The organism is Streptomyces sp. NPDC045678, assembly GCF_056432085.1.
Window position 1 is genome coordinate 1,095,034 of sequence record NZ_JBWKJS010000001.1, and the last position, 55,089, is coordinate 1,150,122.

Genomic DNA, 55,089 nt, shown 5'->3' on the forward strand with positions numbered 1-55,089 from the left:
CATGCCGATCTTCGTGTGGAACGTGCTGCTGACCGCGGTGCTCGTCCTGCTGGCCTTCCCGGTCCTGGCCGCCGCGCTGTTCGCCCTGGAGGCGGACCGCAAGTTCGGCGCCCATGTCTTCGACGCCTCCAACGGCGGCGCACTGCTATGGCAACACCTCTTCTGGTTCTTCGGCCATCCAGAGGTGTACATCATCGCCTTGCCGTTCTTCGGCATCATTTCCGAGGTCATTCCGGTCTTCTCCCGCAAGCCGATGTTCGGCTACATGGGCCTGATCGGCGCGACCATCGCGATCGCGGGTCTGTCCGTGACCGTGTGGGCCCACCACATGTACGTCACCGGCGGCGTGCTGTTGCCGTTCTTCTCCTTCATGACGTTCCTGATCGCCGTGCCAACCGGTGTGAAGTTCTTCAACTGGATCGGAACGATGTGGAAGGGGTCACTGAGTTTCGAGACCCCGATGCTCTGGGCGGTCGGCTTCCTGATCACCTTCACCTTCGGTGGTCTGACCGGCGTCATCCTGGCCTCGCCCCCGATGGACTTCCACGTCTCGGACTCGTACTTCGTGGTGGCGCACTTCCACTACGTGGTGTTCGGCACCGTGGTGTTCGCGATGTTCTCCGGCTTCCACTTCTGGTGGCCGAAGTTCACCGGCAAGATGCTCGACGAGCGTCTGGGCAAGATCACCTTCTGGACGCTGTTCGTCGGCTTCCACGGCACGTTCCTCGTCCAGCACTGGCTGGGTGCCGAGGGCATGCCGCGCCGGTACGCGGACTACCTCCACGCCGACGGCTTCACGGCCCTGAACACGATCTCGACGATCTGTTCGTTCCTGCTCGGTCTGTCGATCCTGCCGTTCTTCTACAACATCTGGAAGACCGCCAAGTACGGCAAGAAGATCGAGGTCGACGACCCGTGGGGCTACGGCCGCTCCCTGGAGTGGGCGACGTCCTGCCCGCCCCCGCGGCACAACTTCCTCACGCTGCCGCGCATCCGCTCGGAATCGCCCGCGTTCGACCTGCACCACCCTGAGATCGCGGCGATCGGCCACCTCGAGAACGACGGACAGAAGGACACCGCGCTGTTCGGCGGCGACAAGGAGGCCGCGAAGTGAAGATCCAGGGCAAGATGTTCATCTGGCTGAGCGTCTTCGTCCTCGCCATGGCGATCGTCTATGGCGTGTGGTCGAAGGAGCCTGCCGGTACCACGGCGCTCTTCCTGGCCTTCGGCCTGTGCATCATGATCGGCTACTACCTGGCCTTCACGGCCCGGCGTGTCGACGCCTCCGCACAGGACAACAAGGAGGCCGACGTCGCGGACGAGGCCGGCGAGGTGGGCTTCTTCAGCCCGCACAGCTGGCAGCCGCTCTCCCTGGCCGTCGGTGGCGCGCTCGCCTTCATGGGCGTCGTCTTCGGCTGGTGGCTGCTGTACTTCTCGGCCCCGATCATCCTGATCGGCCTGTGGGGCTGGGTGTTCGAGTACTACCGCGGCGAGAACCAGACCCAGTGAGTCTGTAGCTCCCCGCACCCGAAGGGCCCCGGCACTCCGAAAGGAGCGCCGGGGCCCTTCGGCGTAAGCGACACCCCACGGACGGGTCACTCGCCGCGACGAGCGTGATGAACCTTCATACCGTGTGTTTATGAGCGACTCTCCGCGAATTCGCACGGTACTGAGCTGCACAATGCTGGTGGCCGCACTCGGTGCGGGGACCACGGCCTGCGGGGGCTCCCACCACCCGCTCTCGGCGAAGCCGTACGACGCGGCGGACCAGATCGCCTTCAACGGCCCCGTGGGCAGCAAGAAGGCGGATCCGGACAAGCCCCTGGAAGTCACGGCCCAGGGCGAGGACGGGCGTATCACCGACGTGCTGGCCACCGACGCGATGGGGCGGTACGTGGCGGGCGAACTCTCGGCCGACGGCTCCCGGTGGCACAGCACCACGCCGCTGGCGGCAGGCGCCCACTACACCGTGCGGGTGAGCGCGGAGGACGACGAGGGGGCGCCGGGCCGCAAGGTCCTCACCTTCGAGACCGGCCTGCCCGCGAAGAAGAAGCGGCTGAAGGTCACCTTCGGCCCCGACGCGGGCAAGTACGGCGTCGGCCAGCCCGTCACGGCCAAGCTCAGCAAGCCGGTGAAGGGCAAGGAGGCCAGATCGGTCGTCGAGCGCGCGCTGAAGGTCCGCTCGGTGCCCGCCACCGAGGGCTCCTGGTACTGGGTGGACAGCGAGACGCTGCACTACCGCCCGAAGGAGTACTGGCCCGCCGGCGCGACCGTCAGCGTCTCCAGCAACCTGGAGGGCCTCAAGGTCAAGGACAAGCTGTGGGGTGGCGAGGCCAAGCCGCTCAGGCTGACCATCGGCGACCGCATCGAGGCCGTGACGGACGCCGGATCGCACTACATGACGGTCTACCGCAACGGCGAGGAGATCAACTCTTTGCCCGTGACCACGGGCAGGCCCGGCTACTCGACGCGCAACGGCGTCAAGGTGGTGCTGGGCAAGGAGTACTCCGTACGCATGACCAGTGCCAGCATCGGCGCATCGGACTTCTACGACAAGATGGTCTATTACGCGACGCGGGTGACCGACTCGGGTGAGTATGTGCACGCCGCGCCCTGGTCGGTGGGCTCGCAGGGCTCCGCGAACACCAGCCACGGCTGCACCGGCATGAGCACGGGCGACGCCGCCTGGTTCTACGAGACCGTCCGCCAGGGCGACCTCGTGACGGTCATCAACAGCTACGGCGAGGACATGCCGGCGTTCGGCAACGGGCTCGGCGACTGGAACCTGAGCTGGAAGAAGTGGCGCAAGGGCAGCGCGCTGCTCGCCGGGACCAAGGAGGGCCCCGCGGCGGCCGACGCGGCCAGGCTGCGGCCGCGGGTCTGACGGCCCGGCAGAGAGCCTGTCAGAGGCGCGCGAGAGGGGCCCACGCCACGGCGTGGGCCCCTCTCGCGGAAATCGGTGGACCGCTGGTGAATCGCTCGAGCCTCGCTCAGGCCTCGACGGCCGTCCTGCCGCGCAACAGCCCGGCCAGAGCGCTCGCGAACTCCACCGGATCGACCGGCAGGGTCACCGCGGCCTCCGCCCGGCTCCAGGTCGCCAGCCACGCGTCCTGCGGGCGCCCCATGAGGAGCAGCACGGGCGGCGACTGGAAGACCTCGTCCTTGATCTGGCGGCAGACGCCCATGCCGCCGGGCGCCGACTCGCCGTCGAGGACGCAGACGTCGATGCCGCCCCGGTCCAGCTCCTTGATGACCGCGTGCGGCGTCGCGCACTCGATGAACCGGACCTCGGGAACATCCGTGGCCGGCCTGCGGCCCGTGGCCAACCGGACTTGCTCGCGGGTGCTCGAGTTGTCGCTGTAGACCAGCACCGTGGCGGTCGGCTGCATTGTTCCTCCGATACGTCGAGCTGTTGCGTCGAGCTGTGCCGTCATGGGATCGGGAACCGATGCGCGGATGCTACTCCTCCCGACACCCCGTCAACACCGCTTCGGACAGGCCTCCGATGGGCCATCCGGGCAGGACACACCCCGTAGACACTCCGAACGGCACCCCCCGGGGTGAGGGCGGGATAAGCGACCGACATAATGTCGGTCGTGGCGACAGCAACGACAGTAGATACCGGGCACGCGCACCCGCCGGTCAATCGACCGAACCTCACCAGCGTCGGAACCATCATCTGGTTGAGTTCCGAGCTGATGTTCTTCGCGGCCCTCTTCGCGATGTACTTCACCCTGCGATCGGTGACAGGTCCTGATCACTGGAAGGAAATGGCCTCGGCCCTTAACTTCCCGTTCTCGGCGACGAACACCACGATCCTGGTGCTCTCCTCCCTCACGTGTCAGCTGGGCGTGTTCGCAGCTGAACGCGGGGATGTGAAGAAGCTCCGGATGTGGTTCATCGTCACCTTCATCATGGGTGCGATCTTCATCGGCGGTCAGGTGTACGAATACACCGAGCTGGTCAAGCACGAGGGCCTCTCGCTCTCGTCCGACCCGTACGGCTCGGTCTTCTACCTGACCACCGGCTTCCACGGACTGCATGTGACAGGCGGCCTCATCGCCTTCCTGCTGGTCCTGGGGCGCACCTATGCGGCCAGGAGGTTCACCCACGAACAGGCGACCGCAGCCATCGTCGTGTCCTACTACTGGCACTTCGTCGATGTGGTCTGGATCGGCCTCTTCGCCACGATCTACATGATCAAGTAAGCGGAGGTCGCTCACGCGACGTAATCCGAAACATTCCAGAAGCATCGACGCAGAAGATCCTGACACCGGGGTAATCCGTGAAAAAGCTCTCCGCACGACGACGCCATCCGCTGGCGGCGGTCGTCGTCCTACTCCTCGCGCTGGCGGCCACCGGGGGGCTGTACGCCGCGTTCGCGCCGGCGGACAAGGCGCAGGCCGATGACACCGCCCAGTCCCTCGCCATCGACGAGGGCAAGAAGCTCTACGCCGTGGGCTGCTCCAGCTGCCACGGAACCGGCGGTCAGGGCTCCTCCGACGGTCCGAGCCTGGTGGGCGTGGGCGCCGCCGCTGTCGACTTCCAGGTCGGCACCGGCCGCATGCCGCTCCAGCAGCCGGGAGCCCAGGCGCCCAAGAAGAAGGTCATCTACAACCAGGCCCAGATCGACCAGCTGGCGGCGTACATCTCGTCGCTGGGTGCCGGTCCCTCGGTTCCGACCGAGAAGCAGTACAGCCCGGACGGGGCGGACATCGCCAAGGGTGGCGAGCTGTTCCGCACCAACTGCGCCCAGTGCCACAACTTCACCGGTGAAGGTGGCGCGCTGACGCACGGCAAGTTCGCGCCGTCGCTCGAAGGTGTCTCCCCGAAGCACATCTACGAGGCCATGCAGACCGGCCCGCAGAACATGCCGTCCTTCCCCGACACCACGATGCCGGAGAAGAACAAGAAGGACATCATCGCGTACCTCGACGCGGTCAACGGTGAGAAGACCGAGAGCCCTGGCGGTCTCAAGCTGGGTGGTCTGGGTCCGGTCAGTGAAGGCCTCTTCGGCTGGATCTTCGGTCTCGGCTCGCTGATCGCGGTCGCCGTGTGGGTCGCCGCTCGGACCGCAAAGGCCAAGAAGTCATGAGTAGCCAAGAGATTCCAGAAGAGAACCTGCCCAGCAAGCAGGAGACCGAGCACGGCTCGGTGGCCGTGACGGAAGAGAACCCGTTCGCCGACCCGGGGCTGCCGCCCCACGAGCACCGCGTCCAGGACATCGACGAGCGGGCCGCCAGGCGGTCCGAGCGCGCCGTGGCGTTCCTGTTCACGCTGTCGATGATCGCGACGGTCGGCTTCATCGCCTCGTACGTGGCGATTCCCGCCGACAAGAGCGTCTTCATCTGGCCGATCGGTCACGTCAGCGGCCTCAACTTCGCCCTGGGCACCACCCTCGGCGTGGCGCTGTTCTGCATCGGCGCGGGCGCGGTCCACTGGGCCCGCACCCTGATGTCCGACGTGGAGATGACCGACGAGCGGCACCCGATCGCGGCTGAGCCCGAGGTCCGCGCCAAGGTCATGGAGGACTTCAAGCAGGGTGCCGCGGAGTCGGGCTTCGGTCGGCGCAAGCTGATCCGGAACACGATGTTCGGCGCGCTGGCCCTGGTCCCGCTCTCCGGCGTCGTCCTGCTGCGCGACCTCGGTCCGCTGCCCGAGGACAAGCTCCGGCACACCAAGTGGGCCAAGGGCAAGATGCTCGTGAACATGAACACCCACGAGCCGCTGCGGCCCGCGGACGTGGCGGTCGGTTCGCTGACCTTCGCCATGCCCGAGGGCATGTCCGAGCACGACCACGACTTCCAGACCCAGATCGCCAAGGCCGCCCTGATGATCGTCCGGATTCAGCCGGAGAACATCAAGGACAAGCGCGAGCTGGAGTGGTCGCACGAAGGCATCGTGGCGTACTCCAAGATCTGCACCCACGTGGGCTGCCCGATCTCCCTGTACGAGCAGCAGACGCACCACGTCCTCTGCCCGTGCCACCAGTCCACCTTCGATCTCTCCGACGGTGCCCGAGTGATCTTCGGCCCGGCCGGCCACGCCCTGCCGCAGCTGCGCATCGGCGTGAACGAAAAGGGCTACCTCGAGGCGCTCGGCGACTTCGAAGAGCCCGTCGGTCCTGCCTTCTGGGAGCGCGGATGAGCACCACCACGACATCATCGAACGACAACCGCCAGAAGGCGCCCGCCGGTGAGCGGGTAGCGGACTGGGCCGACGGCCGGCTGGGGATCTACTCCCTCGCCAAGGCCAACATGCGCAAGATCTTCCCGGACCACTGGTCCTTCATGCTCGGTGAGATCTGCCTGTACAGCTTCATCATCATCATCCTCACGGGTGTGTACCTGACGCTGTTCTTCCACCCGTCGATGAACGAGGTGGAGTACCACGGCAGCTACGTCCCGATGCAGGGACAGTTGATGTCGGAGGCGTTCAACTCGACCATGCACATCTCCTTCGATGTGCGCGGTGGTCTGCTGATCCGGCAGATCCACCACTGGGCGGCGCTGATCTTCCTCGCCGGCATGTTCGTGCACATGATGCGCGTCTTCTTCACGGGTGCGTTCCGCAAGCCCCGTGAGGTCAACTGGCTCTTCGGCTTCCTGCTGTTCGTCCTCGGCATGTTCACCGGATTCACCGGTTACTCGCTCCCGGACGACCTGCTCTCGGGAACCGGTGTCCGCTTCATGCAGGGCGCCATCCTGTCGATGCCGATCGTCGGCACGTACATCTCGATGTTCCTGTTCGGCGGGGAGTTCCCCGGCGGCGACTTCGTGGCGCGGTTCTACTCGGTCCACATCCTGCTGTTGCCGGGCATCATGCTCGGCCTCGTGGTGGCGCACCTGATCCTGGTCTTCTTCCACAAGCACACGCAGTTCGCGGGCCCCGGCAAGAGCAACAAGAACGTCGTCGGCATGCCGCTGCTGCCCGTCTACATGGCCAAGGCCGGAGGCTTCTTCTTCCTGGTCTTCGGTGTCATCGCGGTCATCGCGGCGATCGCCTCGATCAACCCGATCTGGGCCATCGGCCCGTACCGCCCGGACCAGGTGTCCACCGGCGCCCAGCCCGACTGGTACATGGGCTTCGCCGAGGGTCTGATCCGTGTGATGCCCGGCTGGGAGATCAACCTCTGGGGCCACACGCTCGCCCTGGGCGTGTTCATCCCGCTGGTCGTGGTCTTCCCGCTGGTCCTCGTGGCCATCGCGGTCTACCCGTTCATCGAGTCCTGGGTCACCGGCGACAAGCGCGAGCACCACATCCTGGACCGCCCGCGCAACGCCCCGACCCGTACGGCCTTCGGTGTCGCCTGGATCACCGCGTACATGGTCATGCTGGTCGGTGGTGGCAACGACCTGTGGGCCACGCACTTCCACCTGTCGCTGAACGCGATCACCTGGTTCGTCCGGATCGCCTTCTTCGCCGGACCGGTCATCGCCTTCATCGTGACCAAGCGGATCTGCCTGGGTCTGCAGCGGCGCGACAAGGACAAGGTGCTGCACGGCCGCGAGTCGGGTCTCATCAAGCGGCTGCCGCACGGTGAGTTCATCGAGGTCCACGAGCCGCTCAGCAAGGAGCAGCTGCACACGCTCACCGCGCACGAGCAGTACAAGCCGGTCGAGCTCGGCCCCGCGGTCGACGAGAACGGTGTCGAGCGCAAGCTGTCCGGTCCGCAGAAGCTCCGGGCGAAGCTCTCCAAGGGCTACTACGGGGAAGAGGGCCAGATCCCCAAGCCCACCCCCGACGAGTACAAGGAGATCACGAGCGGCCACGGCCACCACTGATCATCTGAAGCTCTGAAGCTCTGACCAAAAGGTCGCCACGGCAGGAGCCCCGTCCATTGCATGGACGGGGCTCTTTGCCGTCCCGGAGGCTGGATAGGGTGGTCCCACCGTCCCACCCCGACGTGGCGGGGTGTTTCCTCCATACGCAGACGAAAAAACCAGGAGCGGCTATGAGCGCTGTGACCCCCGCAGGAGGCGACACCGCGGCGGACCGTTCCTGGCCCGACGTACTGAACGGCCTGCTCGACGGGCGCGACCAGAGCGCCGACGACACGGCCTGGGCCATGGACCGCATCATGCGCGGCGAGGCCACCGACGCCCAGATCGCGGGGTTCGTGGTCGCCCTACGGGCCAAGGGCGAGACCGTCGAGGAGATCTCCGGCCTGGTACGCGCCATGTACGCGCACGCCAACGTCATCGACGTGCCGGGCCCGACCGTCGACATCGTCGGTACCGGCGGCGACGGCGCCAAGACCGTCAACATCTCGACCATGTCCGCGATCGTCGTCGCGGGCACCGGCGCGAAGGTCGTCAAGCACGGCAACCGCGCCGCCTCCAGCGCGTCCGGCGCCTCCGACGTACTGGAGAAGCTCGGCGTCAACCTGGACCTCACCCCTCAGCGGGTGGTCGAGGTCGCCGAGGAGGCGGGCATCACCTTCTGCTTCGCCGTGAAGTTCCACCCCGCGCTGCGCCACGCGGGCGGCGCCCGCAGCCAGCTCGGCATCCGCACCGTCTTCAACCTGCTCGGCCCCCTCACCAACCCGGCGAAGGTGCGCGCCCAGGCGGTCGGTGTCGCCGACCCGCGGATGGCGCCCATCGTGGCCGGGGTCTTCGCCGAGCGGGGCCACTCGTCCCTCGTCTTCCGCGGCGACGACGGGCTCGACGAGCTGACGACGACCGCCACCTCGCGGGTCTGGACGGTGCGGGACGGCGCCGTGCGCGAGGAGGCGTTCGACCCGCGGGACGTCGGGATCGGCCTGGTGCCCGTCGAGGCGCTGCGGGGCGCCGACGCCTCGTACAACGCGGAGGTCGCGCTGCGGCTGCTCGACGGGGAGACCGGGCCCGTGCGGGACGCGGTGCTGCTGAACTCGGCGGCGGCCCTGGTCGCCCTCACGCCCACCGATCAGCCCCTCGTGGAGCAGATCGGCGCCGGCATGGCGAAGGCGGCGCAGGCGATCGACTCGGGGGCCGCGAAGCGGGCCCTGGAGCGCTGGGTGTCCGCCAGCAACCGCTGAGGAATCCACTGAGGAATCCGCTGAGAAGTTCCCTCCTTCGGCGCGGCGATGTGACGCACGGCGCAGTCCGGAATCTGGACTGCGCCTTGCGCGCCGAAGATCGTGTGGCAGGATGCTGCACAGGTCATGAGTGACAGCGACTACGGCCCCGGCCCGCTGTCCGGCAACCCTCCGTCCGTGGCGGGGTGCCCCGGGTGAAGACCAGGCCGTACGCAGCGAGGCGTATGGCAAGCGCGGACCCCTGGACATCGGTGAATGTCACAGCCCTGGGGTCCTGGTCCTCAAGGGAGCAGTCTCGTGAGCAAGCGAATGTGCTAGGGCCTTCGGCCCCTCTCCGCGCACCCTTCTTCTCTTCATCACTGCACCGCCGCAGGCCTCGGGCCCGGCCGTCGTCGCAGTGAACTCACTTGCCTCTTACGGGAGTTCGCCATGTCCGTTTCCGCTGTTGCCGCCGACTCGTCCGTCTGTGCCCCGCTCGCCGTCCTCGGCCGGGACGTCACCGTTCCGCTGGTCACCGGCGGTGAGGTGACCTACGCGGCGCTCGACTACGCGGCGAGCGCGCCGGCGCTGCAGCGCGTGTGGGACGACGTGGCCGCGTACGCCCCGTACTACGGCAGCGTGCACCGCGGCGCCGGGTACCTCTCGCAGCTGTCGACCGACCTCTTCGAGAACTCCCGTAAGACCGTCGCCGAGTTCCTCGGCTGCCGCGAGGGCGACCAGGTGGTCTTCACGCGCTCCACCACCGACTCCCTGAACCTCCTCGCCGCCGCCCTGCCCGCCGACTGCCAGGTCTTCGTCTTCGAGACCGAGCACCACGCCTCGCTGCTGCCGTGGCGGGACGCCCGCGTCACCTACCTCGACGCGCCGCGCACCCCCGACGAGGCCGTCCACACCCTGGAGCGCGCACTCGCCGACCGCGACCCCTACGGGCAGGCTCTCGTCTGCGTCACCGGTGCCTCCAACGTGACCGGTGAGCTCTGGCCGGTGCGCGAGCTGGCGGCGGCCGCTCACGCGCACGGTGCCCGCATCGTGCTCGACGCCGCACAGCTTGCGCCCCACCACCCCGTCTCCGTCGATGAGTTGGACGTCGACTGGGTCGCGTTCTCCGGCCACAAGCTGTACGCGCCCTTCGGCTCCGGTGTCCTCGCCGGCCGCTCCGACTGGCTGCGCGACGCCGAGCCCTACCTCGCGGGCGGCGGCGCCTCGCGGAAGGTGACGCGACGCCCCAGGGAAGCGGGCGGCGGCGTGGACGTGGAGTGGCACGACACCGCCGCCCGCCACGAGGCAGGCTCCCCGAACGTCATCGGCGTCTACTCCATCGCCTCCGCCTGCAAGGCGCTCACCGACGCGGGCTTCGACGAGCTCGTCGCCCGCGAGCAGCACCTCATCCGGAAGGTCCGCGAGGGGCTCGCCGAGGTGCCGCAGGTGCGGGTCCTCTCCCTCTTCGGCGACGACGCGCCGCGCGTGGGCGTCATCTCCTTCGTCGTGGACGGCTGGAACAGCTCGCACTTCGCCGCCGCGCTCTCCGCCGAGTACGGCATCGGCGTACGCGACGGCCTGTTCTGCGCCCACCCGCTGGTGCGCACCCTGCTCGACAGCGAGCCCGACGAGCCCGGCGAGTGCGGCGCCCCCGAGGCCGCGCCCGGCGAGAAGTCGCTGAACGCGATCCGCGTGAGCTTCGGCGCGGGCACTCCCGACGAGCACGTCGAGCGCTTCGTGCGCGCCGTCGGGGAACTGGTCGCGGACGGCGCGCGGTGGAGCTACCGCACCGAGGACGGGCGTTGCGTGCCGGACACCGGCGCCGCCTGAGCGGGCAGGCGTGAGCCGAGCACGATCGTCCGCGCGGCGCCCGGTGGTCGAGGGCGCCCTCCGCGGGGACGACGAGGTCGGCGCGCGCCCGCAGGTACCGGATGAGGAGGTGCGCCCAGTGCTCCGGGGCGGCGGCGAGGTGCCCGACCTGGGTGGGTGTCGCGCCCTTTTGCGGGCCGAAGGCACGGGCGACGCCGCGCACAGGACGTCGAAGGGGTTGCAGGCGACGCGGATCCCGGTGTCCGCGAGGCGCGGGTCGATGCCGGTCGGGTCGATGCGGTTCAGGAGCGTCAACTCCCGGCCCCCGCGCGGCGGTTCCCCTCCGTCGAGGTCCAGGAGCCTGGCCCCGAGGGTGTGCAGGGCGCCCGCACCGACGGCCGCCGCCACGACCAGCGGTACCAGGACCGACGAGCGGGCCGAGCGGGACTGCAGGACTAGGTGCGCGGCCGTGCTGACCGCGACGAGGCACAGCCAGTCAGGCGGGGAGGTCCAGGGGCAGCCCTGAGACCAGCCGTCTCGCCGCCCCCGCCTCGGCGAGCGCGACCCCGATCACGGGCGGAAAGAGCAGCGCGGGCATCACGACCAGTCGCTTCCGGCCGACGAGGACCTTGGCGCCGCGCGGAGGGGGTCCGCGGATGGGGCCGGCTTCGAGGACGGCGAGCTGCACTCCAGCTCCGCCTTGGGCGGGGCCTTGGGCTGCTCGGGGCTGTGCGTCAGGACGTAGCTGGTCGCGGCGGTGCCGAGCGGAATCGCGACGGCCGCGGCCGGGGCGGCCGTGCGGCGGGAGAAGGCCATGACTGCGAGGGTGCGCGGCGGACCGCACCGCCAGGGTGAGGCGTGGATGAAGGAACCCTCATGCGGGGAGCGTGCCGGAGCTCCCGGTGATCAGGAGTCGAGACCGATCGCGAAGGCGGCTTCGAGGTCGTGCTGCGAGTACGTGCGGAAGGCGACGTGCGTGTCCGTCCCCTCGACGCCCGGGATCTTGCTGATCCGGCCGGGGATGACGTCCGCCAGGTCGTCGTGGCGCGGCACGCGCACCATCGCGATCAGGTCGTACGTACCGGTCACGGAGAAGACCTCGCTGACCGAGTCGAGCGCGGCGATCGACTCGGCGATCTCCGGAATCCGGTCCACGCTGGTCTTGATGAGCACGATCGCGGTGATCACGGCTGGCTGTCTCCCTCGGTGGCCGGTGCGCTGCCTTTCACATGCACTCTAGTCCTCCGCAGACTCCACCCCCACGCGAAGAGGAACCCGAGCGAGAAGCCCACGAGGTGCGCCAGATAGGCCACCCCGGTGCCCTTGCCGCCCTGCCCCGCCGCCAGCCACTGCAGCGCCACCCAGAACGGCAGCACCACCCATGCGGGAAAGCGCAGCGGCAGGAAGAAGAGGAACGGGAAGAGGCTGGTGACGCGCGCCTTAGGGAAGAGATAGAGGAAGGCGCCGAGGACGGCGGAGATCGCCCCGGACGCCCCCACGAGCGTCTGGTCGGAGCCCGCGTGCGCGGCCGCGTAGGCGAGCAGGGCGAAGTAGCCGCAGCAGACGTAGAAGAACGCGTACAGGAGGTGCCCCATGCGTTCCTCGACCATGGCCCCGAACACGTACAGGAACAGCATGTTCCCGAGCAGATGCAGCCAGCTCCCGTGGACGAACAGAGCGGTGAACGGTCCCAGGGCGGCACGCGGGACGCCCTTGAAGAGCTCGACGGGGACGACGCCCCACCGCTCGAAGTAGGCCTGCTGCGCGGCGAGCAGTTCATTGCCCCTGCCGTACGAGGGGTTGAACCCGGACACCGGCGAGATCACGAAGATCACGCAGCAGACGGCGATCAGTCCGTACGTCACCGGGGCGGACTGTCCCCTGAGCAGTCGGCCCGCCTTCGTACCCCATGTGGCGATCATGAACAGAGCATGACGTAACGGGCGCTACCTGCACAGACCGCCATGCCGCCGTGGAGGCCGCCACGTGGTGCCCCTTACAGGCCTTAGGGTTACGGGCAATACGCACCAAGGACACCGACGGAAAGCAGCCACGATGACGGTCCCCCTGCCGACGGACACCACCAGGTGGCGCTGCACGCTGTGCGGCAACCTCACGCGTTTTGACGTGACCCGCAGCTCGAAGGTCGTCGAGTATGTCCATCTCGACCTGGCCGGAGAGTCGAACGTCGAGGAACGCGAGGTGGTCAGTGAGACCATCGAGTCGGTGCGCTGCCGCTGGTGCAACGCGGTGGATCAGGTGGAACTCGTGGACAGGCCGGGCACCGACTCCTGAGGGAGCGGGGCCCGCACAGCTAGTGGGGTGACGGATGGTGGAGAGCTCAGGCGGGGAGCCGGACGACGGCGCCGCTGAGGTGCTCGACCGTCCGCTGCCTGACGGGGTGCGTCGGCGGGTCGTCCAGATCGTCTCGGACGGCTTCGGCGGTCTCACCCTGGCCGAGTTGCCCGCGCAGCTGCGGCAGTACGCGCGGTTCACGCCGACCCGGCGCGCGAAGTTCGCGGCCAACGCCATGGCGGCCGCGGTGGAGAACGACACCCTCTTCCGGCAGCGCATCGGCGAACGCCTCAGGGAGGTCCAGCCCGAGCTGGCCGGCGCCCTGGACTCGGGCTCGCCGCCCCCCGCCGCCGACCCCCTCGACGTGGCCGCCGCGGCCTACGTGCTGCGGCCGACCGGCTGGGTGAAGCTGGTCACCGCCGCGGGCGAGGAGGCGCAGCGGGCCGACGCCGAACGCGTCGACGACGAGACCAGGGCGGAGCTCGAGCGGCTCCGTGAGGAGCTGGTCGCGGCCCGCGGCCAGACCAGGGCGGAGACCGAGCGGCTGCGCGTCGAGCTCGAATCGGCACGCAGGGAAGCCGAATCGATGCACCGCAAACTGCGCGGCGCGCTCAGCGACGTCAAGCGCGGCGAGGCCGCACTGCGCAAGGCCACCGCGGAGGTCGAGGCCGTGCGCGCCGAGGGGCAGGCGCAGGTGTCCGCCGCCGAGAGCGAGGCGCGGCGGCTCAAGGCGCGGCTCGGCGAGACCGAGGCCGCCCTCGAGGCCAGCCGCAGGGCCGCGCGCGAGGGACGCAGCGTCGAGGACATGCGGGTGCGCCTGCTGCTCGACACGGTCCTGGAAGCGACGCAGGGGCTGCGGCGCGAGCTCGCCCTGCCGCCGGTCTCCGTGCGGCCCGCGGAGACCGTGGACGCCGTCGAGCCGGGACGGATGTCGCCCAAGGACATCGCCGCCCGCGCGCTCTCCGAGAACGACCCGGCGATCCTGGACCAGCTCCTCGCGCTGCCCCAGGCCCACCTGGTCGTGGACGGCTACAACGTCACCAAGACCGGCTATCCGACCATGCCGTTGGAGAAGCAGCGGCTGCGGCTGCTCGGTTCGCTCTCGCAGCTCGCCCTGCAGTCGGGCGCCGAGGTCACCTGCGTCTTCGACGGCGCGGAGCTGGCGGCGCCCGTGCTGCTCGCGCCGCCGCGCGGGGTGCGGGTGCTCTTCTCCAAGCCGGGCGTCACCGCTGACGAGTTGATCCGTCAGCTGGTGCGCGCGGAGCCGCCGGGGCGGCCCGTGGTGGTCGTCTCGACCGACCGCGAGGTGGCCGACGGGATCGCGAAGGCGGGGGCGCGGCCGGTGGCTTCGGCGGTGCTCCTGAAGAGGCTTTCGCGCGGTTGAGAGCGGGGCTTTCGGTGGGCTACGCGGTTCTCGGCAACTCCTGCGCCCTATGCCCGAATTGAGGCCTCCCTCACGCGACGTAGCGTCAGAAGATCATCACTGACTGTGCGTCATGAGTAAAGAATGGCCTCTCGGGACGATTTTTTGATGGTGTGATTTGAACTGATCACAAGGAGGTCACTAATGTCACCTCGAACCTCCGCTCGGTTGATCACCCATCCGGGGTGACGGCGGCGGTACCCGCCCACCGGGTCTCGGTAGGCGGCTGGAGGAAGAAGGAGCCGCCTTCGTGGCGTCCCACCGTCGACCCAAGCAGCCGAGCCGCACCCGCGTGACCGTGCTCACCGCAACCGCCGCCGCTGCCGTGGCCCTCACCTCGCAGGGTGCCGCCCAGGCCGCGCCCAAGCCGAGCAAGGACGAGGTCAAGTCCAAGGTCGACAAGCTCTACGAAGAGGCGGAGCGGGCCACCGACAAGTACAACGGGGCCAAGGAGAAGCAGGAGAAGCTCGAGAAGCAGATCGGCGACCTCCAGGACAAGGTCGCCCGCGGCCAGGAGGAGCTCAACGACCTGCGCGACGGCCTCGGTTCGATGGCCAGCGCCCAGTACCGCTCCGGCGGCATCGACCCCTCCCTGCAGCTCTTCCTCTCCTCCGACCCGGACGACTACCTCGACAAGGCGTCCACCCTCGACCAGCTGAGCAGCCAGCAGGTCGACGGACTCAAGAAGATCCAGAAGAAGCAGCGGGACCTCGCGCAGCAGCGCAAGGAGGCCGCGGGCAAGCTGGACGACCTCGCCGACACCCGTACGGAGCTCGGCAAGAAGAAGAAGGAAGTCCAGGGCAAGCTCGGCGAGGCGCAGAAGCTCCTCAACACGCTGACCGCCAAGGAGAAGGCGGCGCTGGACGCCAAGGAGCAGAAGCGCGCGAGCCGCGCCGCCGACAAGCGCGTGGACCTCGGCGACGAGGCGCCCGCCTCCGGCCGCGGCGCCGCCGCCATGGCTGCCGCCGCCACCCAGATAGGCAAGCCCTACGTCTCCGGTGGCACCGGCCCCAATTCCTACGACTGCTCCGGCCTCACCCAGTGGGGGTTCGCGCAGGCCGGTGTCCACATCTCCCGGACCACGTACACCCAGCAGAACGACGGCACGCGGATCGGCCGCGGCGACCTCAAGCCCGGCGACCTGGTGTTCTTCAACAACCTCGCGCACGTCGGCTTCTACGCGGGCAACGGCCAGGTGCTGCACGCCCCGCACCCCGGCGCCTCGGTGCGCTACGAGTCGATGGCGTACCTCGGCACCTTCCAGTTCGGCGTCCGCGTCTGACGACTCACGGTTGACGCCCGCCGTCAACGCGCTGCCGACACCGCCCGAACGGGCGAATTCCGGCAACTCCCGCTGACCCCACGCCCCGTTGATGACCTGCGTCTGAAGCGGGGCGTCGGGCTGTCCGCGCCCTTTCCGCACCCGTATGGGTCTTTGGCCGTCCGTTCGCGCACGGCTACTGTCGGCGCGCATTCCCCGGGACGGCCCGGGGGTTCGTCAGCGGAAGGGAGAGCGGCGTCCCGTGGGGTTCCATCGCCGTCCCGCACAGCCCGGTCTCGACCGGAGCACGCGCGTGACCGTCCTTTCAGCGGCAGCGGCCACCGCGGCGGCGGCCCTCGCTGCCGCACCCGCAGGTGCCGCGCCGCAGGACAAGCCGTCCGACACGCGCGCCAAGGTGGACCGGCTCTACGAACAGGCCGAGCAGGCGACCGAGTCGTACAACAAGGCCGACGAGCACGCCGACAAGCTGCGCGCGCAGGTCGCCCGGGCCAAGGACAGCGTCGCGCGCGGCCAGGAGCGCATCAACCGGATGCGCGGCGCCCTCGGCGCCCTCGCGGGGGCGCAGTACCGCGCGGGCGGCATCGACCCCTCGCTGGCCCTGATGCTCTCCTCCGACCCGGACGCCTACCTGGAGCGGGCCTCGGTCCTCGACCGCGTCAGCGCCCGCCAGGCGGGCGAACTGGCCGATCTGCAGCGGGCGCAGCGCACCCTCGCGCAGCAGCGCGCGGAGGCGGGCCGCAAACTCGCCGAGCTGGAGAAGAGCCGCACCACCGTCGCCCGCCACAAGCGCGCCGTCGAGCACAAGCTCGCCAAGGCCAGGAAGCTCCTCAACTCGCTGTCCGACGACGAGCGCGACGCCTACGACAGGTCCTCGCGGTCCGGCGGGCGCGACGGCCTCCCGGAGCTCGGCGGCGCCCCGTCCTCCTCGCGGGCCGCCGCCGCGATCGCCGCCGCCAGGTCCGCGATCGGCAAGCCCTACGTGTGGGGCGCCAACGGACCCTCCGGATTCGACTGTTCCGGGCTGATGCAGTGGTCGTACGCCCAGGCCGGGGTCGGCCTGCCGCGCACCTCGCAGGCCCAGCGGTACGCGGGACGCCAGGTGTCCCTGTCCGAGGCGCAACCCGGTGACCTGGTCGCCTACCGCGACGACGCCAGCCACATCGGGATGTACATGGGCAACGGCCAGGTGGTGCACGCCCCCTACCCCGGAGCACCGGTCCGCTACGACCCCGTCGGCATGATGCCGGTGTCGTCCGTGACGCGGATCTGACCGGCCGTCCACCGCGCACGCCCCGTACGATCGGGAAGGTGGCAGGTCACGGACGTGGGTCATGGTGGGTGGCGCTGTGCTGCGCCCTCTGTCTCATCGCGCTGGCCGGGTGCGGCGGCCGGGACCCCGTCCCCGACGCGGCCGCGGGCGAGGTGCGCGAGGTCCTCGACCGGCGGGCGCGGGCCGTCCTCGACGGGGACGAGAAGGCGTACGACAGGACCGAGCGCCCCGCGAAGGGCGCCGAGGACCTCTTCGGGCGCCTGCGCGCCGTCCCGCTGGACTCCTGGGACTACCGGCTGACCGGCCTCGACCGCGACGGCTCCAGGGCCACGGCGAGCGCCGAACTCCGCTACCGCGTCAAGGGCTACGACCGCGCGCCGATCACCGCCGAGCGCTCGCTCTCGCTGCGGCGCACCGGCGGGCAGTGGTACGTCACCGCCGAGCGGCCCGCGAAGAAGACCGGCGAACAGCTCTGGGACCAGGGTCGCGTGACCGCCGAGCGCGGCGGGCGCAGCCTCGTCCTCGGCGTCGGGCAGAGCGCCGCCGAGCTGCGCGCCCACCGTGAGCTCGCCGACCGGGCGGTGCCCGCGGTGCGGGACGCCTGGCCGGGGAAGTGGCCGGGGCGGATCGTCGTCCTCGTGCCACGGTCGCTCGACGGCATGGCGGGGCTCCTCGGAGCACCCGCGTCCGGCTACCGCGGGATCGCCGCGGTCACCACCGGCGAGACGGGCGGGTCGGGACGGGCCCCGGCCGACCGGATCATCCTCAACCCCGAGGCGTACGGCGTCCTCGGCGACTTCGGCAAGCGGGTCGTCCTCACCCACGAGGCGACCCACGTCGCGACCCGCACGCAGACCTCCGCGGCCACCCCGCTCTGGCTCTCCGAGGGCTTCGCCGACTGGGTGGGTTACCGCGGCACCGGACGCACCGCCGCACAGGCCGCGCCCGAGCTGCGGCGCGCGGTGCAGCGCAGCCGGCTGCCCGCCGCGCTCCCCGAGGACAAGGACTTCGGCTTCGGCGGGGACGCCACGAGGCTCGCGGGGGCGTACGAGGGCGCGTGGCTGGCCTGCCGGATGATCGCCGAGCAGTGGGGCGAGCGGAAGCTCACGGACTTCTACGAGGCGGTGGGCGCCCACGACGGGCGGGAGGGCGCGGTCGAGGGCGCGCTGCGGGGCGTCCTGGACACCACGCCCGAGGACTTCACGGCGCGCTGGCGTACGTATCTGCGCGCGGAGCTTGGCTGATCTGCTCCGGCACCGGGTGCGGCGCGGCCCCGCGCGGCGCGGACACCGTCCGGCGCCACAGGTTCCGGCAGGCCAGCACGGTCGCCGCGACCAGCAGGCCGTTGCGCACGAGCAGCAGGGCCAGGCCCAGCGGGTCGCCGGCGACCACGTGCGAGAACCACACGGGGAACTCCAGGAACGTCACGAACGTGGCCACGAGCACCAGCCGCGCCGGCGCCGCCATGGGGCTCGCACGGAACGCCAGGCACACGGCGGCCGTCCCGACCAGCCACAGCATGTACTGCGGGCTGATCACCCGGCTCGTCGTGGTGAAGAGCAGCACCGCGACGAACGCGGCGTCCGCGGGGGTGCTCGCCGCACGGACCCGGGCGCGCAGCCGCCACACCAGGAGCCAGCAGAAGGCGGCCACCGACAGGCCCTGCGCGAGCGTGCTCACCAGTGGGACGTACGGGCCCAGGAATTCCACCGAGCCGTAATTGAGCCGCACTTCGCCCTGCCAGCCGAAGTGGCGCGCGACGTGGAAGACGAGCGCGCCGAGCGACTCCACCTCGGTGCCGCGGTCGCGCTGGAAGGTGAGGAACGCCAGGGCACCCGGCATCGTCACCAGGAACGCCAGCGCGAGGACGAGGGCCGTGCCCGCGGCCGCGATCCACGACCGGCGCGTCGCCCGCCCGCGCGGCGCGCCGACGAGCAGCAGCACCGGCCACCCCTTGAGCAGCGCCCCGAACCCCGCGAGCGCCCCCATCGTGCGCGGATGCCGCGCCCCGGCGAGCAGTCCGGCGACCGCGACGGCGGCGACCATCACGTCGTACCGCGCGTATCCGGTGGGCCCGAGCAGGGCCACGCCGATCACCCACACCCAGGCGCCCCGCAGCGATTTGCCGGGCCGCCGCCCGGCGTACAGGAGCAGCCCGCACACCGCCGCGTCGCACAGCAGGCACAGCGCGGAGAAGGCCGGCGCGTAGCCGAGGAAGGGCAGCAGGGCGGGGGAGAGGACCGCGAGGGCGGCGGCGGGCGGGTACTGCCACGTGACGTCGTCGAGCGGGAAGGTGCCGGTGCGCAGGATCTCGTACCAGCCCTGGTAGATGACGGAGACGTCGCTGGTCACGTCGGGTCCGGGGGCCGTGAACACGTGGAGGACGCAGAGCAGCAGGAGGGTCCTGGTCAGGCCCCAGACAGTCAGGATGCGTGTCATGAGCGCCTCGCCCCTTTTCGCATACTTAATTGTGGTTCGAGACGTCATGATGCCGGGCGGGACCGGGCCGGGGCGAAGAGGCTGGGCCGTTGAGCACGGGCGGCGGCTCCGGCGCGGCCGGCGTTTTCGGCGCGGCCGGTGGCTTTCGGTACTGTCGTGCGCGATGCACAAGACCCTGATCGTCACGAACGACTTCCCGCCCAGGCCCGGTGGCATCCAGGCGTTCCTGCACAACATGGCGCTGCGCCTGGACCCCGAGCGCCTCGTCGTCTACGCCTCCACGTGTAAGCGGGGCCGCGAAGGCGCGGAGGCGACCGCGGCCTTCGACGCCGAGCAGCCCTTCCAGGTCGTACGCGACTCCACGACGATGCTGCTGCCGACCCCGCGCGTCACCCGTCGCGCGGTGTCGCTCCTGCGGGAACACGGCTGTACGTCGGTGTGGTTCGGGGCGGCGGCGCCGCTCGGGCTCATGGCGCCCGCGCTGCGCAAGGCGGGCGCGACGCGGCTGGTCGCCACGACCCACGGCCACGAGGCGGGCTGGGCCCAGCTCCCCGCCTCCCGCCAACTCCTCCGCCGGATCGGGGAGTCGACGGACACGATCACCTATCTCGGCGAGTACACGCGCTCGCGGATCGCGGCGGCGCTGAGTCCCGCGGCGGCGGCGCGCATGGTCCAACTCCCGCCCGGCGTCGACGAGAAGACCTTCCACCCCGGGTCCGGGGGCGATGTGGTGCGGGCGCGGCTCGGTCTGACCGACCGGCCCGTGGTGGTGTGCGTCTCACGGCTCGTGCCGCGCAAGGGCCAGGACACGTTGATCCTCGCCATGCCGAGGATTCTCGCCTCGGAGCCGGACACGGTGCTGCTGATCGTCGGGGGCGGCCCGTACGAGAAGGACCTGCGTCGGCTCGCGGCCGAGACGGGGGTCGCGGACTCCGTCCGCTTCACGGGGGTCGTGCCCTGGTCGGAACTCCCCGCGCACTACGGCGCGGGCGACGTCTTCGCCATGCCCTGCCGGACCCGGCGCGGGGGACTGGACGTCGAGGGACTCGGCATCGTCTACCTGGAGGCGTCCGCGACGGGCCTGCCGGTCGTCGCGGGGGACTCCGGCGGGGCGCCGGACGCGGTGCGGGACGGGGAGACGGGGTGGGTCGTCCGGGGCGGCGCGCCCGAGGAGGCGGCGGACCGGATCGTCGCCCTGCTCGGCGACGCGGAGCTGCGCTCCCGGATGGGGGAGCGGGGGCGTTCCTGGGTGGAGGAGAAGTGGCGCTGGGACCTCTTGGCGGAGAACCTGAAGGCGCTTCTGTAGGCCGCGGGCCCTGGGTGGCGGTTTCCGCGCGGTTCCCCGCGCCCCTGGAAACGCCGCCCACGGCCCTGCCACGGATCTCGTTCCGCGTCTGACGGCCGGTGGGGGTTGCTCGCGCAGTTCCCCGCGCCCCTGGAAGGCGGCTCCGCCGCCTCCTCGGGGCGGCAGGGGGGAAGCGGGGCGCAGCCCCTGCTTCAGGGGCGCGGGGAACTGCGCGAGCAACCACGGCGGCGGGGGACTCGCGAACGGAGCTTCGGGCTACGGCGAGTGGGCGCCCCGCCAACGCTACCCGCGGTAAATCGCCTCGATCTCGTCCGCGTAGTCCTTCGCCACCACGTTCCTCTTCAGCTTCAGCGACGGAGTCAAGTGCCCCGACTCCTCCGTGAACTGCGAGCCGATGATGCGGAACTTGCGGACGGACTCCGCCTTGGAGACCGCCGCGTTGCCGTCGTCCACCGCGCTCTGGATCGCCGCGAGGAGGTCCGCGTCGTCGCGGAGGGAGGACGCGGAGGAGTCGGCAGGCTTGCCGTGCTCGACCGCCCACCGGCCGAGGAACTCGTCGTCGACGGTGACCAGGGCGCCCACGAACGGGCGGCCGTCCCCGACGACCATGCACTCGGCGACCAGCGCGTGCGCGCGGATACGGTCCTCGATGACGGCCGGAGCGACGTTCTTGCCGCCGGCCGTGACGATGATTTCCTTCTTGCGGCCGGTGATCCGCAGATACCCGTCCTCGTCGAGCGTCCCGATGTCCCCCGTGTGGAACCAGCCGTCCGCGAGAGCCTCCTCCGTGGCGCCCTCGTTGTTCCAGTAGCGCGAGAACAGGTGCTCGCCGTGGAGCAGGACCTCACCGTCGTCCGCTATCCGCACGACCGACCCGGGCAGCGGCTGGCCGACCGTGCCGATCTTCTGGCGGTCCCACGGGTTGAAGGCCGTGGCCGCGCACGACTCCGTCAGGCCGTACCCCTCGAGGACCGTGAAGCCGATGCCGCGGAAGAAGTGGCCCAGACGCTCGCCCAGCGGCGCCCCGCCCGAGATCGCGTACTCGCCGCGCCCGCCGAGGACCGCGCGCAGCTTGCTGAAGACCAGTTTGTCGAAGAGCGTGTGCTTGAGGCGCAGGCCCAGCGACGGGCCCGACGGCGTGTCCAGGGCGCGGCTGTACGCGATGGCCGTGTCCGCCGCCTTGTCGAAGATCTTGCCCTTGCCGTCGGCCTGCGCCTTCGCGCGCGCCGAGTTGTAGACCTTCTCGAAGACGCGCGGCACGCCCAGGACCATCGTCGGCCGGAAGGAGGCCAGCTCGTCCGTGAGGTTCTTGACGTCGGGCGCGTGGCCCAGCTTGATCGGCGCCATCAGCGCGGCGACCTCGACGAGACGTCCGAAGACGTGGGCGACGGGGAGGAAGAGGAGGACCGAACACTCGCCCGTACGGAACAGGGGCTTCAGGCGCTCCACCACGTTGCCGCACTCCGCGAAGAAGCTGCGGTGGGTGAGGACACAGCCCTTGGGGCGGCCCGTCGTGCCCGAGGTGTAGACGATCGTGGCGGGGTCGTCGGCCTTGGCGGCGGCGCTGCGCTCGTCGACGGTCGCGTCCGGCACCTCCGCGCCCGCGCCGTGCAGCTCCTCGACGCCGCCCGCGTCGATCTGCCAGACGTTCTTCAGGGCGGGCAGCGCCTCGCGCACCGACTCGACGGTCGCGGCGTGCGCGTCGAGCTCCACGACACAGGCCACGGCGCCGGAGTCACCGAGGATCCACTGGATCTGCTCGGCGGAGCTCGTCTCGTACACGGGAACGGTGACCGCGCCCGCGCTCCAGATGGCGAAGTCGAGGAGCGTCCACTCGTACCGGGTGCGGGACATCAGGCCGACGCGGTCGCCGGGGCGCACTCCGGCGGCGATCAGACCCTTGGCGGTGGCGCGCACGTCGGCGAGGAAGGCCTTGGCCGTGACGTCCTGCCAGCGGCCCTCGACCTTGCGGCCGATGACGGCGACGTCCGGGTGCTGCGCGGCATTTCTACGGACGATGTCTGTCAGATTGCCGTCCGCAGGGACCTCGTACAGGGCCGGAAGGCTGAACTCGCGCAAGACTGCTGCTCCTACATAGGGCGCCGGCGCCACGACGTTGTGTGCTGCGACGGTGCGGTCCAAGATCGGGCAGGTGCTCAGTCGAGTGGGGGGCTGAGCACTACTGGACTGCCCGGACGTTACCCATCGGTATGGCTGGTTCGGTAGGGGGGCAGGCCCAGATGTTCGGTGCGTCACACGTCGTCGTGCTCTGAATCGCACAGTACGCCACCGTCTTCCCGACTCGGAAGTAACCGCAGGTCCGGCCGCTGGACCGGGCCTCTACCGCCCCCGGGACGACCGTCCTAGGGTGATCGGCATGCCAGCTTTCCGGGTCAATGTGGTCAGTGACGTGCACGGCAACACCGAAGCACTCGCGCGTGCGGGGGACGGCGCGGACGCGCTGGTCTGCCTCGGTGACCTCGTGCTCTTCCTCGACTACGCCGACCACGCGCGCGGCATCTTCCCCGACCTGTTCGGCGCCGAGAACGCGACGAGGCTGGTGGAGCTGCGTACCGCACGCCGTTTTGACGAGGCCAGGGAATTCGGCCGAAAACTGTGGGGGACCGTCGACAGTGACCGGGCCGCCGTGATCGAGGGCGCCGTCCGCAAGCAGTACGCCGAATTGTTCGCCGCCTTCCCCACTCCGACCTACGCCACCTACGGCAACGTCGACATCCCCTCCCTGTGGCCGGAGTACGCAGGACCCGGCACCACCGTCCTCGACGGCGAGCGCGTCGAGATCGGCGGCCGCGTCTTCGGCTTCGTCGGCGGCGGCCTGCGCACCCCGATGCGTACGCCCTACGAGATCTCCGACGAGGAGTACGCCGCCAAGATCGAGGCCGTCGGCGAGGTCGACGTCCTGTGCACCCACATCCCGCCGGACGTACCCGAGCTCCTCTACGACACCGTGGCCCGGCGCTTCGAGCGGGGCAGCCGGGCGCTGCTCGACGCGATCCACAGGACCCGCCCCCGGTACGCCCTCTTCGGCCACGTCCACCAGCCGCTCGTCCGGCGCATGCGCGTCGGCGCGACGGAGTGCGTGAACGTCGGGCACTTCGCCGGGACATCCAGGCCCTGGGCCCTGGAGTGGTGACCGTCCCGCGCGCGGTAGCCTTCACGCGTTGCACCACCCCCATCCCGGACCGCATCTGGAGGAGCCACAGCGATGGCGGAACACACCAGCTCGAGCATCACGATCGAGGCGGCACCGGCCGAGGTCATGGGAGTGATCGCCGACTTCGCTCGCTACCCGGACTGGACGGGTGAGGTGAAGGAGGCCCAGGTGCTCGCCACCGACGAGCGGGGCCGCGCCGAGCAGGTCCGCCTCGTCATGGACGCGGGCGCGATCAAGGACGACCAGACGCTGGGCTACACCTGGACCGGGGACGACGAGGTCAGCTGGACCCTCGTGAAGTCCCAGATGCTGCGCTCGCTGGACGGCTCCTACCTCCTGCGCCCGACCGCCTCCGGCACCGAGGTCACCTACCGCCTCACCGTGGACGTCAAGATCCCCATGCTCGGCATGATCAAGCGCAAGGCGGAAAAGGTCATCATCGACCGAGCCCTGGCAGGCCTCAAGAAGCGAGTCGAGTCCAAGGAAGCCTGACGGGAAGCCGATCGCGGTCCAGGCTTCCGGGGCCGCGGGCAAAGCGGGGCGCGGTCCAGGCTTGCGGGGCTCGGGGAAAGCGGGGCGCAGCCCCTGCTTTCAGGGGCGCGGGGAACTGCGCGACCAGCCACAACGAACCGGCAGCCGCAAACAGACCGCTCCCCCCCACGGCGAGTGACCGCCCCCGCCCCGGCGCCCCGCCGCCTCACGTACCGTTCACCACCATGCGCACCCTCCTCATCACCGGCCCCGGCGGAGCCGGCCGCACCACCGTCGCCGCCGCCACCGCGCTCGCCGCGGCGCGGGCCGGCCGGCGGAGCCTGGTGATCTCCGCCGACCGCGCCGACACCCTCGGCACGGCGCTCGGCGCCCCGGACGCGCATCCGGCGCTCACCACCCACCGCCCCGCCCCCGACGACCGCTTCCGCGACGACCTGCTCGCCCTGCAGGAACGTGCCGCCTCCGCCCTCGACCTGCTCGGCGCCGAGCGGCTCGACGGCGAGGAGCTGACCCCGCTGCCCGGAGCGGAGGAGCTGGCCCTGCTGCGCGCCCTGCGCGACGCCGGCCGCGACGGCACGTACGACACCGTGGTCGTCGACCTGCCGCCCACCCCGAGGGCCCTCGCGACCCTCGCCCTGCCCGAACAGCTCCGCCGCTATCTGCGCCGGCTGCTCCCGCCCGAGCGCCAGGCGGCCCGCGCCCTGCGCCCCATGCTCGGCCGGCTCGCCGGTGTCCCCATGCCGGCCGCCTGGCTGTACGAGGCCGCGGCCCGCGGGGAGGACGAACTCGCCGCCGTCCAGCGCGTGATCGAGGCCCCCGGCACCACCGTCCGCCTGGTCGCCGAACCCGGCCCCGCGGGCGCCGACGCCGTCCGTAGCGCCGCCACCGGCCTCGCCCTGCACGGCCTGCGCACCGACCTCCTCGTCGCCAACCGGATCCTGCCGGACGCGAGCCCCGACACCTGGCTCGCCGGACTCGTCGCCCAGCAGCACAAGACGCTCGACGCGTGGGAGTCGGCGTACGACCACGTCGTCAGGGCCCCGCACCTCGGCCGCGACCCCCGCGGCACCGACGACCTCGAGGCCCTCGGCCTGACCGCCCCCGGGGCGGCCCCCGACCCCGCCGCCTGGCCAGTCACGGAAGCACCCGAGGACGACGGGAGCCACGCGTATGTGTGGCACGTTCCGCTGCCCCACGTCACCCGCGAGGAACTCGGCCTCATCCGGCGCGGTGACGAGCTCGTCGTCACCGCGGGCCCCTACCGCCGCATCGTCACCCTGCCGTCCGCGCTGCGCCGCTGCACCGTCGCGGGGGCCGGGCTGCGCGAGGGCGAGCTCAGGGTGCGGTTCGCGCCCGACCCGGATCTGTGGCCGCGCGAGCGGTGAACGCCGTACCTCCATTCGGGTAACGTCGAGTGGCATGAGCGATGCCACCGAGCGCGAAGCCCCGGAACCCCAGGAAAGCCACGGCGACGCCTGGGAAAGGGCGTGCGCCGAGGACCTCGCGGCGGAGAAGGCCCGCCGCCGCGCCCAGTACGGGCCGCCGCCCGGCTCCGCGGCCGAGGAGCTGCGCAAGCTGTTCGACGTCGTCTCGGACAAACTCTCCGGACTTCAGGCGCCACTGTTCGGCGCGGTCGCGCAGGGTGCCGTCGAGCAGACGCTCCGGCAGGTCGCCAAGGAGGCGAAGGCCGTCGTCGAGCCGGTCATCGAACGCAACCCCGACGTCTTCGACCACCTCGCCGCGGCGGGCTCCGAGCTGCTCGCCGCCTACCGCTCGGCGGTCGAGGGCCAGGAGAGCCGGTGGACCCGCGGCGACGGCGCGGACGACGCCACGAAGGACGCCGCGCCCGGCCGGGACCCCCGCGACGGCGGCTCCTCCGCGGGCGAACACATCGATCTGGACTGATCCCCCTCGGGTACGGTGGGCCGTAGCGGGGCTCGATCGAACTGAGGGATTCATGGGACTCACCATCGGCGTCGACATCGGCGGCACCAAGATCGCGGCCGGAGTGGTCGACGAGGACGGCAACATCCTCTCGACCTTCAAGGTGCCGACCCCTGGTACTTCCGAGGCCATCGTCGACGCGATCGCCTCCGCCGTGGCGGGCGCACGGGCCGGGCACGACATCGTCGGCGTCGGCATCGGCGCCGCCGGATACGTCAACCGGCAGCGCTCCACGGTCTACTTCGCGCCGAACATCGACTGGCGCCAGGAACCGCTCAAGGAAGAGGTCGAGAAGCGCGTCGGCCTGCCCGTGGTCGTGGAGAACGACGCGAACGCGGCGGCCTGGGGCGAGTACCGCTTCGGCGGCGGCAAGGGCCACCGCAACGTCATCTGCATCACGCTCGGCACGGGCCTCGGCGGCGGCATCATCATCGGCAACAAGCTGCGCCGCGGCCACTTCGGCGTCGCCGCCGAGTTTGGCCACATCCGGATGGTGCCGGACGGCCTGCTCTGCGGCTGCGGCAGCCAGGGCTGCTGGGAGCAGTACGCGTCCGGCCGCGCCCTCGTGCGGTACGCGAAGCAGCGCGCCAACGCCACCCCAGAGAACGCCGAGTACCTGCTCTCGCTGGGTGACGGCACCCCCGAGGGCATCGAGGGCAAGCACATCTCGATGGCCGCGCGGCAGGGCGACGCCGTCGCCATCGACTCCTACCGCGAGCTGGCCCGCTGGGCGGGCGCGGGCCTCGCCGACCTGGCGTCGCTCTTCGACCCGTCCGCGTTCATCGTCGGCGGCGGCCTCTCGGACGAGGGCGAGCTGGTCCTCGACCCGATCCGCAAGTCCTTCAAGCGCTGGCTCGTCGGCGCGGCCTGGCGCCCCGAGGCCCAGGTCATCGCCGCCCAGCTGGGCAACAAGGCGGGCATGGTCGGCGCGGCGGACCTGGCGCGGGAGCCGGATCCGGTCATGTGACACCGGTACGGCAGGTGCACCGGCGCCCGTCGCGTCCCTTCGGGGAGCGGCGGGCGCTGTCGTATCTTGATCGCCATGGTCAGCGAACCGCTCCCCAACTCCCGCACCGAACCCGACGGTTCGGCCGTCATCCGGGTGCTCGGCTACAACATCCGTTCGATGCGCGACGACACCGCGGCGCTCGCCCGGATCATCTCCGCCTGCGCCCCCGATCTCGTCCTGATCCAGGAGGCCCCGCGGTTCTTCCGCTGGCGCAAGAAGCTGGCCCGCCTCGCGCGCGCCGCCGACCTGGTGATCCTCTCCGGCGGCGGCTCCGCGGCGGGGCCCGCGCTGCTCTGCTCGCTGCGCGCCACGGTCGAGCGCACCGAGGACGTGCTGCTGCCGCTCACCCCCGGCCTGCACCGGCGCGGCTTCGCGACCGCCGTCGTCCGCTTCGGCGGCGCCAGGCTCGGCGTCCTGAGCTGCCACCTGAGCCTGCAGACCGACGAACGCTACGACCAGGGCGGGATGCTGCTCGACCGGCTCGCGGGCATGGGTGTGGAGCACGCGGTCGCGGGCGGTGACCTCAACGAGCGGCCCGACGGCCGGACGTTCCGCAGGCTCGCCGCCGGACTCCAGGACTGCTGGACGGCCAGGCCCTGGGGCGGCGAGAACACCTCCACGCCGGCCGACCCGCACCAGCGCATCGACGCTCTCTTCGCGACCTCCGGCATCGAAGTCCTCGGCTGCGGTGTGCCGTTGGACCTGCCAGGGGTGAGCCCGGACGACCTGAGGGCGGCCACGGACCACCTGCCGGTCCTGGCCGCCCTCAGAGTCCCCGCGGCGATGTCCTAGGCCACTGTGGGTGCGACTCGGGTGAGTCAGACGACCGCGCCGCGTCCCGGGTCGTCCTCCTCGTCGTCCCCGCTGTTCATCCGCACCACCAGCGTGGCGAAACCACCGAGGAAGCCGCCGATGCCGAGCGTGGTCAGCCACCACGTCATCTGCCAGCCCAGCAGCACGGCCAGCAGGATGAGCAGCGGGCCGCCGAGCACGGCGAGCCAGGCGAACTTGGCCGTGACGTCGGCCTCGGGCAGCGGCGGCGGCTCGGGCGGCACGAAGTGCCCCTCGTCGTCCGCGTCGAAGTCCTTCTCGGAGGGCTCCGGCGTGGTGTAGTCACGCGGGCCGCCGCTGCCGGAGCCGACGCCGGGCGCGAAGGAGACGGAGCTGCCGAGCGGCTTGTCGGTTCCTGCCCTGCCGGGACCGGACTTGTCGATGCCGGACTTGCCGTCCGCCGTCCCGTCCGGGCCGTCCGAGGGGCCGTTCGTCTCCGTCTCCAGGAGCGCCAGGTCCTCGATGGACTTGAAGGGCTTGGCGCCCGGCGGGTCCGCGGGCTCCTCGCCGTACCCCGCGACGATCGCCCGCCAGGCGGCGTCCTCGTCCAGGGGCACGCCGTCCGCGGGCGTCCCGTCCACAGGGGTACCGTCCGCGGGCACCTTGCTCTTCTCGGGCTCGCGGCTGTCCTCGCGGTCCGCCTCGTGCTCAGCCACCGGTGGCCGTCCCTTCCTTACCGACGCTGGGGGCGAGCCGGCCGATGAACGCGTGACTCTCCTCGAAGATCCGGTCCGCATCGTGGTCCAACGTCGCGACGTGGTAGCTCTGTTCCAGCAGGATCTCCGTGACATCGGTGGAGGAGACGCGGCTGAGGATGCGGGCCGAGTCGGCGGGCGGCACCACGTGGTCGCGCGGGCTGTGCAGCACCACGAGCGGCTGGGTCACCTGCGGCAGTTCGGCGTCGACCAAGCGGAAGAAGCGGCGCAGGGAGTGCGCGGCGTGCAGCGGGATGCGGTGGTACCCGATCTCTTCGGAGCCGGGCTTCGCGATGTCGCTGACGATGCCCTTCGTGCTCGGCACGAGGTGACGGGCGACGGGCAGCGCGTGCGCGGCGAGGCCGTGCACCTTGTTCCCCGGGTTGACGAGGACGAGGCCGGCGACCGCGTCACCGTGCTTCGCCGCCAGGCGCAGCGCGAGCGCCCCGCCCATGGAGAGCCCGAAGACGAAGACCCGCTCGCACCGCTCGAGGAGCGACCGCAGCTCGCGCTCCACCTCGGCGTACCAGTCCTGCCAGCCCGTGACCTGCATGTCCTCCCAGCGTGTGCCGTGGCCGGGCAGGAGCGGCAGCGAGACGGTGAGGCCGCGCTCCGCGAGGTACTCGGCCCAGGGGCGCAGCGACTGCGGGGATCCGGTGAAGCCGTGGCAGAGGAGGACGCCGACCTCGCCGCCTTCGTGGCGGTACGGCTCGGCTCCGGGGAGGACCGGCACTTCGGTCTCCTTCGTGAGAGGTGGGAGTACTTCACCGTACGCGACCGGACTGACACCGACCAGGGTCGTCGGGCCCATTGGCCGTACCCCGGGTTAAGGTCTGATCCACAGACACAGGAGGCACTCGGTTTGATCTACGGCGCAATGAAGGTTGCCATCGGAGGGCCGCTGAAGCTCGGCTTCAGGCCCTGGGTGGAGGGCCTTGAGAACGTCCCCGCCGAGGGCCCCGCGATTCTGGCGAGCAACCACCTCTCGTTCTCGGACTCCTTCTTCCTCCCCGCGGTCCTCGACCGCAAGGTCACCTTCATCGCCAAGGCGGAGTACTTCACCTCGCCCGGTGTGAAGGGCAAGCTCACCGCGGCCTTCTTCAAGGGCGTGGGCCAGCTGCCGGTGGACCGCTCCGGCGGGCGCGGCGCGGGCGAGGCGGCCATCAAGAGCGGCATCGAGGTCCTGGAGCGCGGCGAGCTCTTCGGCATCTACCCCGAGGGCACGCGTTCGCCCGACGGGCGCCTCTACCGGGGCAAGCCGGGTGGCCTCGCGCGCGTGGCGCTCGCCACCGGCGCGCCCGTGCTCCCCGTCGCGATGATCGACACCGAGAAGATCCAGCCGCCGGGCAAGGTCATGCCCAAGCTGATGCGTCCCGGCATCCGCATCGGCAAGCCTCTCGACTTCACGCGCTACCAGGGCATGGAGCAGGACCGCTTCGTGCTGCGCGCGCTGACCGACGAGGTCATGTACGAGATCATGAAGCTCTCCGGCCAGGAGTACGTCGACATGTACGCGACGGCCGCGAAGCGAGAGATCAGCGAGGCGGCGAAGGCGGCCAAGACGGCGGACAAGGCCGACAAGGAACGGTCCGGCTCCTAGCCGCGTCCGTTCAGGGGTGGGCACACGGGCGGGCGGCGGGGGACACGGCATGGCCAAGCGCGAAAAAGTCATGAGGATGTCGGTCGAGCAGCCGCTGTGGCGCGCGCTCACCGCCTACCGCGTCCTGACGATGCTGTACGCGATCGGGCTCTTCGTGGCGGCGCACGAGGAACTCGACCGCCCCTGGCTGGCCGTCGCCTACTACGCGGTGCTCGTCCCCTGGACCCTGGCCACCCTGCCCCGCGTCGCGAACGCGGCGAGCTGCACCCGGCGGTTCCTGGTCGCCGACCTGACCGTCGCGCTCGTCGGCATCCTCCTGACGCCGCTCGCCGACTCGCACCAGCGCATCGTCGACGGCGTCCCGACGCTGCCCTCCATATGGACCGCGGGCTCCGTGCTCGCGTTCGCCATCAAGGGCGGCTGGCGCTGGGCGGCATCGGCGTCCCTGCTGGTGGGCGTCGCCAACGTGGTGCAGCGCGGCGCGTTCAGCCGCGACACCCTGCACAACGTCCTGCTGGTCTGCATCGCCTCCATCGCCATCGGCTACGTCGTGGAGCTGGCCCGCGCCTCCGAGCGCACCCTCGCCCGCGCCCTGGAGATAGAGGCCGCCACCCGCGAGCGCGAGCGCCTCGCCCGCGACATCCACGACAGCGTCCTCCAGGTCCTCGCCATGGTGCAGCGGCGCGGCACCGCCATCGGCGGCGAGGCCGCGGAGCTCGGCCGGCTCGCCGGTGAGCAGGAGGTCGCCCTGCGCACCCTGGTCGCCGGGGGCATGGTGCCCGCCTCGCACGTGTCGGAGGACATCGCGCAGGGCGCCGTCGTCCGCGCGGTCGAGGTGCCGGACGACGAGCCGGACGACGCGGCACCCCGCGACCTGCGCTCGCTGCTCGCCGGGCACGCGGGCTCGAAGGTCACGCTCTCCGAGCCCGGGGCACCGGTGCTCCTCGCGCCGGGGGCCGCGAGGGAGCTCGCGGCCGCTGTCGGCGCCGCCCTGGACAATGTCCGCAGGCACGCCGGCGCGGAGGCCCGCGCGTGGATCCTGGTCGAGGACGAGCCCGACGAGGTGATCGTGACGGTCAGGGACGACGGTCCCGGCATCCCGGAGGGGCGGCTCGTGGAGGCGGAGGGGGAGGGCCGCCTCGGTGTGGCCCTGTCGATCCGGGGGCGGCTGCGGGACATCGGGGGCACGGCCGAGCTGATCTCGGTACCGGGCCAGGGCACGGAAGTGGAACTGAAAGTGCCGCGCGAACAGGCGCGGGACACACGGGGGAAGGCGGGAAAGGCGAGATGAGCGAGCAGCAGCGGCGACAGGAACCGGCCACCGGGGCCACGGGGCCCGGCGGGGACGGGCGGGCGGCGGACCCGATCAAGGTCATGGTCGTCGACGACCACCCCATGTGGCGCGACGCCGTGGCCCGTGATTTGGCGGAAGCCGGTCTCGACGTGGTCGCCACGGCGGGCGACGGCGAGCAGGCGGTGCGCCGCGCGCAGGCCGTCGCCCCCGACGTCCTGGTCCTCGACCTGAACCTGCCGCTGAAGCCGGGCGTGCAGGTGTGCAAGGAGCTCGTCGGCGCCAACCCGGCGCTGCGCGTCCTGGTCCTCTCGGCGAGCGGTGAGCACGCCGACGTCCTGGAAGCGGTCAAGTCCGGCGCGACCGGCTACCTGCTGAAGTCGGCGTCCACCGAGGAGCTGATCGACGCGGTGCGCCGTACGGCCGTCGGCGACGCGGTCTTCACGCCCGGCCTCGCGGGCCTGGTCCTCGGCGAGTACCGCCGCCTGGCCACCGAGCCCGCGGCCGGCACCCCGGAGGACCCGAAGGCCCCGCAGCTCACCGACCGCGAGACGGAGGTCCTGCGCCTGGTCGCCAAGGGCCTCAGCTACAAGCAGATCGCCGAGCGCCTGGTCATCTCGCACCGCACCGTGCAGAACCACGTCCAGAACACCCTGGGCAAGCTCCAGCTGCACAACAGGGTGGAGCTCGTGCGGTACGCGATAGAGCGAGGCATCGACGGCGCCTGACCCCTCGTACGAGTGAACGTGCAAGATCAACTCCCCTGTACAGCAAGGGAATTGGCCGTGCGCACCGTGCCGCAGTGACCTGGATCACCATTAGCGTGACTCGCATCAGGTCACTGAGGCGAAGGGACTGCTCCTATGGGGGTCAAGAAAATCGGCGTGCTGACCGGTGGCGGCGACTGCCCCGGGCTCAACGCGGTGATCCGCGGCGTCGTCCGCAAGGGCGTGCAGGAGTACGACTACGACTTCGTCGGCTTCCGGGACGGCTGGCGCGGTCCGCTGGAGGGCGACACCGTCCCGCTCGACATCCCCGCGGTCCGCGGCATCCTGCCGCGCGGCGGCACCATCCTCGGCTCGTCGCGCACCAACCCGTTCAAGGCGGAGAACGGGGTGCGCCGCATCAAGGAGAACCTCGCCAAGTACGAGGTGGACTCCCTCATCGCGATCGGCGGCGAGGACACCCTCGGCGTCGCCGCGCGGCTCACCGACGAGTACGGCGTTCCGGTCGTCGGCGTCCCGAAGACCATCGACAACGACCTCTCCGCCACCGACTACACCTTCGGCTTCGACACCGCCGTCGGCATCGCCACCGAGGCGATCGACCGCCTGCACACCACCGCCGAGTCGCACATGCGCGTCCTGGTCGTCGAGGTCATGGGCCGCCACGCGGGCTGGATCGCCCTGCACTCCGGTCTCGCGGGCGGCGCGAACGTCATCCTCATCCCGGAGCAGCGCTTCGACGTCGACCAGGTCTGTGCCTGGGTGACCTCGCGCTTCAAGGCGTCGTACGCGCCCATCGTCGTCGTCGCCGAAGGCGCGATGCCCAAGGACGGCGAGATGGTCCTCAAGGACGGCACGCAGGACTCCTTCGGGCACGTCAGGCTCTCCGGCGTCGGCGAGTGGCTGGCCAAGGAGATCGAGGGGCGCACCGGCAAGGAGGCGCGCACCACCGTCCTGGGGCACGTGCAGCGCGGCGGCACCCCGAGCGCCTTCGACCGCTGGCTCGCCACGCGGTTCGGGCTGCACGCGATCGAGGCCGTGCGGGACGGGGACTTCGGGAAGATGGTCGCCCTCAGGGGCACGGACATCGTCCGCGTACCGATCGCCGAGGCCACGGCCCGCCTGAAGACGGTGGACCCGGCGCTGTACGAAGAGGTCGGGGTGTTCTTCGGCTGAGCCCGGGCACTGCCGGGACGGCCCCCGCTCCGGGTGCCGTCCCGGCAGGCGCTCCCTAGACTGGCGGCCATGGAGATCCTGGCGTTCGGCGTGCAGTCCGACGAGAAGCCGCTGATCGAGAAGGCCTTCCAGGGACACCACGACGTCCGCTGCCTCGACGTCTTCCTCAACGAGGACACCGCCCCCATCGCCGCGGGCTACGAGATCGTCTCCTCCAGCGTCAACGCCACGCTGAACAACCGCGTCCTGCAGACCCTCGCCGCCGGCGGGACGCAGATGATCGCCCAGCGGTCCACCGGATTCAACAACATCGACCTGCTGGTCGCCGAGCGCCTCGGTCTGACCGTCGCCCGCGTCTCGTCCTACTCGCCCTACTCGGTGGCCGAGTTCGCCTGGACCCTCGCGATGGCCGTCAACCGCCGCATCGTCCGCGCCAGCAACCGCACCCGCGACTTCGACTTCCGCCTCGACGGCCTGATGGGCCGCGACCTGCGGGGCCGCACGGTCGGCGTGCTCGGCACCGGCAAGATCGGCGAGGCGTTCACCCGGATCGCGCACGGCTTCGGCATGCGCCTGCTCGGCTGGGACGTCACCGAGAACCCCGCCTGCGTCGCACTCGGCATGAAGTACGTGGACAAGGCCGAACTCCTCGCCGAGGCCGACCTCGTCAGCCTGCACGTGCCGCTGCTCCCGTCCACGCAGCACCTCATCGGCGCCGAGGCGCTGCGGACGATGAAGGACGACGCGATCCTGGTGAACTCCAGCCGCGGCGGCCTGATCGACACCGAGGCCCTGGTCGGCGAGTTGCGCGCGGGACGCTTCACGGGGGTGGGCCTGGACGTGTACGAGGCGGAGGCGGGCCTCTTCTTCCTCGACAAGTCCCTGGAGGTCGTCGCCGACGACACCCTGGCCCGCCTCGTCACGTTCCCGAATGTCGTGGTCACGTCCCACCAGGCGTACTACACCGCGGACGCCGTCGGCCAGATCATCGACACCACGGTGCGCAACGTCCTGGACTACCTGGCGGGCCGCCGCTCCGACAACGTCCTCGTCCCGGCCCCGGACAGGAGCTGACCGAGCAGTTCCCGCACGATGCCGGCCCCGCGCAGCGTCAGCACCGACTCCGGGTGGAACTGCACACCCGCGAAGGACTCCCCGCGCACCGCGTGCACCTCGCCGGTCGCCGCGTCCCTGCTGACCTCGATGCCGTGCGCGGCGAGCTCCACCGCCGCCTCGTCGTCGCAGCGCGCCACGAAGCTGTTGTAGAAGCCGACGGTCTCGGTACGCCCGAACAGGTCGATGCCCGTCTGCGCGCCCTGGTACGGCACCTCCTTCCGTACGATCTCCAGACCCAGCTCGGCCGCGATCAGTTCGTGCCCGAGGCAGACGCCGAGCACGCCGTGCCGGTGCGTGCGGAGCACCTCCGCCGCCAGCGAGCGCAGGAAACGCATCTTCGGGTCGGCCGGGTCGGACGGATCGCCCGGACCCGGGCCGAGCACCACGGGCCCCTCATGCGCGAGCACGGCCTCCCGCAGCCCCTCCTCGGCGTACCGCCGCACCGACACCCGCAGCCCGCAGGAGCGCAGGACGTGCGCGAGCATCGCCGTGAACGTGTCCTCGGCGTCGACGACGAGCGCGTGCCCGGCCAGGTCGTCCGCGCGCTCCTGCATCCGCAGCCAGAACGGCGCGAGCGCCGCGCGCCGCCCGTCGAGCGCCGCCCGCACCCGGGGATCGTCGGCGAGGGCGGGCCGCGCGTCCTCCTCGCGGGGGCGCCCGGGGCGTACGCCGAGCGCGGCGAGGACGCCCGCGGCCTTCGCGTGCGTCTCGGCGACCTCGCTCATCGGGTCGGAGCCGCGTACCAGCGTGGCGCCCACCGGCACTCGCAGCCGCCCCGCCGCCGAGATGTCGGCGGTGCGGATGAGGATGGGGGAGTCCAGTGTCTGCGCGCCGCCCGCGTCCCGGCCGATGAGCGCGAGGGCGCCCGCGTAGTAGCCGCGTCCCCCCGCTTCGTGCCGTTCGATGACCCGGCAGGCGTTCTGCACGGGCGACCCGGTGACGGTCGCCGCGAACATCGTCTCCTTCAGGACCTCCCGCACGTCGAGCGACGACTTGCCCCGCAGCTCGTACTCCGTGTGCGCGAGGTGGGCCATCTCCTTGAGGCGCGGCCCGACCACCACACCGCCCATGTCGCCGACCGTGCACATCATTTTGAGCTCCTCGTCGACGACCATCGAGAGCTCCTCGATCTCCTTGCCGTCGGAGAGGAAGGCCAGCAGGTCGTCGGCGGTGGGGCCGTCGGCGGGGTAGCGGTAGGTGCCGCTGATCGGGTTCATGACGACGGTCCCGCCGGACATCCGCACGTGCACCTCGGGGCTGGCCCCGACCAGCGTCCGGTCCCCGGTGTGCACGACGTACGTCCAGTACGCACCCCGCTCGCCGACGAGCAGCCGCCGGAAGAGCGCGAGGGCGTCCGCACGTGCAAAGCCCGGGATCTCACCCTCGTACGTCCGCCGGATGACGAAGTTGGCCCCTTCGCCCCGCCCGATCTCCTCGCGCAGGACCCGCCCCACGATGTCCGCGTACGCCGCGTCGTCCACGTCGAAGGCCCCGCCCTCGACCCGTACGTCGTGCGCGGGCAGCGCCGCGAGGGCATCGGCGAGCGGCACCTCGTACCGCTCGTCGGGCGTCAGGACCGTCAGCGGTGTGCCGTCGTCACGGACGTCGAAACCGCGCTCCCTGATCTGCCGGAAAGGCACGAGGGCGAGGCCCTCGGGGATGTCCGCGAGGCGTTCGTACGTACCCGTCGGGCCGGTCAGGACCTCGACCGTGTCGTGGTCGCGGCCCGGGGTGCGGCGGCGCAGCAGGGCGAAGGGGCGATCGTCGGACAGGAGGTCGGTGAGGTACGTGGGGTGCATGGGGCTGGTTCCTTCTCACTCGGAGAGGAACGGCCCGGGCCCCGGCGAAGTCCGGAGAACACTGAAGGCCGCCCCTCGGGCGGCCTTCGCGAGTCTGTGTGCGCGCAGAGTCAGTGGGCCGCCGGATGAGCGGGCCACCACCAGTTACGAGTCGTCGTCTGCGCGTGCATGTCCCGCACCCTAGCGCATCATCAGGAGATCGAGGCTCTCGTCGAGGTACGCGCCGAGCTCCGCGTCGGACGGCACGACCGAGGGCACCGCGTGGCCGAGCTGGGTGTGGCCCAGATAGACGCTGTACGCGAGGAGACCGCGCCGGCGCGCCTCCGCGGCGGGGAAGCCGAGGTCGGCGAAGAGCCCGGCCACGTACGCCACCCGGCGCTCGGTGACCTTCCGCAGGGCCGCGGCGACCTGCGGATGCCCGGCGGTCGCCAGCAGGGACACCTCGAGAGGGCCGGATGCGGCGGCGGTGATCGCCTCGGCGAAGAGCAGCCGGATCCGCTCGCGGGGGTCGGGCTCGGCCTCCACATGGCTGATCATCCCCTCGGTGTGGAGTTCGGCCCAGCGGTCGAGGGCGGCCTCGACGAGCGCGTCGCGGTTCGCGAAGTGCCAGTAGAAGCTGCCCTTGGTGGTGCGGAGGCGGACGGCGAGCGGCTCCACGGCGACGGCCGCGAGACCGCCCTCGCCGATCGCCGTCAGGGCGGCGTCCGCCCAGTCGTCGGCGGTCAGCCGGGGCTTCGCCGGGGACTTCTGCTGCTGCCGTTGCGCCATGTCCATACGCTACCGTACGGTCGACCATACGCCAGCGTATGGAGGTGTGTCGTGGGAATCGTGCGCAACGAACACGAGCGGGTCGTCGGAGCTCCGGCGGAGGTGGTCGGAGCCCTGCTCGACCGCCTGTCCGCCGAGGACGACCCGGTCTTCCCCGTCCCGGCCTGGGCGCCGATGACCTTCGACCGCCCGCTGGGCGTGGGCGCGACGGGCGGTCACGGCCCGATCCGGTACTCGGTGGCGGAGTACGAACCGGGCCACCGCGTCCGCTTCGCCTTCACCCCGCCCGGCGACGGCTTCCACGAGATGACGGTCGAGTCGCGCGGCGACGGGCGCTGCCTCGTGCGGCACGTCCTGGAGATGCGGCAGTCCGGCGTGGACCGCCTGCTGTGGCCCACGGCCGTGCGGCCCGTGCACGACACGATGCTCGAAGAGCTCTTCGACAACATCGAGCGAGCGGCGGCGGGCGGCTGCGCCGACCCCGTCCACTGGTCACCCCGGCTCCGGCTGCTCAACCGGCTCTGGTGGCCCAGGCCCGAGACGGTGGAGGTGCCCGGGGAGGCCCGCCTGCTCCGGGCTTCCGTGGAACGGCCCGGCTACCGGGACGCGTACCGCATGGAGCTGCGCCCCGGCCTGCCGCGCGACCCCGCCGCGTGGACCGGTGTCCTGCGCGACGCCTTCCCCGTCGTCGCCCGCGAGGGCGGCGAACTGCTGATGGACGTGAACACGGCAGGTCTCACGGCGCGCGCCTCGATCCTGGTGGACGAGCGGCACGTCACCCTCAGCACCGCCGTCCGCGCGGACACCGTGCGCTCCCGGCTCTACTGGGGCGTTGTGAAGCGGGTGCACCCCTTCATGGCCCGCACGATGCTCCGCCGCGTGCACCGAAGGCTCGCCCTCGCGGCACCGGCCGCCGCCGAGCGGGCGACACGAGCCGGTCACTCCGCTGTGTCTGCTCCGTCTCACTTCGTGAGCGGGTGAATGGACGGGGCGCGTCACCACGTAGTGTTGACGAGGTGACCGTGAACGCTAAGACCACCGCTGTCGGTGGCAACACCTGGCGAAACCTGCCCGCGGCGCAGCAGCCCGAGTACCCCGATGCCGAGGCTCTGCGCGAAGTGATCGCGGACCTCGAGTCGTATCCGCCGCTCGTCTTCGCGGGCGAGTGCGACCAGCTGCGTGCCCGACTGGCCTCTGTCGCCAAGGGAGAGGCGTTCCTCCTCCAGGGCGGCGACTGCGCCGAGGCCTTCGACGCCGTGTCCGCCGATCACATCCGGAACAAGCTGAAGACGCTGCTCCAGATGGGCGCCGTCCTCACGTACGCGGCGTCCGTGCCCGTCGTGAAGGTGGGCCGCATCGCGGGGCAGTACTCGAAGCCGCGCTCCAAGCCGACCGAGACCCGCGACGGCGTGACGCTTCCGACCTACCGGGGCGACTCCGTCAACGGATTCGACTTCACCGAAGAGGCCCGGATCCCGGACCCCGAGCGCCTGAAGCGGATGTACAACGCGTCCGCCTCCACGCTCAACCTGGTGCGCGCCTTCACCACCGGCGGTTACGCCGACCTGCACCAGGTGCACGCCTGGAACCAGGACTTCGTGAAGTCGTCCCCGTCCGGCCAGCGGTACGAGCAGCTGGCCCGCGAGATCGACAACGCGCTCAACTTCATGAAGGCCTGCGGCACCGACCCGGAGGAGTTCAAGACCGTCGAGTTCTACGCCTCGCACGAGGCGCTGCTCCTCGACTACGAATCGGCGCTGACCCGCACCGACTCCCGCACCGGCCGGCTGTACGACACCTCGGGCCACATGGTCTGGATCGGTGAGCGCACCCGTCAACTGGACCACGCGCACATCGAGTTCGCCTCCCAGGTGCGCAACCCCGTCGGCGTCAAGCTCGGCCCGACCACGACGGCCGAGGAGGCGCTGCAGTACATCGAGCGCCTCGACCCCGACCGCGAGCCCGGTCGGCTGACCTTCATCGTCCGCATGGGCGCCGACAAGGTCCGCGACAAGCTGCCCGAGCTCGTCGAGAAGGTCACCGCCTCCGGCGCGACCGTCGCCTGGATCACCGACCCGATGCACGGCAACACCTACGAGGCCGCCTCGGGTCACAAGACCCGCCGCTTCGACGACGTGCTCGACGAGGTGAAGGGCTTCTTCGAGGTCCACAAGGCCCTCGGGACCCACCCCGGCGGCATCCACGTCGAGCTCACCGGTGACGACGTCACCGAGTGCGTGGGCGGCGGCGACGAGATCTTCGTCGACGACCTGCACCAGCGCTACGAGACGGCCTGCGACCCGCGGCTCAACCGCAGCCAGTCGCTCGACCTGGCGTTCCTGGTGGCGGAGATGTACCGCGACCAGTAGTTCTCGTCCGTACGTGCGCGTGGGGCGCGGATCCGTGTGATCCGCGCCCCACCGGCGTATCCGGGGCTTTTGTGGGCAGGACGTCGCGGGTAAGGTTAGGTTAGCCTCACCGATCAATCGGGACGGCGCTACCGATGAGTCCTGCCCGGGAGGTGAAACCGCGTGTACGTCTGCAACTGCTTCGGGGTCACCGAGGCGCAAGTGAAGAAGCACGCGGCGGACGGTGCCTGCACCCCCCGCCAGATAGCGTCGGCCTGCAAGGCGGGCACGGACTGTGGTTCGTGCGTACGCCGCATCCAGGCGCTGCTCGGCCGGGGCGCCTGCCCCCGCCGTGACCTCGTGGACCAGGGAGAACCGGCTGTGGCGCTGGCTCCCGAGGCGGAACTCCCCGAGGCGGCCTAGCCCTGAGGGGTCGGTTCAGCTCTCCGGCTGCTCGATGAGCTGCGCGATGTAGAGCGCCTCGCCCAGCTTCTCGACGAGCTCGAGCTGAGTGTCCAGATAGTCGATGTGGTGCTCCTCGTCCTCGAGGATCGACTCGAAGATATTTGCGGACGTGATGTCGCCCTTGGCGCGCATCACCTCGATCCCGCGCCTGAGGCGGTCGATCGCCTCCACCTCGACCTGCCGGTCGGCCTGGAACATCTCGGTGACCGTCTGGCCCACGCGCACGTGGAAGAGCCGCTGGTAGTTGGGCAGACCGTCGAGGAACAGAATCCGGTCGGTCAGCACCTCCGCGTGCTTCATCTCGTCGAACGACTCGGCACGGGTGTACTTCGCGAGCTTCGTCCAGCCGAAGTTTTCCTGCATCTTGGCGTGGAGAAAGTACTGATTGATCGCCGTGAGTTCGGCGGTCAGCTGCTCGTTGAGAAATTCAATGACCTCGGGGTCGCCCTGCATCGCAGAGGCTCCTTCCACACGAGTGACTGGGCAGGTAGCGCGCATCCTTGCACCGGTGTTCGGAGGGCGTCCAGTAAGTGCAGGCTTAGTAGGAGTTGCCCCAATCGGTGCTGCCCGGGCTCCGGCTGGTCACGTCCACCGTCCCGGGTCTGTCAGGATGGAGTCATGGGTCAGCCGGCGGAACGCGCATCTCGACAGGCAGCGGAGCCGGAGCTTCCGCCGGGTCAGCGGTTGCAGCGCGGCTGGCCGGTCACGCACTACGGACCGGTCCCGAAGTTCCGGCCGGAGCGCTGGGAGTTCAGGGTTTTCGGGGCCACGGCGGACGGCGAGAAGCACTGCTGGTCGCACGAGGAGTTCTCCGCCCTGCCCTACGACACCGTTGTCGCCGATCTGCACTGCGTGACGAAGTTCAGCATGCTGGGCGCCGAGTGGGGCGGACTCCCGGCCCGCAAGCTCCTTGAACTCGTGCCGCCCGCGGACAACGCCACCCACGTCATGGTCTGGGCCGAGTACGGCTTCAGCTCGAACATGCGGATGTCGGACTTCGCCTCCGACCGATCGATTCTCGCCACGCACAAAGGCGGCGAACTGCTCACCGCGGAACACGGTTTCCCGCTCCGGCTCGTGGTGCCGCACCTGTACGCCTGGAAGGGCCCCAAGTGGGTGCGCGGCGTCGAGTACATGACGGCGGACCGCCGCGGTTTCTGGGAGGAGCGCGGCTACCACAACCTCGGCGACCCCTGGCTGGAACAGCGCTACTCGTACCAGGAGGAGCCCGGGGACGGCCCCGAGCTCTAGTCCCGCCGCCTCATCACGGGCCGCTAAACGGCCCTCAGCTCCTTCAGGCGCGCCACGTCCGCCGCGTGCCCCTCCTTGCCGCCGGGGGTCTCGATGATCAGGGGGACGCCTTCCGTGGCGGGGTGGAGCATCAGCTCGCGGAAGGGCTCCTCGCCGATGTGGCCGGTGCCGATGTTCTCGTGGCGGTCCTTGTGGGCGCCGACGACGTCCTTGGAGTCGTTGGCGTGCACGAGCTTCAGGCGGCCCTCGCCGACGGTGTCGACGAGGAGGTCCAGGGTCTGCTTCATGCCGCCCGGGCCCGTCAGGTCGTGGCCCGCCGCGAAGATGTGGCAGGTGTCCAGGCAGATCCCGAGCTTGGGGTGCGAGTCCAGCGCCTCGAAGTACGGGCCGAAGTCCCACGTACGGGAGCAGAGCGAGGCGCCCTGTCCCGCGGTCGACTCCAGGAGCAGGAACGGGTCGTCGTCGTGCGTCAGCTCGTCGAGGAGCGGCAGCATGCGCTCGCGCACCTGCTCCAGCGCGACGGTACGCTCCCGGCCGCCGGTCGCCGACCCGGTGTGCACGACGACGCCGAGCGCGCCGATCTCGCGCGCCCTGCGCAGCGAGTGGCGCAGGGAGTCCACGGACTTGTCGACGGTCGCCTCGGTGTGCGAGCCGAAGTTGATCAGGTACGGCGCGTGGACGTACGCGGGGATGTTCTCGGCGGCGCAGGCCGCGCGGAACTCCTCGTCCTGCTTCGGGTTGCCGGGCGGGGTGGCCCAGCCGCGCGGGTTGGCGACGAAGACCTGGACGGTCTCGGCGCCGAGGTCCCTGGCGTACGAGAGGCCGACGGAGGCGAGCCCGCCGGCCACGGGGACGTGACCGCCCACCGGATTGCGGGACACGGTGCTGGGGGAGTTGTTGCTGCTCACACCGTCAAGGGTGGCACGCGCCCGGGAGTGCCCCGTCAGGGGTCCCGGGCGCGGGGCCCGGCGCGCGGCGCTCAGCGGATCGTGATGGTGATCGTCGAGTTCTTGGGCGCCGTGTCGCCGCCGTCCACCGACTGCTTCTTCACCGTGTCCCCGAAGATCCCCAGCAGACCGCGGTCCTCGTCGACCTCGAAGCCCGCCGCCTCCAGCTTGTCCTTGGCCTCGTCGACGCTCATCCCGGTGACGTCGGGGACCTCGACCATCGGCGGGCCCTTGGAGATCGTCAGCTCGACCGTGTCGCCCTCGGCGATCGTCTTCTCGGCGGCGGGCGACTGCGCGGCCACGTCGCCCTTGTCCTCGTCGGAGTTGACCCGCGACGGGGCGATCTCCACCTTCAGCCCGGCGTCCTCCAGGTCGGCCCTCGCCTCGTCCTCGGACTCGCCGGTCACGTCGGGGACCTCGACCGGGCGGCCCTTGGAGACGACCAGGGCGACGGCCGAGCCCGCCTTGCGGGTGAAGCCGGCCCGCGGGTCCGTGCTGATCACGGAGCCCTTGTCGACGGACTCGTCGAACCTCTTGGTGACCATGCCCGGCTCGAGTCCGGAGTTCTTGAGCTCCTTCTTCGCCTTGGCCAGCGGGATGTTCTTGAGGTCCGGGACCTTCACGGTCTCCGGCCCCAGCGAGATGGTCAGCGTCACCCCGTCGTTCTGCCGGATGCGGTCGCCCGACGCCGGATCGGTCTTCATGACCGTGCCGCGCTTGTCCGTGTCGCTGTAGGTGCGCTTGATGTCCTTCACGTCGAGCCCGGCGTCGTCGAGCCGCTGCTTCGCCTGCGCCTCGGTCTTGGCCAGGAGCGGCGGGACCTCGGTGAACTGGCCCGAGTTGATGTACCAGACGCCGGTGCCGATGCCGAGGACGAGCAGGACGCCGGCTATGACCGCGAAGGTGCGCCGGCGCGGGTCGAACCGCTTGCGGGCGGGCTGGGCGGCGCCGGGCGGACGGGGTGGGCCGGGCGGCCCCGGTGGCTGCGTCGCCAGGATGCTGGTGCGGTTCAGCGCGTCCTGGCCGCCCGTGCCGTCCCCGCCGCTCCGCTCGCCCTCGGCGGGCAGCGGCAGCTGCACGGCGCGTGCCGCGCGCGGGATGACGCTCGTGCGGTCCTCGGAGCCGTCGTGATCCGCCGGGTGCGCCTGCGGCGGGACCGCGTCGAGCTGCTCCTCGGTCAGGGCGGCCCGCGCCTCCCTCGCCTGGGCGAGCAGTGCCACCGCGTCGTACGGCCGGATGTCGGGATGACGCGCCGTGGCGGAGGCGACCAGCTCGTCGAGTGCGAACGCGAGCCCGGGGACGGCCGCCGACGGGGGCGGGACGTCCTCGTTGAGGTGCTGGTAGAGGACCTGGGCGGGGGAGTCGCCGGAGTGCGGCTTGGCGCCGGTCAGCATCTCGTAGAGCACCACCCCGCACGCGTACACGTCCACGCGGGTGTCCGCCGTGCCGTGCTCGATCTGCTCGGGGGCGAGGTACGAGACGGTGCCGAGGACCGTGCCCGTCGTGTTCGTGACGGTGTCCACCGCGCGGACGAGCCCGAAGTCGGCGACCTTCACGCGGCCGTCGTCCCCTATGAGGACGTTCTCCGGCTTCATGTCGCGGTGCACGAAGCCCGCGCGGTGCGCGGCGCCGAGCGCGGCGAGGACCGGCTCCAGGATGTCGAGCGCGGCCCGCGGCTGCAGCGCCCCGCGCTCGCGCAGCACGTCGCGCAGGGTGCAGCCCGCGATGTACTCCATCGCGAGGTAGACGTACGCCCCGTCCGTGCCCTGGTCGAAGACGCCGACCACGTTCGGGTGGGAGAGGCGCGCCACCGACTTGGCCTCGCGGATGAAGCGGTCGACGAAGGAGGCGTCCGCCGCCAGCGTCGGATGCATCACCTTGAGCGCGAGCACACGGTCGAGGCGGGTGTCCACGGCCCGGTAGACCGTGGCCATCCCGCCGACCGCGATGCGCCCGTCGATGCGGTAACGGCTGTCGAGCAGCTGCCCGACGAGCGGGTCCTGAAGGGTCGTGTCCACGGGGGGAGTCTACGAGCCACCGCCGACAGCCCATCTCGTCCGGGGGGATTCACCGCCGTACTGCAGCCGAGCTGTAACAGGGCCCGCCCGGGGAGCAGGACCTCAGAACGCGGGCCGCTCCGGATCGAGCCGTGCCATGCCCTCCACGGGGGAGGACGCCTCGGCGAAGTGCCGGCGCGGAATCCGTCCGGCCCGGTGCGCGAGGCGCCCGGCCTCCACGCCGTACCGCATGGCCTCGGCCATCAGGACCGGCTCCTGCGCCCGCGTCACCGCGGAGGCGAGCATCACGCCCGCGCACCCCAGCTCCATCGCGATCGCCGCGTCGGACGCCGTGCCCGCGCCCGCGTCGAGGATCACCGGCACGCGCGCGTGCTCCACGATCAGCTGGAAGTTGTGCGGGTTGCGGATGCCGAGACCGGAGCCGATGGGCGACCCGAGCGGCATGATCGCCGCGCAGCCCACGTCCTCCAGCCTCCGCGCGAGCACCGGGTCGTCGTTCGTGTACGGCAGCACCGTGAAGCCGTCGTCCACCAGCGTCTCAGCGGCGTCCAGGAGCTCGACCGGGTCGGGCAGCAGGGTGCGCTCGTCGGCGATCACCTCCAGCTTCACCAGATCCGTGCCGAGCGCCTCCCGCGCGAGCCGGGCGGTGAGGACGGCCTCGCCCGCCGTGAAGCAGCCCGCGGTGTTGGGCAGGACGCGGATGCCGAGCCGGTCGAGCACGGAGAGCACGGAACCCTGGACGCCCGGGTCGAGGCGGCGCATCGCGACCGTGGTCAGCTCGGTGCCGGACGCGACGAGGGACCGCTCCAGGACGTCGAGGCTCGGCGCCCCGCCCGTGCCCATGATCAGGCGTGAGGAGAGAGTGAGCCCGCCGATGACGAAGGGGTCGTCTGCCATGGTGTTCAGCCTCCCTGGACGGCGGTGAGTACTTCGACGCGGTCGCCCGCGGAGAGGGCCGTGGTGGACCACCGCGCGCGCGGGACGACGGTTTCGTTGACGGCGGCGGCGACACCGGAGTGCGCCGAGGAGAGGGTGGCCACGAGGGCTTCGAGCGTGGTGCCCGAGGCCACATCGCGTTCCTCCCCGTTGACGGAAACGGCGAAGGGTGTGCTCATGCGGGCTGCTCCGTGTCGTGCTGCGTGCGGGCCGGGGCGGAGTTCTCGGGAGACGTGCCGTCGAAGCGGCGCGGGGTGAACGCGCGTGCCTCGTCCGGGAGTTCACCGGTGGTCAGGGCGTGCGCCATGACGTCGCCCGTGACGGGCGTCAGGAGGACTCCGTTGCGGTAGTGACCGGTGGCCAGATGCAGCCCGGCGAGCCGCGTCGGGCCGAGCATCGGCGCGTTGTCGGGCGAGCCGGGGCGCAGGCCCGCGCGGGTCTCGGTCAGCGGCAGCTCGGTGATGCCGGGCACGAGCTCGTGCGCGTCCCGCAGGAGTTCGTACACGCCGCCCGCCGTGACCGTGGTGTCCCAGCCGAGCTCCTCGCTGGTCGCGCCGACGACGAGCTCGCCGTTCTCGCGCGGCACGAGGTAGACGTGGCTGCCGCGCACCACGGCCCGCACGGTGCGGCTCAGGAAGGGGGCGTACGGCTTCGGCACGGAAAGACGCAGGACCTGCCCCTTCACGGGCCGCACGGGCGGCAGGACGTCGTCGGGGACGCCCGCGAGGCGCCCGCTGAGGCTGCCCGCCGCGAGGACCGTCAGGCCCGCGCCCAGTTCGGTGCCGTCCGCGAGGACGACGCCGTGCGCGCGGTCGCGTACGACCGAGAGGCGCTCGGCCCAGGCGCGGTGGAAGACCACCCCGGCCCGCCCGCAGGCCGCCACGAGCGCGCCCGCGAGCCGGCGCGGGTCGATCTGGTGGTCGCCGTCGACCCGCAGCCCGCCGCGCACACCCGGCGCGAGCATCGGCTCCAGGCGGCGGCACTCGCGGCCGCTCAGCCACTCGGACTCCAGGCCCGAACGCTGCTGCAGGGCGTGCAGTTCGCGCAGGTGGGCGCGGTCGTCGGAGTCAAGCGCGACAGCGAGCGTGCCGCACGCGCGGTAGCCGAGGTCGTGGCCGCTCGCCTCGGTCAGCTCGTCGGCGAAGGCCGGATAGCGCCGGGCGGACGCGATGTTGAGGCCGAGCAGCGTCTGCTCGCCGTAGTGCAGTTCGGTGACGGCGGCCAGCATGCCCGCCGCGACCTGGGCGGCGCCGCCGCCCGGCTCGGGGTCCACGACCGCCACGGAGAGCCCGCGCTGCGCGGTCCGCCAGGCCGTGACCAGGCCGATGATGCCGCCTCCGACGATCAGGACGTCGGAGGTGGCGGACGGTGCCGTCGTGGCCGATGGCGTCGTGGCCGGTGTCGTACATGAATGCATGGGCGTCCAGCCCCTCCCTTCGCCGGCATGACCCGGATCAGGTTCGTACGGTCGGAGGCCGTCCCAGCCTCCCTCTCAGCCCGGTGCGTCCGGGCTCCCGCGAGTGCTCTGCACGGGCCACCCTAGCCCGTCGCTCCACGCGGCAGTAGGGGAGCTGTCCGGGTATGGGCGATGACGGTGTGTCAGAGATCTCCTCGACCGCATCTGAGGGCGCTGTCGACAAGCGTCCTACAGTGATCGGGTGAGCGAGCAGCAGAGCCAGAGCGAGCAGCAGGGCCGGAGCGAGCGGCAGCGGCAGAGCGAACAGCACGGGCGGAGCGAACAGCCGGGGCAGGGTGGGAAGCAGCGGCAGGCGGACCGGCACGTCGTCATCGTCGGCGCGGGGATGGCCGGCGTGCAGACCGCGGTGGCCCTGCGCGAACAGGGCTTCGCGGGCCGGGTCACGCTCGTCGGCGCCGAGCCGCACCCGCCGTACGACAGGCCGCCGCTGTCCAAGGCGGTGCTGCTCGGCAAGGCGGACGGCTCGGCCTTCGACATCGACTTCGAGGCGCTCGGCATCGGGCTGAACCTGGGCCGCGAGGTCACCGGCGTGCGCCCCGCCGACCACGAGCTGGACACCGCCGAAGGGCCCGTCTCCTACGACGTCCTGGTCCTCGCGACCGGCGCCGAACCGATCCGGCTGCCCGGCACCGAGGGCGTCCCCGGCGTGCACCTCCTGCGCACCCTGGACGACGCCGAGCGGCTGCGCCCCGTCCTCGCGGGGCAGCACGACGTGGTGGTCGTCGGGGCGGGCTGGATCGGCGCGGAGTTCGCGACCGCCGCGCGCGAGGCGGGCTGCTCCGTCACCGTCGTCGAGGCCGCGGGCCGACCACTCGCGGGGGCGCTCCCCGAGGAGGTCGCGGCCCCCATGGCGGGCTGGTACGCGGACTCCGGGACGGTCCTGCGCACCCACGCGCGCGTGGAGCGCGTCGAACCCGGCGCCGTCGTCCTGTCCGACGGGACCACGCTGCCCGCGACCGCCGTCGTCGTCGGCATCGGTGCACGGCCCGCGACGGGCTGGCTCACCGGGTCCGGCATCGAGCTCGGCACGCACCGCGAGGTCGTCGCCGACGAGGGCCTGCGCACGTCGGCGCCCGACGTGTACGCGGTCGGGGACTGCTCCTCGTTCCCCTCGGGCCGGTACGGCGAGCGGCTCCTCGTGCACCACTGGGACAACGCCCTCCAGGGGCCGCGCGCGGTGGCCGCGAACATCATCGGCGAGACCCCGGCCGCGTACGACCCCGTGCCGTACTTCTGGTCGGAGCAGTTCGGCCGCTTCGTGCAGTACGCGGGGCATCACGCCGGTGCCGACGAGCTGGTGTGGCGCGGGGACCCGGACGGCATGGCCTGGTCGGTGTGCTGGCTGCGGGACGGCGCCCTGGTCGCGGTCCTCGCCGTGGGGCGTCCCAGGGACCTGGCCCAGGGCCGCCGACTGATCGAGTCGGGCGCGCGGCTGGACCCGGGACTGACGGCGGACCCGTCGGTGCCGCTCAAGAAGGCGGTGCTGTAGCGGGGCTCTCCGGGGGGCTTTCCAGTGGGCTCTCCAGTGAGGCAGTGCCATCCGGTGTGTGTCAGTGGCCAGAGATACGCTGGTGGCGTGACCGAGATTGACGCAAAGATTGATGCTCTCGTCCCCGAGTGGCTGCACCTCCCCGACATCGCGGAGATGCTCGACATCGAGGTGACCCGTGTGCGCCAGCTGGTCAAGGAGGGCCAGCTGATCGCCGTGCGCCGCGGTGAGAACCGGGCGCTCCAGGTGCCGGCCGCCTTCATCGACGGCGACAAGGTCGTCAAGGGCCTCAGCGGCACCCTGACGCTCCTGCGGGACGACGGTTTCTCCGACGAAGAGATGCTCGAATGGCTCTTCACCCCCGACCCGAGCCTGCCCGGCACCCCCGCGCAGGCGCTGAGCGAGAATCGCGGCACGGAGGTGAAGCGCCGCGCCCAGGCGCTGGCCGTTTGACCTGATCTGATCGCACCATCGACATCGGGGGGACTTCTCCATGGCCGCAGACCGGCTCGCCGACGCCCGGCTCTACCTGTGCACGGACGCCCGCAGGCGCCAGGGGGATCTCCCCGAGTTCCTCGACGCCGTCCTCGCGGGCGGCGTCGACATCGTGCAGTTGCGCGACAAGGGCATGGAGGCCGGTGAGGAGCTGGAGCACCTCCAGGTCTTCGCGGACGCCGCCCGCAGGCACGGCAAGCTCTTCGCCGTGAACGACCGCGCGGACGTCGCCCACGCCATCGGCGCCGACGTGCTGCACCTCGGCCAGGGCGACCTGCCCGTCCCCGCCGCCCGCGCCATCCTCGGCGGCGGCGACGACGTGCTGATCGGCCGGTCCACGCACGCCGAGTCGGAGGCCGCGGCGGCCGCCGTCCAGGAGGGCGTGGACTACTTCTGCACGGGTCCCTGCTGGCCCACGCCCACGAAGCCGGGCCGCCACGCCCCGGGCCTCGACCTGGTCCGGTACACGGCCTCGCTCGGCACGGACCGCCCCTGGTTCGCCATCGGCGGCATCGACGCGGACAATCTCGACGAGGTCCTCGAGGCGGGTGCGCGGCGCGTCGTCGTCGTACGGGCGATCACCGAGGCCGACGACCCCGGCGCGGCCGCCGCGGAGTTCGCGAAGCGGCTGCGTGCCGCCGCGGGGACGTCTGTGTGAGCGGTCGCCGAGCAAGGGACCGGGAGTGTCCGATCCGTGGACAAGAAACAGGCAAACCGGCCAAAACTCCCGGGCCCGGTTGGGGGACCGCCCAGGCCTGGCTAACCTGCCCATATGGCCCTAGGCACAGCTTCGACCAGGACTGACCGTGCGCGCACGGTTCGCGACATGCTCGCGACCGGTAAGACGACGTTCTCGTTCGAGTTCTCCGCGCCGAAAACCCCGAAGGGGGAGCGGAACCTCTGGAACGCGCTGCGCAGGGTCGAGGCGGTCGCCCCGGACTTCGTCTCCGTGACCTACGGTGCGGGTGGCTCCACCCGCACCGGCACGGTCAGGGAGACCCAGCAGATCGTCGCCGACACGACGCTGACGCCCGTCGCGCACCTGACCGCGGTCGACCACTCCGTGGCCGAGCTGCGCAACATCATCGGGCAGTACGCGGACGCGGGCATCAGGAACATGCTCGCGGTCCGCGGCGACCCGCCCGGCGACCCGCTCGGCGACTGGATCGCCCACCCCGAGGGCCTCACCTACGCCGCCGAACTGGTCGAACTCATCAAGGAGTCCGGCGACTTCTGTGTGGGCGTCGCCGCCTTCCCCGCGATGCATCCGCGGTCGCCCGACTGGGATTCCGACACCCGGCACTTCATCGACAAGTGCCGGGCCGGCGCGGACTACGCGATCACGCAGATGTTCTTCGACCCGGAGGAGTACCTGCGGCTGCGCGACCGCGTCGAGGCCGCCGGCTGCGCGACGCCGATCATCCCCGAGATGATGCCGGTCACCAACGTCCGCCAGCTCGACCGGCTGCCCCAGCTCAGCAACGCCGTGTTCCCGGCCGAGCTGAAAGAGAGGATCCTCGCGGTCAAAGACGATCCCGCCGCTGTACGCTCCATTGGCATCGAGTTCGCGACGGAGTTCTGCGCGCGGCTGCTGGCCGAAGGTGTGCCGGGACTGCACTTCATCACGCTCAACAACTCCACGGCGACGCTGGAAATCTACGAAAATCTGGGCCTGCACCACCAGGCCTGAAACGGCCGTACCCGTACCCGTACCCGCGGGCGGCCGCAGGGGAGAGGGGCGTACATGGGCTGGACGGTCCTCTACATCGCGTTCGGATTCGTCGCGCTGTGGCTGCTCGGCGAGGTGCTGTTGCAGTACAAGGCCAGGCTGCGCTGGCGCCTGCTGGCCTTCGTCGGCTTCCTCGGCGTCGTCGTCGGTGTGCTGATTCCTTCGGTGTGGATCATCGGTCTCGGTGCCATCGCCTTCGCCACGGGTCAGACGTACGTGACGCTGTCGTTCCGCAAGGGCTTCTCCACCGGCTGGGCGCTCGGCGGGCGACCGGGCCTGAGCAAGCGCCGCAGGGCATCGGGGCGGGCCGCCGCGAAGGAGCCGACGCTGCAGGTCTCCGACCTGGAGTACGAGCAGGTCCCGCCGCCGCCCGCGCACGGCCCCGACGTCCCCGGGGACGGGGTGTACGAGCCCGAGCCGATGCCCGACGACACCGGCCAGTACGGCGTGTACAGCGACGCGGCCCACGCCCCGCCCACCGCGGGCGACGCCCACCAGAGCGAGGGCCAGGGCTATGACGCTGCGGCCTTCGGCGGCTACGACCAGCAGAACTACGGCTACGACGAGACGGGCGCGCAGCAGTACGCCGCGTACTCCGACCCGTACATCGGCACGCAGACCTACGGCGCGCGGCAGAGCTACGACACCTACGGCGACCAGCAGCAGTACGCCCCCTACGGAGGCGACACGTACAGCGGCGGGCTCGGCGGGACGTACAGCGACAACACGTACAGCGACAGTACGTACAACGACACGCCTCCCGGCGGTGTCTGGGTGCCCCAGCAGCGCACCACCGACGCGCAGTACAGCGGCGAACTCCCGCCGGAGCAGCCGTACCCGTACCAGGGCGGGCCCTCGGGCGACCACCACGACGGCTCGGGCTACAACGAGCAGCAGTACCGCTACTGAGCCCCGCCGAGCCCTCCTGAGCCCCGCCGACTCCGGCGGGGCCAGTCACTCGCCGCTCACTGGGAGCCGCGGAACTCCGGCCCCTCGACGATCAGCCCCGCCACCAGCGTGCCGGACATGCCCGCGTGCGGCAGGCCGCCGCCCGGGTGGGCCCAGCCGCCGACCGCGAAGAGCCCCGGCAGACGGGTGCTGTTGGACGGCTGCAGGAGCCTCCCGGCGGCCGCCGCGAGCGCCGGCGCGGGAACGGCGCCGCCGTGCGCGCCGGTGGCCTCCGCGACGTCCGCAGGGGTGCGGACCTCGTGCCACAGCAGACGGCTCCGCAGCTCCGGGACCACGGCCTCGGCGCGGCTGATCACCCGCCGCACGTCGTCGGCGGTGATCTCCAGGTGGGCCGGGACCGTCGCCGTCAGCGTCACCGCCTCGTGCGCGGCGTCCGGCGTCAGCTCCGGGTCGTCGGGGCGGAGCACCGCGAGCGTGGGGGAGGCGGGCAGTCCGGGCCGCTCGCCGAAGAGGCGGTCCAGCTCGTCCTGGCGGTCGGCCGAGTGCAGCACCGTGCGCAGCGGGGTGCCCTCGGGGCGCGCGCCGGACAGGGCCAGGAAGACCGTCAGGCGGCTCGGCAGGCCGGAACGCGCCGGAACGTCACCCTCCGCCCGTATGTTCACACCGGACAGCATCCCGCCCAGGGCCGAGGGCGCGACGCCCGCGACCACGAAGTCCGCGTCCGCGGTGGTGCCGTCGGCGAGCTCCACGCCCGCCGCCCTGCCGTCCTTCTCGACGATCCGCGTCACCGCGGCCCCGAACACGAACTCGACCCGTCGGGCCACACACCGCTCGTACACCGCGCGGGCCAGGGCACGCATGCCGCCCCGCGCCGACCAGGTGCCGAATGTCTGCTCCAGATAGGGCAGGACCGCGGCGCTCGCCGGGGTCGTACGGGGATCGAGGCCCTGCGCCAGCGCGAACTGCTCCAGGAGCGCGACCAGCCGCGCGTCGCCGCCCAGCTCCAGCTCGCCGACCTCGCTGAGCGTGGCCGCCCTGCGCTCGCGGCGCAGCAGGCGCTTGAGCGGCACCGAGGGATAGGGCTCGCGGTCGGCGAGCACCTCCCAGTTCGGCCACAGGGGCTCTTCGAGGAGGGGGCGGCGGGTGCGGTCCCAGGCCTCCCTGGCGCGGTTCATGAACGCCGACCAGCGCGCGCCCGCGCCCGCGCCGAGCGCCGTGTCCAGGGCCTCGCCCACGCCCGCGCGCGAGGCGTTCGGCAGGTCCGCCGTCGTGCCGTCCGCGAAGACGTGGCGCACGGCGGGCTCCACCTGGGAGAGCTCGACGCACTTCTCCAGGGGCTCCTTGCCCGTCTTGACGAACAAGTCGCGGTACACCGCGGGGAGGTGCAGCAGCCCCGGGCCCGTGTCGAAGGAGAAGCCGTCCCGCTCGACGCGGCCCACCGCGCCGCCGAACGTCTCCCCGCGTTCGTACACCACCACCCGGTGGCCCGCGACGGCCAGCCGGGCGGCCGCCGACATCGCGCCGAGACCTGCGCCGATCACCACAATCCGTGCCATGCCAGGGACTTTATCGGCAGCCTCCGACACTCAGGGCGGCGGCGCCCCCGCCCGCTCCGCGAGCCGCTTCTCCTCGCGCCGCTGCGCCCTGCGCCGCAGGAACCTGCGGATCCGCGAGACGAGGAAGAACAGCAGGAACAGGCCGATCACCAGCAGCACCGCCGCGATGACCGCCGCGGCCTCCGGGTAGAACATCGCGAAGCTGATGAGGCCGCCGACCCCGAGATCCTCGGCCGTGCTCATCACGAAGTTGCTGACCGGCTCCGGCGAGGTGTTGATCGCCATCCGCGTCCCGGACTTCACCGCGTGGCTGGCCAGCGCGGTCGAACCGCCCACCGCGCCCGCCGCCAGATCCGAGAGGGACCCGCTCTGGCCCGCGAGGAGCGCCCCCACCACGGCACCGGACACCGGCCGGATCACGGTGTGCACCGTGTCCCAGACCGAGTCGACGTACGGGATCTTGTCGGCGACGGCCTCGCACAGGAAGAGCACGCCCGCCGCGATCAGTACGTCGGGCCGCTGAAGCGCCTCGGGGACCTCGTCGCTCACACCGGTCGCGCCGAAGATGCCGAGCAGCAGGACCACGGCGTACGCGTTGATCCCGCTCGCCCAGCCGCTGGTGAACACCAGGGGGAGTACGGACACGGACGTGATCGTAACCATTTGTGAACGTATCGGCCTGGGGATGAGCACGGACGTCTGAGTATCCGTACCTAGTGAGTGAGATGAGTACCCGCGCGGATGGGCCCCCACCTGCGGAGACGGAAGAGTGTGGGGCACGGAGAAGGGCGCGGCGCCGGTACCGCCGACACGGGGCGGCGGAACCGTGCCGCGCCCTTGGCCGCTCCTTCCGCCACACGGCGGAAGCGAGGTACGGGGGTGACTCGGGGGGACGACCACACGGGGGTCGCACGGGGGTTGCCGGGGGACACGAAGAAAGCGCCGGTGCGGTGCCGCCCGGGAACGGGGGCACCGCACCGGCGCCTTCGCGTGCGGTCTACGCGCGCGTGCCGCTGACCCGGCCCTGCAGCAGCCGTGAGAGCGCCGCGTGCACGTCGTCGAGCGAGCGCTCCGGCTGGAAGGCCTGCCAGTCCAGCGCGGCGACCAGCACCATGCCGACCAGCGCCGCGGCGGTCAGCGGGATGTCGATCTCGTCGCTCAGCTCGCCGCCCTCCACACCCGCCCGCAGTACGTCCTCGACCACCGCGACGGCCTGCTGTCTGACCACGAGCAGGGTGGACTGCCAGGCACGGTTGGTCCGCCACAGCTCGGCCACGTAGAGCTGCGTGAAGGCCGGATAGCGGTTGATGAAGACCAGGCCGGCCCGGATCATCGCGTCGAGTGCGTCGACCTTGCTGCCGCCGCTCCTCGCCACCTCCTCGGAGGCCTCCTTCAGGGAGGCGGTCAGCAGGCCGACACCGTGCCGCAGCAGCTCTTCGAAGAGGACCGATTTGCTCGCGAAGTTGTAGTAGACGGTGCCCTTCGCGACTCCGGCCCGCTCGGCGATCTCGTCGACCGTCGTGGCGGAGAACCCCTGTTCCGCGATGAGGGTGACGGCGGCCTCGTAGAGCTTCTGCCGGGTGGCCTCGCGGCGGGTGCTGCCTGCACTGCTGTCCATGGTCCTGATTCTCACAGGTCGCGCCGGGTCGCCCGGCCCCGCCGTGCTCATGGTGCGGGCTCCGCTCACAGCGTCAGCTCCGGGTGCAGCCGGTCGAGGGTCCACACCTGCTTGCGGCGCGCGGAGAGCGCGGTCAGGGCGAGGGCGCCCAGGGTGAAGGCCGTCAGGACCGCGCAGCCCTGCCAGACGGGACCGAGGCCGCCGCCCGTGATGAGTCTCCGGAGAGCCTCGACGACGTAACTCATCGGCAGGAAGGGATGGATCGCGCTGAAGAAGCCGGGGCTCGTCTGAACGGGGTACGTGCCGCCCGCCGACGTCAGCTGCAGCATCAGGAGGGCGAGGACGAGGATCCGCCCGGCCGGTCCGAAGCGGGCGTTGAGCCACTGCACGATCGCCGCGAAGCACGCC

General features: G+C 71.2%; 56 protein-coding genes, 2 pseudogenes and 2 riboswitches (2 of these 60 cut by a window edge). Of the genes and pseudogenes, 35 read left to right on the forward strand and 23 right to left on the reverse strand.

Going from position 1 to position 55,089, the window contains the following annotated elements:
• The 3 genes from ctaD to AC07DO_RS04815 all read left to right on the forward strand — a co-directional run.
• A protein-coding gene (gene ctaD, locus AC07DO_RS04805; protein ID WP_479057070.1) for an aa3-type cytochrome oxidase subunit I crosses the window boundary here: on the forward strand, positions 1 to 1,114 show its 3' portion. 623 nt of this gene lie to the left of the window's left edge; the window shows 1,114 of its 1,737 coding nt (coding positions 624-1,737); its start codon lies off the left edge, out of view; its stop codon occupies positions 1,112 to 1,114.
• Entirely contained in the window at positions 1,111 to 1,509 is a 399-nt protein-coding gene (locus AC07DO_RS04810) for a cytochrome c oxidase subunit 4 (RefSeq protein ID WP_055566237.1), read from the forward strand. Before ctaD ends, AC07DO_RS04810 begins: the two co-directional genes overlap by 4 nt.
• 130 nt (positions 1,510 to 1,639) lie before the next feature.
• A complete protein-coding gene (locus AC07DO_RS04815; protein WP_479057072.1) occupies positions 1,640 to 2,884 on the forward strand; it encodes a L,D-transpeptidase in 1,245 nt (414 codons plus the stop codon).
• Between the two features lie 106 nt (positions 2,885 to 2,990).
• Here AC07DO_RS04815 and AC07DO_RS04820 read toward each other — a convergent pair whose 3' ends face one another.
• Complete coding sequence (locus AC07DO_RS04820; protein WP_479057074.1) at positions 2,991 to 3,389, reverse strand: hypothetical protein; 399 nt, start codon at positions 3,387 to 3,389, stop codon at positions 2,991 to 2,993.
• Between the two features lie 198 nt (positions 3,390 to 3,587).
• On the opposite strand from AC07DO_RS04820, the gene ctaE reads away from it, so the two are divergent.
• The 6 genes from ctaE (at position 3,588) to AC07DO_RS04850 (ending at position 10,828) form a co-directional block, all read left to right on the forward strand.
• Positions 3,588 to 4,208 (forward strand): aa3-type cytochrome oxidase subunit III, encoded by a 621-nt coding sequence (ctaE, locus tag AC07DO_RS04825; RefSeq protein ID WP_055566234.1) that lies wholly within the window; start codon positions 3,588 to 3,590, stop codon positions 4,206 to 4,208.
• A 77-nt stretch (positions 4,209 to 4,285) separates the two neighbouring features.
• Complete coding sequence (gene qcrC, locus AC07DO_RS04830) at positions 4,286 to 5,095, forward strand: cytochrome bc1 complex diheme cytochrome c subunit (RefSeq protein WP_055566233.1); 810 nt, start codon at positions 4,286 to 4,288, stop codon at positions 5,093 to 5,095.
• Positions 5,092 to 6,147 (forward strand): cytochrome bc1 complex Rieske iron-sulfur subunit, encoded by a 1,056-nt coding sequence (gene qcrA, locus AC07DO_RS04835; RefSeq protein WP_479057076.1) that lies wholly within the window; start codon positions 5,092 to 5,094, stop codon positions 6,145 to 6,147. The genes qcrC and qcrA overlap by 4 nt, the downstream gene beginning before the upstream one ends.
• Complete coding sequence (gene qcrB / locus AC07DO_RS04840; RefSeq protein WP_479057078.1) at positions 6,144 to 7,784, forward strand: cytochrome bc1 complex cytochrome b subunit; 1,641 nt, start codon at positions 6,144 to 6,146, stop codon at positions 7,782 to 7,784. The genes qcrA and qcrB overlap by 4 nt, the downstream gene beginning before the upstream one ends.
• 170 nt (positions 7,785 to 7,954) lie before the next feature.
• A complete protein-coding gene (trpD, locus tag AC07DO_RS04845; protein ID WP_479057080.1) occupies positions 7,955 to 9,019 on the forward strand; it encodes an anthranilate phosphoribosyltransferase in 1,065 nt (354 codons plus the stop codon).
• Between the two features lie 122 nt (positions 9,020 to 9,141).
• Positions 9,142 to 9,259: riboswitch (SAM riboswitch) on the forward strand.
• A 189-nt stretch (positions 9,260 to 9,448) separates the two neighbouring features.
• A complete protein-coding gene (locus AC07DO_RS04850) occupies positions 9,449 to 10,828 on the forward strand; it encodes an aminotransferase class V-fold PLP-dependent enzyme (protein WP_479057082.1) in 1,380 nt (459 codons plus the stop codon).
• Between the two features lie 25 nt (positions 10,829 to 10,853).
• Here AC07DO_RS04850 and AC07DO_RS04855 read toward each other — a convergent pair.
• The 5 genes and pseudogenes from AC07DO_RS04855 to AC07DO_RS04875 all read right to left on the reverse strand — a co-directional run.
• Positions 10,854 to 11,200: pseudogene (locus AC07DO_RS04855) on the reverse strand (glycerate kinase); the annotation flags it as partial.
• Positions 11,192 to 11,417, reverse strand: a pseudogene (locus AC07DO_RS04860) (SLC13 family permease); the annotation flags it as partial. The pseudogenes AC07DO_RS04855 and AC07DO_RS04860, both read right to left, overlap by 9 nt.
• Positions 11,405 to 11,623 (reverse strand): small hydrophilic protein, encoded by a 219-nt coding sequence (locus AC07DO_RS04865; protein ID WP_479057083.1) that lies wholly within the window; start codon positions 11,621 to 11,623, stop codon positions 11,405 to 11,407. The gene AC07DO_RS04865 and the pseudogene AC07DO_RS04860, both read right to left, overlap by 13 nt.
• Positions 11,624 to 11,713: 90 nt before the next feature.
• Positions 11,714 to 11,995, reverse strand: coding sequence for an Lrp/AsnC family transcriptional regulator (locus AC07DO_RS04870; RefSeq protein WP_055566223.1), 282 nt, complete (start codon positions 11,993 to 11,995; stop codon positions 11,714 to 11,716).
• The gene (locus tag AC07DO_RS04875) at positions 11,992 to 12,729 is read right to left on the reverse strand and encodes a rhomboid family intramembrane serine protease (RefSeq protein ID WP_479057085.1); all 738 of its coding nucleotides are present in this window, start codon (positions 12,727 to 12,729) and stop codon (positions 11,992 to 11,994) included. The genes AC07DO_RS04870 and AC07DO_RS04875 overlap by 4 nt, the downstream gene beginning before the upstream one ends.
• Before the next feature lie 133 nt (positions 12,730 to 12,862).
• Between AC07DO_RS04875 and AC07DO_RS04880 the strand changes: the two genes are divergently transcribed.
• The 5 genes from AC07DO_RS04880 (at position 12,863) to AC07DO_RS04900 (ending at position 18,321) form a co-directional block, all read left to right on the forward strand.
• Complete coding sequence (locus tag AC07DO_RS04880; RefSeq protein ID WP_150166909.1) at positions 12,863 to 13,102, forward strand: hypothetical protein; 240 nt, start codon at positions 12,863 to 12,865, stop codon at positions 13,100 to 13,102.
• 34 nt (positions 13,103 to 13,136) lie between these two features.
• Positions 13,137 to 14,486, forward strand: a complete 1,350-nt coding sequence (locus AC07DO_RS04885; protein ID WP_479057087.1) for an NYN domain-containing protein — start codon at positions 13,137 to 13,139, stop codon at positions 14,484 to 14,486.
• Between the two features lie 289 nt (positions 14,487 to 14,775).
• Positions 14,776 to 15,807 carry a C40 family peptidase gene (locus AC07DO_RS04890; protein ID WP_479057088.1) on the forward strand — a complete coding sequence of 344 codons (1,032 nt, stop codon included), beginning with the start codon at positions 14,776 to 14,778 and terminating at the stop codon, positions 15,805 to 15,807.
• Between the two features lie 241 nt (positions 15,808 to 16,048).
• Positions 16,049 to 17,077: a C40 family peptidase gene (locus AC07DO_RS04895; protein WP_479057089.1), complete on the forward strand. Its 1,029-nt coding sequence runs from the start codon at positions 16,049 to 16,051 to the stop codon at positions 17,075 to 17,077.
• Positions 17,078 to 17,115: 38 nt separating this feature from the next.
• A complete protein-coding gene (locus AC07DO_RS04900; RefSeq protein WP_479057090.1) occupies positions 17,116 to 18,321 on the forward strand; it encodes a hypothetical protein in 1,206 nt (401 codons plus the stop codon).
• On the opposite strand, the gene AC07DO_RS04905 is transcribed toward AC07DO_RS04900, so the two are convergent.
• On the reverse strand, positions 18,278 to 19,516 hold the full coding sequence (locus AC07DO_RS04905; protein ID WP_479057091.1) for a glycosyltransferase 87 family protein: 1,239 nt from the start codon (positions 19,514 to 19,516) through the stop codon (positions 18,278 to 18,280). The two genes, AC07DO_RS04900 and AC07DO_RS04905, sit on opposite strands and share 44 nt — an antisense overlap.
• Positions 19,517 to 19,679: 163 nt before the next feature.
• Between AC07DO_RS04905 and AC07DO_RS04910 the strand changes: the two genes are divergently transcribed.
• The gene (locus tag AC07DO_RS04910; protein WP_479057093.1) at positions 19,680 to 20,822 is read left to right on the forward strand and encodes a glycosyltransferase family 4 protein; all 1,143 of its coding nucleotides are present in this window, start codon (positions 19,680 to 19,682) and stop codon (positions 20,820 to 20,822) included.
• Between the two features lie 282 nt (positions 20,823 to 21,104).
• Here AC07DO_RS04910 and AC07DO_RS04915 read toward each other — a convergent pair whose 3' ends face one another.
• On the reverse strand, positions 21,105 to 22,901 hold the full coding sequence (locus AC07DO_RS04915) for an AMP-dependent synthetase/ligase (RefSeq protein WP_479057095.1): 1,797 nt from the start codon (positions 22,899 to 22,901) through the stop codon (positions 21,105 to 21,107).
• Between the two features lie 319 nt (positions 22,902 to 23,220).
• Here AC07DO_RS04915 and AC07DO_RS04920 point away from each other — a divergent pair, with 319 nt between their 5' ends.
• The 6 genes from AC07DO_RS04920 to AC07DO_RS04945 all read left to right on the forward strand — a co-directional run bounded on the left by AC07DO_RS04920 (position 23,221) and on the right by AC07DO_RS04945 (position 28,234).
• Positions 23,221 to 23,976, forward strand: a complete 756-nt coding sequence (locus AC07DO_RS04920) for a metallophosphoesterase family protein (protein WP_479057525.1) — start codon at positions 23,221 to 23,223, stop codon at positions 23,974 to 23,976.
• Between the two features lie 72 nt (positions 23,977 to 24,048).
• A complete protein-coding gene (locus AC07DO_RS04925) occupies positions 24,049 to 24,489 on the forward strand; it encodes an SRPBCC family protein (protein WP_150219095.1) in 441 nt (146 codons plus the stop codon).
• A gap of 224 nt (positions 24,490 to 24,713) precedes the next feature.
• Complete coding sequence (locus AC07DO_RS04930; RefSeq protein WP_479057097.1) at positions 24,714 to 25,874, forward strand: ArsA family ATPase; 1,161 nt, start codon at positions 24,714 to 24,716, stop codon at positions 25,872 to 25,874.
• Positions 25,875 to 25,908: 34 nt separating this feature from the next.
• A complete protein-coding gene (locus tag AC07DO_RS04935; RefSeq protein WP_479057098.1) occupies positions 25,909 to 26,394 on the forward strand; it encodes a DUF5304 domain-containing protein in 486 nt (161 codons plus the stop codon).
• A 52-nt stretch (positions 26,395 to 26,446) separates the two neighbouring features.
• A complete protein-coding gene (locus AC07DO_RS04940; protein ID WP_479057099.1) occupies positions 26,447 to 27,400 on the forward strand; it encodes an ROK family glucokinase in 954 nt (317 codons plus the stop codon).
• A 75-nt stretch (positions 27,401 to 27,475) separates the two neighbouring features.
• Entirely contained in the window at positions 27,476 to 28,234 is a 759-nt protein-coding gene (locus tag AC07DO_RS04945; protein ID WP_479057101.1) for an endonuclease/exonuclease/phosphatase family protein, read from the forward strand.
• A 26-nt stretch (positions 28,235 to 28,260) separates the two neighbouring features.
• Here AC07DO_RS04945 and AC07DO_RS04950 read toward each other — a convergent pair whose 3' ends face one another.
• Both AC07DO_RS04950 and AC07DO_RS04955 read right to left on the reverse strand, forming a co-directional pair.
• Positions 28,261 to 28,929 carry a hypothetical protein gene (locus tag AC07DO_RS04950; protein ID WP_479057103.1) on the reverse strand — a complete coding sequence of 223 codons (669 nt, stop codon included), beginning with the start codon at positions 28,927 to 28,929 and terminating at the stop codon, positions 28,261 to 28,263.
• Positions 28,922 to 29,701: an alpha/beta hydrolase gene (locus AC07DO_RS04955; protein ID WP_479057105.1), complete on the reverse strand. Its 780-nt coding sequence runs from the start codon at positions 29,699 to 29,701 to the stop codon at positions 28,922 to 28,924. The genes AC07DO_RS04950 and AC07DO_RS04955 overlap by 8 nt, the downstream gene beginning before the upstream one ends.
• A gap of 132 nt (positions 29,702 to 29,833) precedes the next feature.
• Here AC07DO_RS04955 and AC07DO_RS04960 point away from each other — a divergent pair, with 132 nt between their 5' ends.
• The 5 genes from AC07DO_RS04960 to AC07DO_RS04980 all read left to right on the forward strand — a co-directional run bounded on the left by AC07DO_RS04960 (position 29,834) and on the right by AC07DO_RS04980 (position 34,834).
• The gene (locus AC07DO_RS04960) at positions 29,834 to 30,568 is read left to right on the forward strand and encodes a lysophospholipid acyltransferase family protein (RefSeq protein ID WP_479057526.1); all 735 of its coding nucleotides are present in this window, start codon (positions 29,834 to 29,836) and stop codon (positions 30,566 to 30,568) included.
• Between the two features lie 49 nt (positions 30,569 to 30,617).
• On the forward strand, positions 30,618 to 31,859 hold the full coding sequence (macS, locus tag AC07DO_RS04965) for a MacS family sensor histidine kinase (protein ID WP_479057107.1): 1,242 nt from the start codon (positions 30,618 to 30,620) through the stop codon (positions 31,857 to 31,859).
• 83 nt (positions 31,860 to 31,942) lie between these two features.
• Positions 31,943 to 32,587: a response regulator gene (locus AC07DO_RS04970; RefSeq protein WP_479057527.1), complete on the forward strand. Its 645-nt coding sequence runs from the start codon at positions 31,943 to 31,945 to the stop codon at positions 32,585 to 32,587.
• 135 nt (positions 32,588 to 32,722) lie between these two features.
• Positions 32,723 to 33,760, forward strand: coding sequence for a 6-phosphofructokinase (locus AC07DO_RS04975; protein WP_479057109.1), 1,038 nt, complete (start codon positions 32,723 to 32,725; stop codon positions 33,758 to 33,760).
• A gap of 69 nt (positions 33,761 to 33,829) precedes the next feature.
• Positions 33,830 to 34,834, forward strand: coding sequence for a 2-hydroxyacid dehydrogenase (locus tag AC07DO_RS04980; RefSeq protein ID WP_479057111.1), 1,005 nt, complete (start codon positions 33,830 to 33,832; stop codon positions 34,832 to 34,834).
• Here the strand turns inward: AC07DO_RS04980 and AC07DO_RS04985 are convergent.
• From AC07DO_RS04985 to AC07DO_RS04995, 3 genes are all read right to left on the reverse strand, one after another.
• A complete protein-coding gene (locus AC07DO_RS04985; protein WP_479057113.1) occupies positions 34,777 to 36,675 on the reverse strand; it encodes an anthranilate synthase family protein in 1,899 nt (632 codons plus the stop codon). The two genes, AC07DO_RS04980 and AC07DO_RS04985, sit on opposite strands and share 58 nt — an antisense overlap.
• A 110-nt stretch (positions 36,676 to 36,785) precedes the next feature.
• Positions 36,786 to 36,845 (reverse strand): trp operon leader peptide, encoded by a 60-nt coding sequence (locus tag AC07DO_RS04990; RefSeq protein WP_106977022.1) that lies wholly within the window; start codon positions 36,843 to 36,845, stop codon positions 36,786 to 36,788.
• A 10-nt stretch (positions 36,846 to 36,855) separates the two neighbouring features.
• A complete protein-coding gene (locus tag AC07DO_RS04995; protein WP_479057115.1) occupies positions 36,856 to 37,449 on the reverse strand; it encodes a TetR/AcrR family transcriptional regulator in 594 nt (197 codons plus the stop codon).
• 54 nt (positions 37,450 to 37,503) lie between these two features.
• Between AC07DO_RS04995 and AC07DO_RS05000 the strand changes: the two genes are divergently transcribed.
• The 3 genes from AC07DO_RS05000 (at position 37,504) to AC07DO_RS05010 (ending at position 40,214) form a co-directional block, all read left to right on the forward strand.
• Positions 37,504 to 38,424, forward strand: coding sequence for an SRPBCC family protein (locus AC07DO_RS05000; protein ID WP_479057116.1), 921 nt, complete (start codon positions 37,504 to 37,506; stop codon positions 38,422 to 38,424).
• Positions 38,425 to 38,459: 35 nt separating this feature from the next.
• A complete protein-coding gene (locus tag AC07DO_RS05005; protein WP_479057117.1) occupies positions 38,460 to 39,812 on the forward strand; it encodes a class II 3-deoxy-7-phosphoheptulonate synthase in 1,353 nt (450 codons plus the stop codon).
• A gap of 162 nt (positions 39,813 to 39,974) precedes the next feature.
• On the forward strand, positions 39,975 to 40,214 hold the full coding sequence (locus AC07DO_RS05010) for a (2Fe-2S)-binding protein (protein WP_150166871.1): 240 nt from the start codon (positions 39,975 to 39,977) through the stop codon (positions 40,212 to 40,214).
• A gap of 15 nt (positions 40,215 to 40,229) precedes the next feature.
• On the opposite strand, the gene bfr is transcribed toward AC07DO_RS05010, so the two are convergent.
• Complete coding sequence (gene bfr / locus AC07DO_RS05015; protein WP_479057528.1) at positions 40,230 to 40,709, reverse strand: bacterioferritin; 480 nt, start codon at positions 40,707 to 40,709, stop codon at positions 40,230 to 40,232.
• Positions 40,710 to 40,874: 165 nt separating this feature from the next.
• Between bfr and AC07DO_RS05020 the strand changes: the two genes are divergently transcribed.
• Positions 40,875 to 41,507, forward strand: coding sequence for a sulfite oxidase-like oxidoreductase (locus tag AC07DO_RS05020; protein WP_479057118.1), 633 nt, complete (start codon positions 40,875 to 40,877; stop codon positions 41,505 to 41,507).
• A 23-nt stretch (positions 41,508 to 41,530) separates the two neighbouring features.
• Here the strand turns inward: AC07DO_RS05020 and AC07DO_RS05025 are convergent, their stop codons facing one another.
• The 5 genes from AC07DO_RS05025 to thiO form a co-directional block, all read right to left on the reverse strand.
• Positions 41,531 to 42,415 (reverse strand): deoxyribonuclease IV, encoded by an 885-nt coding sequence (locus tag AC07DO_RS05025; RefSeq protein WP_479057119.1) that lies wholly within the window; start codon positions 42,413 to 42,415, stop codon positions 41,531 to 41,533.
• 71 nt (positions 42,416 to 42,486) lie between these two features.
• Positions 42,487 to 44,472 carry a Stk1 family PASTA domain-containing Ser/Thr kinase gene (gene pknB, locus AC07DO_RS05030; protein ID WP_479057120.1) on the reverse strand — a complete coding sequence of 662 codons (1,986 nt, stop codon included), beginning with the start codon at positions 44,470 to 44,472 and terminating at the stop codon, positions 42,487 to 42,489.
• 102 nt (positions 44,473 to 44,574) lie between these two features.
• On the reverse strand, positions 44,575 to 45,369 hold the full coding sequence (locus AC07DO_RS05035) for a thiazole synthase (RefSeq protein WP_479057122.1): 795 nt from the start codon (positions 45,367 to 45,369) through the stop codon (positions 44,575 to 44,577).
• A gap of 5 nt (positions 45,370 to 45,374) precedes the next feature.
• Positions 45,375 to 45,587 carry a sulfur carrier protein ThiS gene (gene thiS, locus AC07DO_RS05040; RefSeq protein WP_479057124.1) on the reverse strand — a complete coding sequence of 71 codons (213 nt, stop codon included), beginning with the start codon at positions 45,585 to 45,587 and terminating at the stop codon, positions 45,375 to 45,377.
• Positions 45,584 to 46,825, reverse strand: a complete 1,242-nt coding sequence (gene thiO / locus AC07DO_RS05045; RefSeq protein WP_479057126.1) for a glycine oxidase ThiO — start codon at positions 46,823 to 46,825, stop codon at positions 45,584 to 45,586. The genes thiS and thiO overlap by 4 nt, the downstream gene beginning before the upstream one ends.
• Positions 46,823 to 46,936: riboswitch (TPP riboswitch) on the reverse strand. (Overlaps the previous gene by 3 nt.)
• Before the next feature lie 274 nt (positions 46,937 to 47,210).
• On the opposite strand from thiO, the gene AC07DO_RS05050 reads away from it, so the two are divergent.
• The 5 genes from AC07DO_RS05050 to AC07DO_RS05070 all read left to right on the forward strand — a co-directional run bounded on the left by AC07DO_RS05050 (position 47,211) and on the right by AC07DO_RS05070 (position 51,507).
• Positions 47,211 to 48,374: an NAD(P)/FAD-dependent oxidoreductase gene (locus tag AC07DO_RS05050; protein ID WP_479057529.1), complete on the forward strand. Its 1,164-nt coding sequence runs from the start codon at positions 47,211 to 47,213 to the stop codon at positions 48,372 to 48,374.
• 87 nt (positions 48,375 to 48,461) lie between these two features.
• The gene (locus AC07DO_RS05055) at positions 48,462 to 48,827 is read left to right on the forward strand and encodes an Rv2175c family DNA-binding protein (RefSeq protein WP_479057127.1); all 366 of its coding nucleotides are present in this window, start codon (positions 48,462 to 48,464) and stop codon (positions 48,825 to 48,827) included.
• A 40-nt stretch (positions 48,828 to 48,867) separates the two neighbouring features.
• A complete protein-coding gene (thiE, locus tag AC07DO_RS05060) occupies positions 48,868 to 49,527 on the forward strand; it encodes a thiamine phosphate synthase (RefSeq protein WP_479057129.1) in 660 nt (219 codons plus the stop codon).
• Between the two features lie 114 nt (positions 49,528 to 49,641).
• The gene (gene metF / locus AC07DO_RS05065) at positions 49,642 to 50,559 is read left to right on the forward strand and encodes a methylenetetrahydrofolate reductase [NAD(P)H] (RefSeq protein WP_479057131.1); all 918 of its coding nucleotides are present in this window, start codon (positions 49,642 to 49,644) and stop codon (positions 50,557 to 50,559) included.
• Positions 50,560 to 50,613: 54 nt separating this feature from the next.
• Positions 50,614 to 51,507: a hypothetical protein gene (locus AC07DO_RS05070; RefSeq protein WP_479057133.1), complete on the forward strand. Its 894-nt coding sequence runs from the start codon at positions 50,614 to 50,616 to the stop codon at positions 51,505 to 51,507.
• 56 nt (positions 51,508 to 51,563) lie between these two features.
• On the opposite strand, the gene AC07DO_RS05075 is transcribed toward AC07DO_RS05070, so the two are convergent.
• The 4 genes from AC07DO_RS05075 to AC07DO_RS05090 form a co-directional block, all read right to left on the reverse strand.
• Positions 51,564 to 53,063, reverse strand: a complete 1,500-nt coding sequence (locus AC07DO_RS05075) for a phytoene desaturase family protein (protein ID WP_479057135.1) — start codon at positions 53,061 to 53,063, stop codon at positions 51,564 to 51,566.
• A 30-nt stretch (positions 53,064 to 53,093) separates the two neighbouring features.
• Positions 53,094 to 53,708 carry a DUF4126 domain-containing protein gene (locus tag AC07DO_RS05080; RefSeq protein ID WP_479057137.1) on the reverse strand — a complete coding sequence of 205 codons (615 nt, stop codon included), beginning with the start codon at positions 53,706 to 53,708 and terminating at the stop codon, positions 53,094 to 53,096.
• Positions 53,709 to 54,060: 352 nt separating this feature from the next.
• A complete protein-coding gene (locus AC07DO_RS05085) occupies positions 54,061 to 54,681 on the reverse strand; it encodes a TetR/AcrR family transcriptional regulator (protein ID WP_479057138.1) in 621 nt (206 codons plus the stop codon).
• Between the two features lie 65 nt (positions 54,682 to 54,746).
• Positions 54,747 to 55,089, reverse strand: partial view of a YhgE/Pip family protein gene (locus AC07DO_RS05090; protein ID WP_479057140.1) — the 3' end only. 1,742 nt of this gene lie beyond the right edge of the window; 343 of the gene's 2,085 nt are visible here — the last part of the coding sequence; the start codon falls outside the window, past its right edge; its stop codon occupies positions 54,747 to 54,749.

What these genes read in the sequence shown, in the direction of transcription:
- AC07DO_RS04815 (WP_479057072.1), top strand. Translation starts at nt 1,640, where the DNA reads ATGAGCGACTCTCCGCGAATTCGCACGGTACTGAGCTGCACAATGCTG.
- AC07DO_RS04820 (WP_479057074.1), bottom strand. Translation starts at nt 3,389, where the DNA reads ATGCAGCCGACCGCCACGGTGCTGGTCTACAGCGACAACTCGAGCACC.
- ctaE (WP_055566234.1), top strand. Translation starts at nt 3,588, where the DNA reads ATGTCGGTCGTGGCGACAGCAACGACAGTAGATACCGGGCACGCGCAC.
- qcrA (WP_479057076.1), top strand. Translation starts at nt 5,092, where the DNA reads ATGAGTAGCCAAGAGATTCCAGAAGAGAACCTGCCCAGCAAGCAGGAG.
- qcrB (WP_479057078.1), top strand. Translation starts at nt 6,144, where the DNA reads ATGAGCACCACCACGACATCATCGAACGACAACCGCCAGAAGGCGCCC.
- trpD (WP_479057080.1), top strand. Translation starts at nt 7,955, where the DNA reads ATGAGCGCTGTGACCCCCGCAGGAGGCGACACCGCGGCGGACCGTTCC.
- AC07DO_RS04850 (WP_479057082.1), top strand. Translation starts at nt 9,449, where the DNA reads ATGTCCGTTTCCGCTGTTGCCGCCGACTCGTCCGTCTGTGCCCCGCTC.
- AC07DO_RS04865 (WP_479057083.1), bottom strand. Translation starts at nt 11,623, where the DNA reads ATGGCCTTCTCCCGCCGCACGGCCGCCCCGGCCGCGGCCGTCGCGATT.
- AC07DO_RS04875 (WP_479057085.1), bottom strand. Translation starts at nt 12,729, where the DNA reads ATGATCGCCACATGGGGTACGAAGGCGGGCCGACTGCTCAGGGGACAG.
- AC07DO_RS04880 (WP_150166909.1), top strand. Translation starts at nt 12,863, where the DNA reads ATGACGGTCCCCCTGCCGACGGACACCACCAGGTGGCGCTGCACGCTG.
- AC07DO_RS04885 (WP_479057087.1), top strand. Translation starts at nt 13,137, where the DNA reads ATGGTGGAGAGCTCAGGCGGGGAGCCGGACGACGGCGCCGCTGAGGTG.
- AC07DO_RS04905 (WP_479057091.1), bottom strand. Translation starts at nt 19,516, where the DNA reads ATGACACGCATCCTGACTGTCTGGGGCCTGACCAGGACCCTCCTGCTG.
- AC07DO_RS04910 (WP_479057093.1), top strand. Translation starts at nt 19,680, where the DNA reads ATGCACAAGACCCTGATCGTCACGAACGACTTCCCGCCCAGGCCCGGT.
- AC07DO_RS04925 (WP_150219095.1), top strand. Translation starts at nt 24,049, where the DNA reads ATGGCGGAACACACCAGCTCGAGCATCACGATCGAGGCGGCACCGGCC.
- AC07DO_RS04930 (WP_479057097.1), top strand. Translation starts at nt 24,714, where the DNA reads ATGCGCACCCTCCTCATCACCGGCCCCGGCGGAGCCGGCCGCACCACC.
- AC07DO_RS04935 (WP_479057098.1), top strand. Translation starts at nt 25,909, where the DNA reads ATGAGCGATGCCACCGAGCGCGAAGCCCCGGAACCCCAGGAAAGCCAC.
- AC07DO_RS04940 (WP_479057099.1), top strand. Translation starts at nt 26,447, where the DNA reads ATGGGACTCACCATCGGCGTCGACATCGGCGGCACCAAGATCGCGGCC.
- AC07DO_RS04945 (WP_479057101.1), top strand. Translation starts at nt 27,476, where the DNA reads ATGGTCAGCGAACCGCTCCCCAACTCCCGCACCGAACCCGACGGTTCG.
- macS (WP_479057107.1), top strand. Translation starts at nt 30,618, where the DNA reads ATGGCCAAGCGCGAAAAAGTCATGAGGATGTCGGTCGAGCAGCCGCTG.
- AC07DO_RS04970 (WP_479057527.1), top strand. Translation starts at nt 31,943, where the DNA reads ATGGTCGTCGACGACCACCCCATGTGGCGCGACGCCGTGGCCCGTGAT.
- AC07DO_RS04975 (WP_479057109.1), top strand. Translation starts at nt 32,723, where the DNA reads ATGGGGGTCAAGAAAATCGGCGTGCTGACCGGTGGCGGCGACTGCCCC.
- AC07DO_RS04980 (WP_479057111.1), top strand. Translation starts at nt 33,830, where the DNA reads ATGGAGATCCTGGCGTTCGGCGTGCAGTCCGACGAGAAGCCGCTGATC.
- AC07DO_RS04985 (WP_479057113.1), bottom strand. Translation starts at nt 36,675, where the DNA reads ATGCACCCCACGTACCTCACCGACCTCCTGTCCGACGATCGCCCCTTC.
- AC07DO_RS04995 (WP_479057115.1), bottom strand. Translation starts at nt 37,449, where the DNA reads ATGGACATGGCGCAACGGCAGCAGCAGAAGTCCCCGGCGAAGCCCCGG.
- bfr (WP_479057528.1), bottom strand. Translation starts at nt 40,709, where the DNA reads ATGCAGGGCGACCCCGAGGTCATTGAATTTCTCAACGAGCAGCTGACC.
- AC07DO_RS05020 (WP_479057118.1), top strand. Translation starts at nt 40,875, where the DNA reads ATGGGTCAGCCGGCGGAACGCGCATCTCGACAGGCAGCGGAGCCGGAG.
- AC07DO_RS05035 (WP_479057122.1), bottom strand. Translation starts at nt 45,369, where the DNA reads ATGGCAGACGACCCCTTCGTCATCGGCGGGCTCACTCTCTCCTCACGC.
- thiS (WP_479057124.1), bottom strand. Translation starts at nt 45,587, where the DNA reads ATGAGCACACCCTTCGCCGTTTCCGTCAACGGGGAGGAACGCGATGTG.
- thiO (WP_479057126.1), bottom strand. Translation starts at nt 46,825, where the DNA reads ATGCATTCATGTACGACACCGGCCACGACGCCATCGGCCACGACGGCA.
- AC07DO_RS05050 (WP_479057529.1), top strand. Translation starts at nt 47,211, where the DNA reads ATGGCCGGCGTGCAGACCGCGGTGGCCCTGCGCGAACAGGGCTTCGCG.
- thiE (WP_479057129.1), top strand. Translation starts at nt 48,868, where the DNA reads ATGGCCGCAGACCGGCTCGCCGACGCCCGGCTCTACCTGTGCACGGAC.
- metF (WP_479057131.1), top strand. Translation starts at nt 49,642, where the DNA reads ATGGCCCTAGGCACAGCTTCGACCAGGACTGACCGTGCGCGCACGGTT.
- AC07DO_RS05070 (WP_479057133.1), top strand. Translation starts at nt 50,614, where the DNA reads ATGGGCTGGACGGTCCTCTACATCGCGTTCGGATTCGTCGCGCTGTGG.
- AC07DO_RS05075 (WP_479057135.1), bottom strand. Translation starts at nt 53,063, where the DNA reads ATGGCACGGATTGTGGTGATCGGCGCAGGTCTCGGCGCGATGTCGGCG.
- AC07DO_RS05085 (WP_479057138.1), bottom strand. Translation starts at nt 54,681, where the DNA reads ATGGACAGCAGTGCAGGCAGCACCCGCCGCGAGGCCACCCGGCAGAAG.